Annotated in this window: 43 protein-coding genes and 2 pseudogenes (1 of these 45 cut by a window edge); 20 read left to right on the top strand and 25 right to left on the bottom strand. The window is 73.9% G+C overall.

Annotation, left to right across the window (positions count from 1 at the left end; translation table 11 throughout):
- Nucleotides 1–139: 139 nt before the first annotated feature.
- The 4 genes and pseudogenes from ACFWMZ_RS09675 to ACFWMZ_RS09660 all read right to left on the bottom strand — a co-directional run.
- Complete coding sequence (locus tag ACFWMZ_RS09675) at nt 140–1,024, bottom strand: glycoside hydrolase family 19 protein (RefSeq protein WP_383172004.1); 885 nt, start codon at nt 1,022–1,024, stop codon at nt 140–142.
- A 366-nt stretch (nt 1,025–1,390) separates the two neighbouring features.
- Nucleotides 1,391–2,080 (bottom strand): YoaK family protein, encoded by a 690-nt coding sequence (locus tag ACFWMZ_RS09670; RefSeq protein ID WP_383172002.1) that lies wholly within the window; start codon nt 2,078–2,080, stop codon nt 1,391–1,393.
- Between the two features lie 240 nt (nt 2,081–2,320).
- Entirely contained in the window at nt 2,321–2,683 is a 363-nt protein-coding gene (locus ACFWMZ_RS09665; RefSeq protein WP_383172000.1) for a hypothetical protein, read from the bottom strand.
- 88 nt (nt 2,684–2,771) lie between these two features.
- Nucleotides 2,772–3,031, bottom strand: a pseudogene (locus ACFWMZ_RS09660) (peptidase M4); the annotation flags it as partial.
- Between the two features lie 233 nt (nt 3,032–3,264).
- Here ACFWMZ_RS09660 and ACFWMZ_RS09655 point away from each other — a divergent pair.
- The 3 genes from ACFWMZ_RS09655 to ACFWMZ_RS09645 are packed head-to-tail and all read left to right on the top strand — an operon-like array spanning nt 3,265 to nt 5,132.
- Nucleotides 3,265–3,765, top strand: coding sequence for a hypothetical protein (locus tag ACFWMZ_RS09655; RefSeq protein WP_383200590.1), 501 nt, complete (start codon nt 3,265–3,267; stop codon nt 3,763–3,765).
- Nucleotides 3,766–3,808: 43 nt separating this feature from the next.
- Nucleotides 3,809–4,366, top strand: a complete 558-nt coding sequence (locus ACFWMZ_RS09650; RefSeq protein WP_383172025.1) for a SigE family RNA polymerase sigma factor — start codon at nt 3,809–3,811, stop codon at nt 4,364–4,366.
- Entirely contained in the window at nt 4,353–5,132 is a 780-nt protein-coding gene (locus ACFWMZ_RS09645) for a hypothetical protein (protein WP_383171996.1), read from the top strand. Before ACFWMZ_RS09650 ends, ACFWMZ_RS09645 begins: the two co-directional genes overlap by 14 nt.
- Nucleotides 5,133–5,332: 200 nt before the next feature.
- Here ACFWMZ_RS09645 and ACFWMZ_RS09640 read toward each other — a convergent pair whose 3' ends face one another.
- The 4 genes from ACFWMZ_RS09640 to ACFWMZ_RS09625 all read right to left on the bottom strand — a co-directional run bounded on the left by ACFWMZ_RS09640 (nt 5,333) and on the right by ACFWMZ_RS09625 (nt 8,157).
- A complete protein-coding gene (locus tag ACFWMZ_RS09640) occupies nt 5,333–5,542 on the bottom strand; it encodes a hypothetical protein (protein ID WP_383200587.1) in 210 nt (69 codons plus the stop codon).
- Nucleotides 5,542–5,928, bottom strand: a complete 387-nt coding sequence (locus ACFWMZ_RS09635; RefSeq protein ID WP_383200584.1) for a hypothetical protein — start codon at nt 5,926–5,928, stop codon at nt 5,542–5,544. The genes ACFWMZ_RS09640 and ACFWMZ_RS09635 overlap by 1 nt, the downstream gene beginning before the upstream one ends.
- A gap of 90 nt (nt 5,929–6,018) precedes the next feature.
- Complete coding sequence (locus ACFWMZ_RS09630) at nt 6,019–6,951, bottom strand: NADP-dependent oxidoreductase (RefSeq protein ID WP_383172023.1); 933 nt, start codon at nt 6,949–6,951, stop codon at nt 6,019–6,021.
- Between the two features lie 117 nt (nt 6,952–7,068).
- Nucleotides 7,069–8,157: a galactosyldiacylglycerol synthase gene (locus ACFWMZ_RS09625; RefSeq protein ID WP_383200581.1), complete on the bottom strand. Its 1,089-nt coding sequence runs from the start codon at nt 8,155–8,157 to the stop codon at nt 7,069–7,071.
- A 199-nt stretch (nt 8,158–8,356) separates the two neighbouring features.
- Between ACFWMZ_RS09625 and ACFWMZ_RS09620 the strand changes: the two genes are divergently transcribed.
- The 4 genes from ACFWMZ_RS09620 (at nt 8,357) to ACFWMZ_RS09605 (ending at nt 11,808) form a co-directional block, all read left to right on the top strand.
- Nucleotides 8,357–9,148, top strand: coding sequence for an SDR family NAD(P)-dependent oxidoreductase (locus ACFWMZ_RS09620; RefSeq protein WP_383171989.1), 792 nt, complete (start codon nt 8,357–8,359; stop codon nt 9,146–9,148).
- A gap of 15 nt (nt 9,149–9,163) precedes the next feature.
- A complete protein-coding gene (locus ACFWMZ_RS09615) occupies nt 9,164–10,039 on the top strand; it encodes a DMT family transporter (RefSeq protein ID WP_383171986.1) in 876 nt (291 codons plus the stop codon).
- Complete coding sequence (locus tag ACFWMZ_RS09610; protein ID WP_383200578.1) at nt 10,033–10,824, top strand: polysaccharide deacetylase family protein; 792 nt, start codon at nt 10,033–10,035, stop codon at nt 10,822–10,824. Before ACFWMZ_RS09615 ends, ACFWMZ_RS09610 begins: the two co-directional genes overlap by 7 nt.
- A gap of 189 nt (nt 10,825–11,013) precedes the next feature.
- Nucleotides 11,014–11,808, top strand: coding sequence for an SDR family NAD(P)-dependent oxidoreductase (locus ACFWMZ_RS09605; protein WP_383171980.1), 795 nt, complete (start codon nt 11,014–11,016; stop codon nt 11,806–11,808).
- Here ACFWMZ_RS09605 and uppS read toward each other — a convergent pair.
- The 4 genes and pseudogenes from uppS to ACFWMZ_RS09585 form a co-directional block, all read right to left on the bottom strand.
- Entirely contained in the window at nt 11,784–12,299 is a 516-nt protein-coding gene (gene uppS, locus ACFWMZ_RS09600; RefSeq protein WP_383172021.1) for a polyprenyl diphosphate synthase, read from the bottom strand. The genes ACFWMZ_RS09605 and uppS overlap by 25 nt on opposite strands.
- Nucleotides 12,300–12,337: 38 nt before the next feature.
- Nucleotides 12,338–12,792: pseudogene (locus ACFWMZ_RS09595) on the bottom strand (ATP-binding cassette domain-containing protein); the annotation flags it as partial.
- 71 nt (nt 12,793–12,863) lie between these two features.
- Complete coding sequence (locus tag ACFWMZ_RS09590; RefSeq protein ID WP_383171976.1) at nt 12,864–14,192, bottom strand: PP2C family protein-serine/threonine phosphatase; 1,329 nt, start codon at nt 14,190–14,192, stop codon at nt 12,864–12,866.
- 181 nt (nt 14,193–14,373) lie between these two features.
- The gene (locus ACFWMZ_RS09585; RefSeq protein ID WP_383200576.1) at nt 14,374–15,375 is read right to left on the bottom strand and encodes a ferric reductase-like transmembrane domain-containing protein; all 1,002 of its coding nucleotides are present in this window, start codon (nt 15,373–15,375) and stop codon (nt 14,374–14,376) included.
- A 668-nt stretch (nt 15,376–16,043) separates the two neighbouring features.
- Between ACFWMZ_RS09585 and ACFWMZ_RS09580 the strand changes: the two genes are divergently transcribed.
- Together ACFWMZ_RS09580 and ACFWMZ_RS09575 are read left to right on the top strand one after the other, a co-directional pair.
- Entirely contained in the window at nt 16,044–17,528 is a 1,485-nt protein-coding gene (locus ACFWMZ_RS09580; RefSeq protein WP_383200573.1) for an oxidoreductase, read from the top strand.
- A 700-nt stretch (nt 17,529–18,228) separates the two neighbouring features.
- Nucleotides 18,229–18,471: a MerR family DNA-binding protein gene (locus tag ACFWMZ_RS09575; protein ID WP_383200570.1), complete on the top strand. Its 243-nt coding sequence runs from the start codon at nt 18,229–18,231 to the stop codon at nt 18,469–18,471.
- A gap of 73 nt (nt 18,472–18,544) precedes the next feature.
- Here ACFWMZ_RS09575 and ACFWMZ_RS09570 read toward each other — a convergent pair whose 3' ends face one another.
- The 6 genes from ACFWMZ_RS09570 to ACFWMZ_RS09545 form a co-directional block, all read right to left on the bottom strand.
- Nucleotides 18,545–18,931 (bottom strand): VOC family protein, encoded by a 387-nt coding sequence (locus ACFWMZ_RS09570; protein WP_383171963.1) that lies wholly within the window; start codon nt 18,929–18,931, stop codon nt 18,545–18,547.
- Nucleotides 18,928–19,221 carry an ArsR/SmtB family transcription factor gene (locus tag ACFWMZ_RS09565; RefSeq protein ID WP_383171961.1) on the bottom strand — a complete coding sequence of 98 codons (294 nt, stop codon included), beginning with the start codon at nt 19,219–19,221 and terminating at the stop codon, nt 18,928–18,930. Before ACFWMZ_RS09565 ends, ACFWMZ_RS09570 begins: the two co-directional genes overlap by 4 nt.
- Before the next feature lie 578 nt (nt 19,222–19,799).
- The gene (locus tag ACFWMZ_RS09560) at nt 19,800–21,929 is read right to left on the bottom strand and encodes an iron ABC transporter permease (protein WP_383200567.1); all 2,130 of its coding nucleotides are present in this window, start codon (nt 21,927–21,929) and stop codon (nt 19,800–19,802) included.
- Between the two features lie 2 nt (nt 21,930–21,931).
- A complete protein-coding gene (locus tag ACFWMZ_RS09555; protein ID WP_383200564.1) occupies nt 21,932–22,906 on the bottom strand; it encodes an ABC transporter substrate-binding protein in 975 nt (324 codons plus the stop codon).
- Nucleotides 22,907–22,913: 7 nt separating this feature from the next.
- A complete protein-coding gene (locus ACFWMZ_RS09550) occupies nt 22,914–23,822 on the bottom strand; it encodes an ABC transporter ATP-binding protein (protein ID WP_383171952.1) in 909 nt (302 codons plus the stop codon).
- A 729-nt stretch (nt 23,823–24,551) separates the two neighbouring features.
- On the bottom strand, nt 24,552–24,710 hold the full coding sequence (locus ACFWMZ_RS09545; RefSeq protein WP_383171948.1) for a hypothetical protein: 159 nt from the start codon (nt 24,708–24,710) through the stop codon (nt 24,552–24,554).
- A gap of 249 nt (nt 24,711–24,959) precedes the next feature.
- Here ACFWMZ_RS09545 and ACFWMZ_RS09540 point away from each other — a divergent pair, with 249 nt between their 5' ends.
- The 5 genes from ACFWMZ_RS09540 to ptsP all read left to right on the top strand — a co-directional run bounded on the left by ACFWMZ_RS09540 (nt 24,960) and on the right by ptsP (nt 30,891).
- Nucleotides 24,960–25,721: a DeoR/GlpR family DNA-binding transcription regulator gene (locus tag ACFWMZ_RS09540; protein ID WP_383171946.1), complete on the top strand. Its 762-nt coding sequence runs from the start codon at nt 24,960–24,962 to the stop codon at nt 25,719–25,721.
- Nucleotides 25,718–26,665, top strand: a complete 948-nt coding sequence (gene pfkB, locus ACFWMZ_RS09535; RefSeq protein ID WP_383171943.1) for a 1-phosphofructokinase — start codon at nt 25,718–25,720, stop codon at nt 26,663–26,665. Before ACFWMZ_RS09540 ends, pfkB begins: the two co-directional genes overlap by 4 nt.
- 112 nt (nt 26,666–26,777) lie before the next feature.
- The gene (locus ACFWMZ_RS09530) at nt 26,778–28,811 is read left to right on the top strand and encodes a fructose-specific PTS transporter subunit EIIC (RefSeq protein ID WP_383200561.1); all 2,034 of its coding nucleotides are present in this window, start codon (nt 26,778–26,780) and stop codon (nt 28,809–28,811) included.
- A 113-nt stretch (nt 28,812–28,924) separates the two neighbouring features.
- Complete coding sequence (locus tag ACFWMZ_RS09525) at nt 28,925–29,203, top strand: HPr family phosphocarrier protein (RefSeq protein ID WP_383171939.1); 279 nt, start codon at nt 28,925–28,927, stop codon at nt 29,201–29,203.
- A complete protein-coding gene (gene ptsP, locus ACFWMZ_RS09520) occupies nt 29,200–30,891 on the top strand; it encodes a phosphoenolpyruvate--protein phosphotransferase (RefSeq protein ID WP_383200558.1) in 1,692 nt (563 codons plus the stop codon). Before ACFWMZ_RS09525 ends, ptsP begins: the two co-directional genes overlap by 4 nt.
- 91 nt (nt 30,892–30,982) lie before the next feature.
- On the opposite strand, the gene ACFWMZ_RS09515 is transcribed toward ptsP, so the two are convergent.
- Nucleotides 30,983–31,402, bottom strand: a complete 420-nt coding sequence (locus ACFWMZ_RS09515; RefSeq protein WP_383171935.1) for an SRPBCC family protein — start codon at nt 31,400–31,402, stop codon at nt 30,983–30,985.
- A 40-nt stretch (nt 31,403–31,442) separates the two neighbouring features.
- The gene (locus tag ACFWMZ_RS09510) at nt 31,443–32,456 is read right to left on the bottom strand and encodes an aldo/keto reductase (RefSeq protein ID WP_383171933.1); all 1,014 of its coding nucleotides are present in this window, start codon (nt 32,454–32,456) and stop codon (nt 31,443–31,445) included.
- A 660-nt stretch (nt 32,457–33,116) separates the two neighbouring features.
- Between ACFWMZ_RS09510 and ACFWMZ_RS09505 the strand changes: the two genes are divergently transcribed.
- Nucleotides 33,117–34,637 carry an MFS transporter gene (locus ACFWMZ_RS09505; protein ID WP_383171931.1) on the top strand — a complete coding sequence of 507 codons (1,521 nt, stop codon included), beginning with the start codon at nt 33,117–33,119 and terminating at the stop codon, nt 34,635–34,637.
- A 27-nt stretch (nt 34,638–34,664) separates the two neighbouring features.
- A complete protein-coding gene (locus ACFWMZ_RS09500) occupies nt 34,665–35,312 on the top strand; it encodes a TetR/AcrR family transcriptional regulator (protein ID WP_383171929.1) in 648 nt (215 codons plus the stop codon).
- A gap of 296 nt (nt 35,313–35,608) precedes the next feature.
- On the opposite strand, the gene ACFWMZ_RS09495 is transcribed toward ACFWMZ_RS09500, so the two are convergent.
- From ACFWMZ_RS09495 to ACFWMZ_RS09480, 4 genes are all read right to left on the bottom strand, one after another.
- Nucleotides 35,609–38,083 (bottom strand): glycoside hydrolase family 3 N-terminal domain-containing protein, encoded by a 2,475-nt coding sequence (locus ACFWMZ_RS09495; protein WP_383171927.1) that lies wholly within the window; start codon nt 38,081–38,083, stop codon nt 35,609–35,611.
- Entirely contained in the window at nt 38,080–38,901 is an 822-nt protein-coding gene (locus ACFWMZ_RS09490) for a carbohydrate ABC transporter permease (protein WP_383171925.1), read from the bottom strand. The genes ACFWMZ_RS09495 and ACFWMZ_RS09490 overlap by 4 nt, the downstream gene beginning before the upstream one ends.
- The gene (locus ACFWMZ_RS09485; protein WP_383172019.1) at nt 38,898–39,791 is read right to left on the bottom strand and encodes a carbohydrate ABC transporter permease; all 894 of its coding nucleotides are present in this window, start codon (nt 39,789–39,791) and stop codon (nt 38,898–38,900) included. Before ACFWMZ_RS09485 ends, ACFWMZ_RS09490 begins: the two co-directional genes overlap by 4 nt.
- Before the next feature lie 74 nt (nt 39,792–39,865).
- Nucleotides 39,866–41,167: an ABC transporter substrate-binding protein gene (locus ACFWMZ_RS09480; protein WP_383200556.1), complete on the bottom strand. Its 1,302-nt coding sequence runs from the start codon at nt 41,165–41,167 to the stop codon at nt 39,866–39,868.
- 141 nt (nt 41,168–41,308) lie between these two features.
- Here ACFWMZ_RS09480 and ACFWMZ_RS09475 point away from each other — a divergent pair, with 141 nt between their 5' ends.
- Nucleotides 41,309–42,340, top strand: a complete 1,032-nt coding sequence (locus ACFWMZ_RS09475) for a LacI family DNA-binding transcriptional regulator (RefSeq protein ID WP_383171921.1) — start codon at nt 41,309–41,311, stop codon at nt 42,338–42,340.
- A 334-nt stretch (nt 42,341–42,674) separates the two neighbouring features.
- Here ACFWMZ_RS09475 and ACFWMZ_RS09470 read toward each other — a convergent pair whose 3' ends face one another.
- A complete protein-coding gene (locus ACFWMZ_RS09470) occupies nt 42,675–43,097 on the bottom strand; it encodes a YjbQ family protein (protein WP_383171919.1) in 423 nt (140 codons plus the stop codon).
- Nucleotides 43,098–43,309: 212 nt separating this feature from the next.
- Here ACFWMZ_RS09470 and ACFWMZ_RS09465 point away from each other — a divergent pair, with 212 nt between their 5' ends.
- The 3 genes from ACFWMZ_RS09465 to ACFWMZ_RS09455 all read left to right on the top strand — a co-directional run.
- Complete coding sequence (locus tag ACFWMZ_RS09465; RefSeq protein WP_350495123.1) at nt 43,310–43,393, top strand: putative leader peptide; 84 nt, start codon at nt 43,310–43,312, stop codon at nt 43,391–43,393.
- A 213-nt stretch (nt 43,394–43,606) separates the two neighbouring features.
- Nucleotides 43,607–44,500, top strand: coding sequence for an ABC transporter permease (locus tag ACFWMZ_RS09460; RefSeq protein WP_383171917.1), 894 nt, complete (start codon nt 43,607–43,609; stop codon nt 44,498–44,500).
- On the top strand, nt 44,473–45,111 hold the 5' portion of the coding sequence (locus ACFWMZ_RS09455) for an ABC transporter ATP-binding protein (protein WP_383200553.1). Its footprint extends 144 nt past the window's final position; 639 of the gene's 783 nt are visible here — the first part of the coding sequence; the start codon lies at nt 44,473–44,475; the stop codon falls past the right edge of the window. The genes ACFWMZ_RS09460 and ACFWMZ_RS09455 overlap by 28 nt, the downstream gene beginning before the upstream one ends.

Below are 45,111 nucleotides of genomic sequence, written 5' to 3'. Positions count from 1 at the left end.
GGGGGGGGGGGGGCGGCCTGGGGGGGGGGGGGGGGGGGGGGGGGGGCGGGGGGGGGGGGGGGGGGGGGGCGCGCCCCCCCGCGCCCCCCCCCCCCACCCCCGCGCGGGCGGGACCGTCAGGGGCAAGGGTGAGGCGGGGTCAGCAGCTCAGGTTCGAACCGGTGGTGGTGCCGAGGATCTGGGCGAAGGCGGTGAACTTGTCGATCCGGCTCTGGACCTGCGCCGGGTTGCCGCCGTTGCACTCGATCGAGCCGTTGATCGAGCGGATCGTCTCGCCGAAGCCGCGGCCGTCGACGATGGCGTTGTGGGGCGTCATGGTGCCGGGGCCGTTCTGGGTGTTCCAGTACCAGAGGCCGGTCCGCCAGGCGACGGAGGCGTTCTGCTCGACCAGGTGGGGGTTGTTCAGCAGGTCGATACCGAGGGCGTCACCGGCGGCCTTGTAGTTGAAGTTCCAGCTGAGCTGGATGGGGCCGCGCCCGTAGTAGGCGGCCTGGCCGGCCGGGCAGCCGTAGGGCTGGCTCTGGTCGCAGTAGTGGGGGTAGTTGGCCTCGTTGACTTCCTTGACGTGCACCAGCCCACCGGTCTCGTGGCTGACGTTGGCGAGGAAGGCGGCCGCCTCGCGCTTCTTGACCTCGTCGCTGCCGGTGTTGGCGAAGGCCGGGTAGGAGTTGAGGGCCGCGGTGAGGCCGCTGTAGCTGTAGAAGGAGTTGCGGTTCGGGAACATCTGGTTGAACTGGGCCTCGCTGACGACGAAGCCGTTGTCGCCCGGCTGCTCCCCGCCACCGGTGCCGCAGGCGCCCTGGTCGGCCCAGACGTCGGAACTGCCCGGCCGCTCGTTCTGCGTCCACCACTTGGCGGTGTAGTTGCGGCCGTTGTACGAGGCGGACTGGCCCCCGGTGTAGACGGCGGAGGAGTTCCAGGCGGTGGCGCAGGTGGCCGCCTGTGCGGTGGCCGCGGGGAGGACGACGAGCGCCGCGACGACCGCGGCGAGCGCGGTCAGCAGGCTCAGGACACGTCGGATCACGTGATCACACTCCTTGGGTGCGGCGCGACGTCGGGCCGCGCGCCGCCGTGGATGGCGTCAGCTAAGCGAGCGGGGTGTGAACATGTCAAGGTCTAGACCAAGGGTGGTCGCAGGTCGACGCGAATCCGCGTATGCCGGTGGCCCGGACCGGTACGGGAGCGACGGCTGGGTCTGTGTGATCGTGCCCGGACCGCCCAGAGCCAGGTGTCAGGTACGGCTCCGAAGGTGCGGCGGCCGGGCGCCACTGCCGGATGGGCCGTCAGCTGACCGGCCATCACGGCAGGCCGCCGCGGCATGTCCGCGGTCTGGCGGGGCGGCAGCGACTCGGCGGGCCGGGTGGGGGAGAAGCGCGGGCTCCCCGCCCGGTCACTTCCTCCGTCCGGCCGCGGCCACCACCGCCGCCACCACCAGCAGTGGCGGCAGGAAGAGGGCAACGTCAGGGGCCACCCGGCGGACCAGGACCGCGCCGCAGGCACCGGCGAAGAGGCAGACGAGCCGCGCGACGGCCCAGCCGTCCACCCCGCCGGGCTGCCGCGCGGCGAACCCGGCCACCAGGGTGGTGAGGGTGCTGGTGAAGAAGGTCGTGGGGGCGCCCTCGCGCCCCAGGGAGAGGACGGCGGTCGCCTGCGCCCCCATCGCCGCGGCCAGCGGGACCAGCAGCAACCCGGCCGCCACTCCCCCGGGGTCCGGGCGGTCCGCGATCGTCCAGGCGGCCGCCACTCCGGCCAGCACCAGGGATTCGGCGGCCAGGCAGGCGAGCGCGCCGCGTGGCCAGATTCGCTCTCCGCCCGCCCGGCCGGCCAGGGGGACCGCCAGGACCGTGCCGAGCAGGTAGCCGCCCAGCGCCAGGGCGGGGGCCCACACGCCCTGGCTCCGCTCGCCCGCGGCGGCCGCGCCCAGCAGGACGAGGTTGCCGGTCATGATTCCGGCGAAGGCGCCGCCGAGGGCGACCACCGCGAGGACGTCGGCGGCGCCGGAGGCGAAGCTCAGCAGCAGGAGCGCGGTGCGGCCGCGCGTTCTCGCGTGGCCGCGCGTCGCTGGGCTGTGCGTCCGCACCCCCGCCCCCTCTCAGAATGTGTCCTCAAGCGCCGGACGGGCTGGAATTTCGGCACGCTCGGTCCGCCCCGTACTTGAGGGCAACAGATCACCCGAGCACAGACTGAGCCCGCCCGGCGCTTGAGGGCAAAATCAGCCCGCCCGGGGCTTGAGGGCAAACCACAGCCCGCCCGGCGCTTGAGGGCAAACCACAGCACGCCCAGCGCTTGAGGGCGCCTGCTCGGCAGCGGGCACCGCAGGTCACCGCACGGACGCGTCCGAGTTCACCTCGGGATCCCAGCCCAGCTCCCGCAGCCCCCTGCGGATCGCCTCGCGGCGCGGCGGGTCGATGGCGCCCATCTTCAGATCGGCGCGGGCCCGTTCGTCGACGGCCAGAGCGAGGGCGCCGTCGAGCTGCCCGGTGCGGCGCCACGCGGCACGGCGTCCCTCCTCGGCGCGGAGGTACCCCTCCGTCTCGTCGTACTCGGAGGTCCCCTCGGTGGCGGCGCCGAGCTGCCCCTCCCATTCGGAGAGCTGGCGCGCCAGATAGACGTCCACCGCCTCCCGGGCGATGGCGGCGTTCTCGGACTCCTGCGGTTCCGCACCCTGCGCAAAGTCGCTCATGTCGGCACATTAATACGCGTACGGGGCCCCGGGCAGCTCGGAGCGGGCGCGGGAGGGACCGGCGGCACGGCTAGGGCAGGACGACCTTGGTGCGGGGGTCGCCGCGTGAGGCGTCGGTCAGGTTGTACGTGGACCCGGACCGGGTGCTGCCGAGGGTGACCGTGCCGCTGTACTGGTGTTGCCGGTGCCGTTCTCGACGGCTTGCCGCTCGTGGAGCTTCTCGCCGGTGGCGGCGTCGGTGACGGCGCGGAGTTCGTTGGGGACCCCGTCATGCTGGACTCCGCCGACCACCGTCTCGAAGACGAGGACGGGCTTGCCGTCGGCGTTCCACACCACCTGGCGGGGCGCGGCGGGCTTGGTCGACGCGGCCAGGGACGGCCGGAGGGGGAACGGACCCCTCCCCTGACCGCGCAGCACGGGCGTGCCGCCCTCCGCCTGACGACGCCCGCCGAAAAAGTTCCGGAACCGTGCAACCTCCCGCCCGCCGCCGGGGTGAGTAGGTCGAGGAGTCCACCTCACCCGTGCCGGGGAACGCCGATGCCCCGGCAGGGCCGTACGCCACGCAGACCCCGGGGAACGCCATGTCCAAGAGAACGCTCGTCCCAGCAGCCGTGCTGATGCTGGCCCTCACCGGCCTGACGGCGCCCGCCGCGGCCCACGCGGCCGAGGCCCGCCCGGCGGCCGCCGCGCAGAGCCGGGCCGTGGTCGTGGTCGGCCCCGGAGAGAGGGTGGAGCTGGGCCGGGGGTACGCCATGACGCTCACCCGCGCGGAGCGGTGCGTCGGCTCCGCGGACGGGCACATCTGCAAGAGCGTCACCGACGGCAACCAGCCGCCCGGCACGGTCAGCCTCCAGAGCTTCTCCGAAGGCGCCCGGACCCTGTACTCGCCGCTCTACATCGGCCCGGGCCGCGCCGCCCGGATGACCGTCGCCACCGCCGGGCGCACCCTGGAGGCACAGGTCGTCACCCTGCCCGGCCGCCCCGGCTACGCGACCGGCCACGTCTGGGGCGCCACCGACGAGTCCGCCGACCGGACCGTGACCGTCTACGACGCCGCCGGCCGTGTCCTCGCCCGATACTGACCTGTCGTCGCCGAGGACCCCGGCACGGCTCCCCGAACGGGCCGTGCCGGGGCTTCGGCCTGCCCGGACGGAGCACGCCTCGCCGGAGTTCGAGACCTTCGCCGCCGCCCGCTGGCCCCGGCTGCTGAGGACCGCGTACCTGCTGACCGGGGACCACCACGAGGCGGAGGACCTGGTGCAGGTCACCTTGGCGAAGCTGTACCCGTCCTGGTCGCGGGTGCGGGGGCTGGACGAGCCCGACGCGTACGTCCGGCGGGCGCTGGTCAACAACAACCTCAGCCGGTTCCGCAAGCGGCGGGTGGTGCAGTTGCTGACGCCACGGCTGCCTGAGCGCGCGCAGGAGGGCGGCGCGGCCCGTACCGAGGAGCGCTCCCTGCTCCTGGAGGCGCTCGGCACCCTGCCGCCGCGGCAGCGCGCGGTGGTCGTGCTGCGGTACTGGGAGGACCTCAGCGAGCAGCAGGCCGCCGAGGTGCTGGGCTGCTCCCCGGGCAACGTGAAGAGCCAGGCCAGCCGGGGCCTGCGCAAGCTCCGTGACCACCCGGCGCTGGCGGAGTTCCACCCGCACCCCGGCCGAGAGGAGCCCGCCGATGAACGCCCCTGACCCGGCCGGACGGGACGGCGCCCCGGGGCCCGGCGGCCCCGACGAGCTCACTTCACGGTCGCTGCGCCGCGCCCTGCGCTCCACCGCCGACGAGTTGACGCCGCCGCCCTACCCGGCGGCGCTGGTCCGCGGGATGGGCCGCCGACGGGAGCGGAACCGGCGCGTCGCGGCCGCGGTCCCGGCGGCGGCCGCCGCCGTGCTGGTGATGGTCGCGGTGCCGCAGTGGCTCGGCTCCGGCGCGAGCGGCGGGCCTTCGGCGGCCGACCCCGCCCCCTCGGCGGCGTCCGACGAGGCGGGCCGCCCGTCGTCCTCGGCAGCGCCCGCCCAGCCACCGCAACCGTCGGTCCGGCCCTGGCCCTCCGTACGGACGGCGGAGGCGGGCGAGCCGGTGGAGATCGGCCGCGGCCACCGGCTGACGCTCGCCCAGGACCAGGTGTGCCATCGCGACACGGGCGAGCCCGAGGGCGGCATCGACACCTGCAAGAGCGTGTCCGACGGCAACCAGCCGACCGGGACGGTCAGCCTCCAGCAGTACGGCGAGCTGGTCCGCCCGCTCTACGTCGGCCCCGGGCGCCCGGCCCGGATGACCGTGGAGACCGGCGGCGAGGTGTACCGCGCCCGGGTCCTCACCCTGGAGGGGAGCCCCGGGTACGCCGTGGGCTACGCCTGGGCGGACCGGCAGGACCGGAGCGACTCGTTCGACGATCCCCCTCCGGTGGTCCGGGTCTACGACGACGACGGCGAAGTTCTGGCGGAGTTCCCCTGAGGGAGTCCCGCCCCCGTACCGGCGGGCTTCGGAGCAGCGCGGGGGGCCGCTCCGAAGCCCGCCCTTCTCCTCGCGGAGGGAGGGTGCTCGGGCTTGGCCGTTCTTGAGGTCGTACCTGAAGAACAGGCCCGGGCCGGGGCGCGGCCGTCACCGCCCCCGTCTCCGCCCTCGAGCCACGGTCGCGCCTCAGGGACCGGTGTTCACCCCATGGGTGACGCGCCCTGGCCCAGGCGGTCGGTCGACGCGGCCGCGTCCCGCTCCGCACCGTGCGCCCGGCTCCGCCGCATCCGGAAGAGGGCCGTACGGCGCGCCGCGAGCACCGCCGTCGCTGCCAGGGCCGTCACCGCGGACCACACGAAGAGGGCGGGCCAGACGTAGGTGATCTGCTCCAGAGTCCCGGCCCGGCGCATCAACAGACCGAAGAGATCGGCGAGTCCGAAGAAGAACGGGACGGGCAGAACAGGACGGGCAGCGCGTACGGGGCGAGGCGCAGCCCGGTCCGCAGCGGCCCGCGCGCGTTCCGCCGGGCCCAGCGGTCGGCACGCAGCACACCGCGTACCGCCAGCCCGAGGGCGAGGAGGGTCAGCCCGGCGAGGGCCGGGTCGGCGGTGCCGGTGAAGGGGGCCTGCCGACGGGGGGTCTTGCCCCGGGCGAGGTCGACGAGGCCGTCGACGATCAGCGGGGCGTCGTCCCCGGAGACCATGCCGGTGTTGGTGACCACCGCGATCCCCACGCCGGACTCGGGGAGAAGGGTGGCCATCGAGTCGTGGGTGAGGAGGCTGCCGGTGTGCTCCACGCGCAGCGGCCGGCTGCTCTCCGCACGCCGGTTCCACCCCCTCGCGTACGTCTCGCCGGGCGGCGGGGTGTGCCGCCCAGGCCGGCCCCCTCACTCCACCACGAGGACGATCTTCCCCGTGGTGCGCCCCTTCTCGCCCAGCCGGTGTGCGGCGGCCGCCTCGGCCAGCGGGAAGGTCGCCTCGATACGCGGGCGCAGCGCTCCTGCGGAGACCAGGTCCGCGACGGCGTTCATGCCCGCGTGGTCGTCCTCGACCAGCATGGTCACCGTGCGCACGCCCCGTTCGGCGGACCGCGCCGCTTCCTCGGTCGAGCCGCCGCTGAGCAGGGAGACCAGGGTGCCGCCGGGGCGGAGCAGGCCGACCGAGCGGGTGCGGGTCTCGCCGCCGAGCGGGTCGAGGACCATGTCGACGTCGCCGACCGCTTCGGCGAAGTCGGTGGTGCGGTAGTCCACGACCTCATCGGCGCCCAGCTCGCGCAGGAGGTCGTGCTTGGGGGCGCTGGCCGTGCCGATGACGTACGCGCCGTGCGCCTTGGCGATCTGCACGGCGACATGGCCGACGCCGCCCGCCGCCGCGTGGATGAGGACGCGCTGCCCCGGGCCGACGCCCGCGGTGTCGATCAGCGCCTGGTACGCGGTGAGGGAGGCCAGCGGGAGGGCGCCCGCCTGGATGTGGTCGATCACCGTGGGCTTGCGGGTGAAGGCGCGGGCGGGCCCGACGACGTACTCGGCGTGCGATCCCGAGCCGTCGGGGTACGGCAGCATGCCGAAGACCTCCTCGCCGGGAGCGAAGAGGGTGACTCCGTAGCCGACGGCCTCGACCACTCCGGAGACGTCCCAGCCGAGGACGAGCGGGAGCCGGTCGACGAAGCCGGCCTGCGCGCGGTGCTTCCAGTCGGTCGGGTTGACCCCGGCGGCGCGGACGGCGACCAGGATCTCCCCCGGTCCCGGCGCGGGCTTCGCCACCCTGGTCTCGTGAAGGACGTCGGGGCCTCCGTAGGTGTCCTGGATGATGGCGCGCATCGTGCCGGTCTCTTGGGTCATGGGCCCAGCGTGGCGGAGGCCCGCGCTCCGCACCACACCAAGGCCGGTGCGCGGGTGAACGACGGCGGCGAGACGGCGCGCGGAGCGCGGTGCCGGTCAGCGGGCGGGCCGGGTGACCAGGTCGGCGGCGTCCGCCGTGAAGGCGCTCCTCCCCCGCTCCACCTGGGCGTCCCGCGCCGGACCGGGGCCGAGCAGCCGTCCGACCGCCGCCAGCAGTTCGCCCGGGTCGCGGGCGTAGGCGGTGAGTCCGGCGGCGGCCATGGTCCGCGCGCCGTCCCGTCCGTGGCCGGGCAGCGGCCGCCAGGTGACTACGGGGAGCGCGGCGGCCAGGGCCTGGGCGGCCGTCTGCCCGGCGGCGTTGTCGACCAGGAGCCGGGCGGAGGCCATCAGTCCGGCCATGTCGTCCGTCCAGCCCAGGGCGAGGGCGCCGGGGACGCGGGCCGCCCTGCGGCGCATCCGCTCGTCGCGGCCGCAGAGCAGTACCGGCAGGCAGCCGTGCGCGGCGAGGAGCCGGGCGGTCCGCACGGTGTGCGTGCCGACGCCCCACGCGCCGGTGGAGAGCAGGACCGGGGGAAGGTCGGCCGCCTGCTGCGGGAGTGCCCCCACGGGGTACCCCGGCCGGGCGGCCGCCCGGTGGAACTCCGGGGCGACCACGGGACCGGAGGCGGTCGCCGGGCGGCCGGTGGCGGCGCGGGCGGTGGCGGCGCCCTGCTCGGTGAGGCAGACGTGCAGGTCGTTGCCGCGGTGCAGCCAGCCGCGGTGGACCGCGAAGTCGGTGACGAAGACCGATGCGGGGACCGGGATGTCGCCCCGGGCTCGGAGCCGTCCGGTGAGCTGTGCGGCGAGGTGGAAGGTGGAGACGACCAGGTCCGGACGGAAGGCGTGGACGCGGCGCAGCAGCCGGTCGCGGGCCGTCACCGCCAGCGGCGCGCTCCCGGGGCGGGGGCCTTCCCCCGGGGAGAGGAAGAGGGCGTAGATCGCGGCGTAGAGGGCGGGGGCGTGCCGCACCGTCCCCCGGTAGAAGCCCCGCAGGGCCGGTCCGACGCCGGGTGGCAGGAGGGTGAGGACGTCGCAGAGCTCGGCGGTGTCGCCCCGTGCGCGGAGTCTGCGGGCCAGTTCGGCGCAGACGGCGTCGTGCCCGGCGCCCATGCTCGCTCCGAGCAGCAGGACTCGCAGGCTTCCCATACTCCTCCCGCCGTCGCCCGTCCGATGGACCGTCCACCGCTTGCATGCCGCGTCCGGCCGGGGGCGCAATCGGCCCGTTCGGGTGACCCGATGGCGGCGTGCCCCGTCGTTGGACGAGCGGTCGGCCCGCGCAGCACGGAAGCTGGGGGTCAGGCGTGCCGCGAGGAAGGGGACTGGGCATGCGCGAGAAGTGGGCGGCGTGACACGGCGTCCCGGGCCAGGGACGGGGCACCGGCGGACCGTACTGGTCACGGGTGCGTCCTCCGGCATCGGCGCCGCGGTGGCGGAGTGCCTGCACGCCGACGACCGGTGGCGGTTGCTCCTCAGCGGCCGGGACGGCGAACAGCTCTCGGCGGTCGCGGCCCGGACCGGCGGTGAGGCGATCCGCGCCGACCTGGCGGCGGAGGGCGGCTGCGCCCGTCTCGCCGAGGAGGCGGTGCGCCGCACCGGGAGGGTCGACGCGCTGGTGGCCGGGGCGGGGATCGGCTGGGCGGGTCCGTTCGTGACGATGCCGCCGGAGGAGATCGACCGCGTGCTGACCGTCAATCTCTCCGCCACACTGCGGCTGGTGCGGCTGCTGCTGCCCCCGATGGTGGCGCGCGGTACGGGGCGGGTGGTGCTGATCGGGTCGATGGCCGGCTGGGTCGGGGTGGGGGACGAGGCCGTCTACTCGGCGTCCAAGGGCGCCCTGCTGACCTTCGCGGACAGCCTCCGCCGGGAACTGGCCGGGACCCGGGTACGGGTCTCGGTGGTGTCGCCGGGGGCGGTGGACACGCCGTTCTTCGCCCGGCGGGGCACGCCGTACCATCGGCGCCGGCCCCGCCCGGTCTCCCCCGAACGGGTGGCACGCGGCGTACGGGACGCGCTGGTACGGGGGCGGGAGAACGTCCTCGTGCCGGGGTGGCTGGCACTTCCGGCGCGACTGCACGGGGCGGCGCCGGGTCTCTTCGGGGCACTGGCCGACCGTGCCGACCCACGCCGTGCCGACTGAGGCGGGAGCGCCGCCATGACGGTGCTGACGGTGGTGCTGGCGCTCCTCGCGGCGCTCGGCAACGCGGCCGCCTCGGTGCTCCAGCGGCGCGGCACCACGCTGGTGGACGGCGGGGCGGCCTCCACCCGGTGGCGGTCCTGGGCCGCGCGGCTCGTCCACCGCAGGGTCTGGCTTTGGGGCGCCGCCCTGCTGGCGATCTCTGGGCTGTGCCAGGCGGCGGCCCTGGCGGCGGGCCCGCTCTCCGTGGTGCAGCCGGTGATGACCACCGAACTGCTCTTCACCCTGCTGATCGGCGGTGCCGTCTTCCGCCGCCGGCCCGACCTGCGCACCCGGTGGGCGTTTGTCGCGATGGCCGCCGGACTGGCCGCTTTCATGGCGCTGCTCGACCCTTCGGGCGGCGGGTCCGTCGTGCCGGGTACGCGGTGGCTGTGGTCAGGGGTGCTGCTGGGGGTGCTGACGGTGGGGCTCACGGCGGCGGCGTGGCGGCTGCCGCCCGCGCCCGCGGCGGCGGTCCTCGGCACCGCCACGGCGATCGGGTTCGCCGGCACCGCCGCGCTGGTCAAGGACGCCGTGGGGCGGCTGCCGGACGGTGTCGGGTCGCTGGCCACCGCCTGGCAGACGTACGCGGCGGTCGTCGTGGGGCTGGGCAGCTTCCTGCTGTTGCAGCTCACGCTGCGGGCGGGCCCGCTGGTGGCCTCGCAGCCCGCCATGACGCTGGGCGACGCCTTTCTCAGCGTGCTGCTGGGCCGGGTGCTCTTCGGCGAGGAACTCGCCCTCGGTCTGCGGGTCCTGCCGCAGGTGCTGGCGCTCGCCCTGCTGATCGCGGGCACCGTCCAACTGGCCCGCTCCCCGCTGCTGACCTCGACCGACGGCAAGGAGCGGCCATGGTGAGTCTCCCGGGCGGGGGCGCCCGACGGGGCCGGGCCGCCGCCGGGGCGCTGGCGACCGGCGCGCTGGCCGCCGCCGGGTGGCACATCGGCCCGGCCGCCACCTGGCTGCCCGGCTTCCGCGCGGCGTGCTGCCCCGGGCTCGACGGCCGGGGGGCGCCCGACCGGGTGGCGCTCACCTTCGACGACGGGCCGGACCCGCTGAGCACCCCGCACTTCCTGCGGGTGCTCGACGTGCTGTCGGTGCGCGCCACCTTCTTCGTCCTCGGCAGCAGGGTGGAACGCCATCCGGAGCTGGGCCGGCGGATGGCGGCGGCCGGGCACGAACTGGCGGTGCACGGCTGGGAGCACGACCGGCCGTGGCTGCCCCGGCCGGGCCGGGACGCGGCGGAGCTGGCGCGGGCGGCGGCGGCCGTCCACCGGATCGCGGGACGGCGGCCGCTCTGGTACCGCCCGCCGTACGGCATCCTCACCGGCGGGCGGTGGGCGGCCGCCCGCCGGGCGGGGCTGCGGCCGGTGCTCTGGTCGGCGTGGGGCCGCGACTGGACCGCCTCGGCGACCCCGCGCGGCGTCGTCGCCGAGGCCGCGTCGCGACTGGGCCCGGGCGGCACGCTGCTGCTCCACGACTCGGACGCGTACGCGGCTCCGGGCGCCTGGCACGCGACCCTGGCGGCCCTGCCCGAACTGGTCGCGTACTGCCGGGCGCGGGGGCTCGGGGTCGGGCGGCTCGCGGACCACGGGTGCGCGGGTGGAGCCGTTCCCCGAGCCTCGCCCGGCCGGGAGAGGTGAGGGCACCGCCCCGAGGGCGCGCCTCCCGATGCGCCGTCCCGCAGGACAGCCCGTATCAGGGGCGGCCATCATGGGCAGGCGAAGCAGCGCACCGCGTTCCGTACGCCGGCGGTGGCCGTCCGGTGCGCGGTCGGGCCGGCCCGCAACGGCGGCCGTACCCTACCGACGACGCGAGGAGCTCCGAGCAGCATGCAGATCTCTCTGGACGGCAGGACCGCCCTGGTCACCGGTTCCACCCAGGGCATCGGCGCGGCCATCGCCGCGGGCCTGGCCGAGGCGGGGGCCCGGGTCGCGGTCAACGGGCGCGACGCCCGGCGGACCGAGGAGGCGGTGGAGCGGCTGCGGCGCGAGGTGCCCGGCGGGGAACTGCTCGCCGTCCCCGGCGACCTGGCCACCGACGAGGGGCTGGCCGAGGTCCTGGACCGGCTGCCGCAGACCGACATCCTCGTCAACAACCTCGGCGTCTTCGGCTCGCGCCCGGCGCTGGAGATCGACGACGCCGAGTGGCGCCGCTACTTCGAGGTGAACGTGCTGACGGCGGTCCGGCTGATCCGCGCCTACCTGCCGAGCATGAAGGAGCGCGGTTGGGGCCGGGTGCTGAACATCGCCAGCGATTCGGCGATCGTCATCCCCGCCGAGATGATCCACTACGGCGTGTCGAAGACGGCGCTGCTCTCGGTCTCCCGGGGCTTCGCCAAGGAGGCCGCCGGGACCGGCGTCACCGTCAACTCGGTGATCGCCGGCCCCACCCACACCGGCGGCGTGGAGGAGTTCGTCTACGAGCTGGTCGACAAGGACCTCCCCTGGGACGAGGCGCAGCGGGCCTTCATGCGCGAGTACCGCCCGCAGTCCCTGATCCAGCGGCTGATCGAGCCCGAGGAGATCGCCCATCTCGTCGTCTACCTCAGCTCCCCCCTGGCCTCCGCTACGACCGGCGGGGCGGTCCGGGTGGACGGCGGCTACGTGGACTCGATCCTGCCCTGACCGGCGGCCCGCTCCCCCAGTCCGCCGAAGCGCCGCTCGCGCCGGGCGTATGTCTCCACGGCCTGCCACAGTCCTCTGCGGTCCAGGTCGGGCCAGAGCGTGTCGAGGAAGACGAGTTCGGCGTAGGCCGCCTGCCAGGGCAGGAAGTTGGAGACGCGGTGGTCGCCGCCGGTCCGGATCAGCAGGTCGACGTCGGGCAGTGCGGGCTGGTGGAGGTAGCGGGCGAAGAGCGGGGCCGTGACGGCCGAGGGGCGGAGGCCGCCGTCGGCCACGTCGCGGGAGAGTTCCCGGGCGGCCGCGGCGATCTCGGCCCGGCCGCCGTAGTTGACGCAGAGGGTCAGGGTCAGTCCCTCACGGTGGCTGGTCCGCCGGACCGTGCGGGCCAGCGCCTCGACGAGGCCGTCGGGCAGGCCGTCCGGAAGGCCGGACCACCAGAGCCGTACGTCGCGGCGGAAGACCTCTTCGCGGTCGGCGTCCGCGCCGTCCTCCAGCAGCCGGAGGATCCCCTCCGCCTCGGCGGGCGGCCGCTGAGGAGTTCGGGGTCGTGCATGAGGGCGGCGGCGAGGTTCAGCTTCTGCCTGGTCCCGCCGCTCAGGATGCCGGTCCTGTCCCTGCGGTACCCGGCGAACCGCAGCCCTCCAGGAGTTCCCAGGCCCGGGTCAGCTCCGGGAGCCCGTAGGCCACCTGGAAGTACCGCAGGTGCTGCTCGACGGTGAGGGCGGGGCGCAGGATCGCCGACTGGGGGCAGTATCCGACGGTGGCCGGGCGGTGCACCGCCCCCCGGTCCGCGCTCAGTTCACCGGCCAGGATGCGCAGCAGGGTGCTCTTGCCCGCGGCGCCGTTCTCGCCGACGACGCCGATCAGTCGGCCGGGTGCGGCGTCCAGGTCGGTCCCGTTCAGCACGGTGCGCGAGCCGTAGCTCTTGTGGACGTCTCTCAGGCGCAGCACGGGTGCCGTGGCGGCGTTCCGCGCGGGTGCGGCCATCACGCTCCGGATAACGAGCCGGGGCGCGGGCCGTACGGGTGGTGCGGATGGTCGGGCGGGCGCGCGTCCGCTCAGTCGCGCTCGGGTACGCGCAGCGCGAGCAGGGCGATGTCGTCGCTGGCCCAGCCGCCGTGGTGGGCGGCGAGGGCGGCGATGATCCGGTCGACGGTGGTGGCGGCGTCCAGGCCGCGGGTGGCGGCGAGGGTGGCGTGCAGGTCGGCCTCGCCGAAGGGCTCGCGGGCGGTCGCCAGGGGCGCGCCGGGTGCGGGCCTGGCCTCGTAGGCGCCGTCGGAGTAGAGCAGGAGCAGGTCGCCCGGGCTCAGGCGGAAGCGGGTGTCGCCGAGCCCCACGTCGTCCAGGACGCCGAGCAGGGTGCCGGGGGTGCCCACCTCGCGTACCCGGCCGTCGGCGCGGCGGACCAGCGGCGGCGGGTGTCCGGCGAGGCAGACGCGTCCGGCCACTCCGGCGCCGGTGCGGCGGAAGGTGGTGTGGACGGCTGTCAGGAAGAGCGGCGCCTCCTGGGTGATCATGGCGCTGTTGAGGCGGGTGAGCAGCAGCGCCGGGGAAAGAACCTCCCCGGCGTCGGCGCGCAGGGTGTAGCGGGCCATCGAGGTGACCTGCGCCGCCTCCACGCCCTTGCCGCAGACGTCGCCGAGGACGGCGCCGAAGTAGGGGCCCGAGGCGTGGAACAGGTCGTAGAAGTCACCGCCGACGGCCACGGCGTGGCGGCTGCTGATGGAGGCCGGTACGTAGGCGGCGGCCGCGTCGACGCCGGGGACGGGCCGCAGGGCGGGCGGCAGCAGTCCCTGCTGGAGGGTGCGGGCGAGGTCTGCGGAGAGGCGGTGGGCCTGCTGGGAGGCGGCGAGGCTCTGCCGCAGGTGGATCTCGGCGGAGGCCGAGCGCGCCAGGGTGGCCAGGGTGGCGCGGTCCGCCTCGGTCCAGACGCGGGGCGATTCGTCGATGACGCAGAAGCTGCCGAGCACCTCCCCCTCGGGGCCGAGGAGCGGGTACCCGGCCCAGGCGCCGATCTTCATGGGCCCGACGGCCGGATGGTCGCGGGTACGCGGGTCGTGAGGGGCGTCCTCCACCGTGAACGGGCCCCCGGCGAAACCGACGAGGAAGTAGCAGAAGCTCTCCCGCACCGGGTTCTCCCGGCCGTCGGTGACGTCGACGCCCACGCACGACTTCCAGTACGAGCGCTCCTCGTCGACCAGGGTCACGAAGGCGCGCCCGGCGCCGGTGAGCCGGGCGGCGAGGGCGGCCAGATCCTCGAAGACCGGTTCGGGGCCGGTGTCCAGCAGACCGGTGGCGCGGACCGCGGTCAGGCGCACCGGATCGGAGAGTGCGGCGGGCAGCCCGTCCGCGCGCACTCCCCCGGGAAACTCGGCGCCACCGGCCACCCGACCCACTGCCTTCCCTGCCTCGGGCCGTCCCCGGCGTGCCTGGTCGGCTCCGGCGGAGGGCGGCGCTCCGGCTCTCGGGAAAAGGCTAGGCGCCTCTCGCGCGGCCCACCACCGCGAGCGCGACCGGGCGGCCCGGCCGGACGCGCCCGGCGCCCTGCCACTCCCCCGCCCCTGGGGGTCACTCCGATCCGTGGTCGTGCGGGGCGCTCGCCGGAGGGTCGGCGGGGCGGGTGCGGCCGCCGTCGTGACCGCTCACCACGACGGCGACGATGCCGACGACGACCGCGGCGGCCGCGAGGCGTCCCAGGGCGCGGGCGGTCCACTCCGGCAGCCTCGGCCCGCCCGGGCGGCCGGGGGCGCCGAGCCGTTCCGCGCGGCGGGCCGGGCGGGCGAGGCGCAGGACGAGGAGGACGGCGACCGGGATCTGGAGGAGCCAGAGCGCGGTGCGGGGCCATTCGCCGTACCAGACGTTGGTGCCGTACAGCAGGGTGTGCCAGACGCTCAGCACGTAGACGACGATGACGAAGCGGTGCATGCGGCGCCAGGCGCGGGCGCCGATGCGGTGGCGTACGTAGAAGAGCAGGCCCAGCGGGACGGCCAGGTACAGGGCGCCCTGGCCGATCGGGATGGCGATCTGGCCGGTGCCGGAGTCGTACCAGCCGGGTACGAAGGAGTCGGCGAAGGCGGCCCAGAGGCGGGCGGCCCAGGAGGGGCGGGCGTCGTGGCGGACCAGTTCCGCCGCGAACATCAGGGCGTGCGCGAACATCAGCGCGGTCGTGGTGAGGCTGGTGGTGCGGTGCCAGCGCTCCAGCCTCCGGCGGGACGGCTGCCGCGCGGTCCGGGGGCCGGAGAGCACCAGGCCGAGCATGACGGTGCCCCAGGCCCAGAGCAGGGCGGACCAGCCGAAGGCCTGGCTGAGCAGGTACATCCAGTAGGCGTTCGGGTCGTCCATGAACGGCATGACCGCGACGGTCGAGGATGTCCCCGCCTCCATGCGGACCCAGAGGAAGAGGAAGACGGCCGCCGTGACGCCGACGGCGGCGGAGGCGTCGGGGATCGCGGCGCGCAGGTCGGTGCGGAAGGTGGGCGGCGTCTCCCGGCGCGCGGCCGGCTCCGGCGGTCCTTCCGCGGTGCCCGGTGTGTCCGGTCTCCGGGGGGCCGGGGAAGCTTCGCGCTGCATGCGTCGACCTTTCGGGGCGGCGGGCACCGACGTGGCTCCTGTGCACAGTGTCGCGGGAGTCGGGCCGGTTGCCGAGAGCGGATCCGGCCACCGTGATCACGCCGGAGGGCCCGGTGGTGCGCGGGTGCGCTCCGCCGGGGCCCCGGTCGCCGTCTCAGTGGAACGGCCGATCCATCTCTTCAGCGAGGACCCCGCCCCCGGAGCAACGCCATGACAACCCCCCTTGCCTCGTGCGGCCCCCCTCGGGCCGTCGACGCCCCGTTCGCAGGTAGTTGAGTATCACGGCCGGGCGACACCGCACACTCGTTCGACGTGCGGGTTCGCGGGGCGTGGCAACCGCGCGGCCCGGGGCCGGGACCAGGGTGAGCGTGCGCGGCAACGCGCGGAACGGACGCCGCCGGAGCCCGGCGGATCCCGTACGGCGGGCCCGCATTCGGCCCGCCCTCTCCTCCCCCGCAGCTACGGAATCCCGCCCTCAGAAATGTGCCGGCCCGTCGATGGCGGGAAATCACCTTCAGGACCCCCCACGGATCTCGGCGGACACCTGGGGAATGACGCCCACTCACCCGTCCTGACCGGCTCACACGGCGACCCGAAACCGTGACCGCGCCGACTTCGGCGAGATTTTTTTCCGTACGCCGGCCAGGCCGCAGCCGTAGCCTGTAGCCGTGCTGATCTACGACGAACTGACCACGGCCGAGCGTGCGTTGTGGGACTCCTTCCCCGGAGGGCGTTGGGTGGATCTGCGTACCGGGGTGCCCGAGGAGGACGATCCCGCCGCAGGAGCGGACTGGGGCGCCGACCGCACGGTCCGCGCCGAGGTCGTGGCCGCGCTGCTGCTGGGCGGCGGTACGGAGCGGCCGGGCGGTGTCGCCTCCCTGCGCCTCGCCGGCGCGCGGATCACCGGCCGGCTGGGCCTGGCCGGCGGGGAGATCCGCCACCTGTTGTGGCTGAAGGGGTGCCGCCTCGAACAGGCGGTCAGCCTCCACGCCGCCGCGACGCGTACGGTCCGGATCACCGCCAGCAGGCTCCCGGGCGTGGACGCCGGACTGGCCCGCGTCGAGGGGCACCTGGACCTCACCGGCTCCGTGGTGGAGACGGGCCGCCTCTCGCTGATCAACGCCCAGGTGACCGGGGAACTCCTCCTGAACGGAGTACGGATATCGGCCGCCGGGCGGTGGGCGGTGTTCGCGGGCGGCCTGGCCATGGGCGGCGGTGTCTACTGCCGCGAGGGCTTCACCACGAGGGGCGGGGTGCGGCTGGTGGGCGCGCACCTGCCCGGCGGCCTGTTCCTGCAGGGTGCGCGCCTGGAGAGCCCGCACGGCGAGGCGCTGGTCGCGGACGGCGCGACAGCCTCGGTGATGAACATGTCCGACGGCTTTCGCGCCACGGGCACGCTGCGGCTGCGCGGGGCCCGCATACCGGACCTGCTGACCCTCGACGGAGCCACCCTCGACGGCGGCGGGACGGCGCTGTCCGGCGTCGGCATGCAGGTGGGCACCTTCGACTTCGGCCTCGCCGCCAAGCCCGCGGGAGCGGTCGATCTCCAGGACGCCACGGTGACCGCCCTGCACGACCGCGGGCGGAACTGGCCGGACGAGGTGCGGCTGGACGGTTTCGTCTACGGCTCGCTCCGCTCCGAGGGGGCGCCCCGGCGGGAGGACGTGGCCCACCGCCTGGCCTGGCTCCGCCGGAACCCCGGCTACGCCCCGCAGCCGTACGAGCAGCTCGCCGCCTGTTACCGCCAGGCGGGCCACGACGACGACGCCCGGCGGGTGCTGCTGGCCAAGCAACGGCACCGCCGCACCACCCTGAACGCGCCCGGCCGGGTGTGGGGGCGCCTGCTCGACGCCGCCGTCGGATACGGCTACCGCCCCTGGCTGGCCGCGCTGTGGACGATCGCGCTCTGCCTGCTCGGCAGCCTGGTCTTCAGCACCCGCGCGCCGGTGCAGACGAAGGACGGGGAGGGCGCCCCGTTCAACGCCCTGGTCTACACCGCCGACCTGCTCTTCCCCGTCGGCGACTTCGGCCAGCGCAGCGCGTGGCACTGGACTGACGCGACACAGTGGCTCGCCTACCTGCTGATCGCCGTCGGCTGGCTCCTCACGACGACGGTCGTCGCCGGCGTCTCCCGCACCCTGAACAGGAACTGACGCCCCTGCCCGCGTTGATGAAGCTGACGGCTCCCTGCGGGTCTCGGAGACGTGCGTCATGGTCTGTGGAGCGTGCCGCGGTTCTCGTCGGTCGCACTCGGCCGCGTGGTCGACGGCCCACCTCGAGAAGGTGCCGGCCGGTCGGCCGGTGAGGCGCTCCACGTGATCGGTGGTGCGAGGGGACTCCGGTCGCCGCACCGATGCGGCGACGAGCGCGTCCACCAGGGGCGCGGGACGCCCGTCCGCGAGCAGCCGTGCTCGCGCGAGATCCACGGAGAGCGCCTGCCATCGCAGATCGCGTCGGAGTGCGGCCCCGATGTGGGCGGTCTGGTCGGCCCGGCTGAGTACCTCCGGTCCGGTCGACACGTGCGGGCCGTGGTCCAGGTGCTCGTGGTGGGCGAGCAACACGGCTACGGACGCATCAGCGACATCGCGCTCGTCGACGACGGCTGTGCGCGCCGCCTCCGGGCCTGAGACGACATCGCCCTTGGCCAACTGCCGCGCCCAGCCACGGGCGTTGGAAGCCAGCGTGTCGCTCCGCGGCACCACGGGGCGCAGCCCGGCTGCGTGGAGCAGGGCTTCCATGTCCGCGTGCACCTGGACGACGGGATCACTCTGGCCAATGGCTTCGTCGTCCACGGCGGTCGAGGACAGATAGACGACCCGCGGGGCCCGACGGTGAGTTCCGCGGGACAGCGCGGTGGAACAGGCACGTACCGTGCTGCGACTGCGACGCGTCGGGCTCTCGTTGCCCGAAATCACCGCCGTCATGTCGCCGACGAGATCGGCGGCACAGGCAGTCGTGAGGGCGAAGATCGCGGCCCTCGAGGAGGAAGCCGACCACCGGCGGCAGGCGATCACCTTCCTTCGGCACACCGTCGAGTGCCGGCACCGCCACCTCGACGACTGCCCGGACTGCTCCGTCCTCGTCCGCGGGGCCTGAGCCGCACGCACGTCGGGGTCGACAGCCCCGGCGGAGCTCACGCCGCCGTCATGAGCGCCACGTCCGCCACGGCCTACTCGCTGTGCGCGATCTGGATCAGGTTGCCGCAGGTGTCGTCGAGGACCGCGGTGGTGACCGGCCCCATCTGCAACGGCTCCTGGGTGAAGCCGACTCCGAGCTCGCTCAGCCGGCGGAACTCCGCGGTCACGTCCTCCACGGCGAAGGAGGCGGCCGGGATGCCGTCATGGACGAGCGCCTCCTTGTACGGCTTGACCGCCGGGTGGCCGTCGGGCTCCAGCAGCAGTTCGGTCCCCTCGGGGGCCTCCGGGGAGACGACGGTCAGCCACCGGTCCTCGCCGAGCGGGACGTCGTGCTTCTTCACGAAGCCGAGCGCTTCGGTGTAGAAGCGCAGGGCCTTCTCCTGGTCGTCGACGAAGACGCTGGTCAGGTGGATTCTCATGAGGTGCTCTCCGGTGCGTCGGGCCTGAGCCATCGGGTCGCGATGCGCTCCAGCGGCTCGGTGTTCAGGTCGTGGAACTTGTAGCGGCCCTGGCGCCGCGAGCGGACCAGCTCCGCGGCTTCCAGTACGGCCAGATGCTGGCTGATCCCCTGCCTGGACAGCCCCAGGCCGTGCTTGGTCACCAGCCGTGCACACAGCTCGAACAAGGTCTGGCCGTCCCGCTCCACCAGCTCGTCGAGGATGAGCCGGCGGGTGGGTTCGGCCAGCGCCTTGTAGACATCCTCCGCCATGACTCCACCATAGGCAAGTAGCCACTTGCCTATCAAGGCGAGGGGGTACCGGCGTCCCCCGGCGAAGCCCATTGGACGACGGCCTCACGGACCACGGGACCGGTGCCGGCACGGGGTGAAGTGGCATACGCCGTATCCGGGGCGCGGCGGCGCTTCCGCCATCGGGCACGGCTCGCCGGTCGTCGCGCACCTTCGGGATCGACTTCCACGGCGTCGTCCGGAGACCAGCGCCCACCGGCGGCCCCCGCTCGCCAGCGGGCGCCGTGCCGGGTCGATTCGATGGCCGGTACACCATATTTCGGAGGCGGTTCCGCACCGTCTGTGTTGTGCTTTCCCGGTCAGGCGCCGGGCCTCCCGGCGCCTCCACCCCCCTCTCGGCAAGGCAATCCCATGCGTTCCCCCACGCCCCCCGCATCGCGGTCGTCAGCGCCGGCCTCGGCGGCCTGGCCCTCGCTCGCGTCCTGCAGCTCCACGGCCGCTCCGTCACCGCCTTCGAACGCGAGCCCGCCGTCGGCGCACGGCCTCAGGGCGGCAGCCTCGACATCCAAGCCGTTCGACGTCCGACGTTAAAGATCAAGCTAGGTCTCTCCCTTGGACCGCCACAGCAGCCAGCCGAAGTACGGGGCGCCGATCACGGCGGTGACGATGCCGACCGGGATCTGGCCGGGGGCGATGACGGTCCGTCCGATCGTGTCCGCGACCACCACCAGCAGAGCGCCCAGCAGCGCGGAGACGGGCAGGACCCGGGCGTGCCGCTGTCCGACCAGGGCGCGGGCCGCGTGGGGGGCCACGAGGCCGACGAAGCCGATGACGCCGACCGCGGCCACCGAGGTGGCGGTGAGGACGACGGCGACGGTGAGCAGCCCGAGGCGGGTCGTGCCGGGCCGGATGCCGAGCAGGCGCGGGGTGTCCGCGTCCAGGCCGATGATGTCCAGCTCGCGGCGGACCGCGGCCAGCAGCGGCAGGGCCAGGACGAGGGCGGCCAGCACGGGTACGACCTCGGGGAGGGTCCGGCCGTAGGTGGAGCCGGAGAGCCAGGTCAGCGCCTTGGTTCCGTTGTGCGGGTCGGTGAGGACGATGAGCAGGCTCACCAGCGCGCCGGTGCCGGCCGAGACGCCGATTCCGATGAGCACCAGCCGGTTCTGCTCCAGTCCGCGCCGTGCCGCCAGTCCGAAGACGAGCGCGGCGGCGGCCCCGGCACCGGCGAGCGCGGCGCCGCCGATGAGCCAGAACCCGGCGAGCGGGACCACGGTGAGGACGGTGACCGCGCCGACCCCCGCTCCCCCGACGACGCCGAGGATGCCGGGTTCCGCCAGCGGGTTGCGCGAGACGGCCTGGACGACGGCGCCGGCCACGGCCAGCGCGGCACCGGCGAGCAGGGCGGCGGCGACCCGGGGCACCCGGGTGTCCAGGACGAACGAGACGAGGTCGCCGGAGCGGCCGGTCAGCCAGTACCCGACGTCGCCGAGGAGCAGGCGGGTGTCGCCCAGCAGGACGGCGGCGACGACCGCGACGGCCAGCGCGGTGCCCGCGACCACGAGGGTCACGACGTACGCGCGGCGGCTGCGCAGGCGGGCGAAGGCCGTGGAGGGGTCGGCGGATCCGGCGTCGCGGGAGCGGTAGGCGAGGCCCACCAGGAGCAGCGCGCCGAAGAGGCTGGTGACGATGCCGGTCGGGACCGCGGTGCCCGCCTGCGCGCCGAAGAGGGCGCGCAGCAGGATGTCGGCGCCCAGCACCACGATCATGCCGGCCATCGCGGCGGCGGGGATGAGGACGCGGTGGCGGAGCAGGACTGGGGCCCAGGCACCGGCCAGGCGGACGACGGCAGGTGCGCACAGGCCGACGAAGCCGACCGGCCCGGCGACGGTGACGGCGACCGCCGCGAGGAGGACGGCGAGGACGACGGCGACGCCCCGGGTGAGGCGCGGGCTGACCCCGACCACGGCGGCGCCGTCGTCGCCGAGGGCGAGGATGTCGAGCCGCCTGCCGAGCAGGACCAGCCCGAGGAGGCCGAGCAGCGCGACCGGGGCCATCCGGTCGATGGTCTCCATGCCGATCTGGCCGAGCGAGCCGTTGCCCCAGGCGTACAGCCCGGAGGTCTGCTGCTCGCGCAGGATCAGCAGCATCTGACTCAGCCCGCTCAGCGCGAGGGTGAGGGCCGAGCCGGCCAGCACCAGCCTGATCGGGCCCGCCCCGGCGCGGGAGAGGCCCAGCACGATCCCGGCGGCGAGCAGTCCGCCGACGAAGGCGGTGCCTCCGGCGGGGAAGGCCGGGAGGGAGATGCCGAAGGCGGCGACGGCGACGACGGCCAGGTAGGCGCCCGCGTTGACGGCGAGAGTGTCGGGCGAGGCCAGGACGTTGCGGGAGACCGACTGGAGAGCGGCGCCGGCCGCGCCCAGCGCGCAGCCGACGACCAGTCCGGCGGCGAGCCGGGGCAGGCGGGAGGAGAGCAGGACGGCGTCGGCCTGGTCGAGCGTGTCCCCGCCGGTGAAGACGGAGCCGAGCGCGTGCCAGAGGGTGCCCGGCCCGATCGCCGCCGTGCCCTGGCTGACGTGCAGGGCGGCGAGGGCGGCCAGGACGAGCACCGCGGCCGGGGCGAGGAGCAGGGCGCGGCCCCGGCGCGCGGCCGGGCCGGTCCCGGCGGAGGGCGCCGCCTCCGCCGGGTCGGCCGCCGTCGCGGGCCGGTCCTTCGTCGTGGAGGTGCTCATGTTCACCCGGTCAGCGCGTCCACGAGGGCGTCGACGTACTGCTTGCCGGAGGCGGTGCCGCCGAACATCCAGATGCCGTCGGGGAGGCGGTACACCTCGTCGTTCTTGACGAACGGCAGCGACTTCCAGACGGCGTTGTCCTTCAGGCCGTCGGCGAACGGGTCGCCGCCGTCGGCGTCGTTGGCGATGTAGGTGAAGCGGGCGTCGCCGATTCTGGTGAGCCCCTCCACGTCGGTGGCGGCGAGGCCGTAGCCCTTGTCGCCCTTCATCTTCCAGGGGCTGACCAGGCCGAGTTCGGTGTTGATGTCGGTGATCAGCGAGCCCTTGACGTAGGGGCGCACCGAGACCTGGTTGCCCTCCTGCCAGCCGTCGGCGAAGGCGACCTTTTCACCGGCGAGGCCCGCGTCGGCGAGCTCCTTCTTGCCGTCGGCGAGCGCCTCGCGGAAGGAGGCGACCTCGCTCTCGGCCTTCTTCTCGGTGCCGGTGGCCTCGGCCATGAGGTTCACGTTGTCGATCATCTGGTCGATCTGGCGGCTCGCGTCGGCCGACTTGACGACCACGACGGGGGCGACCTTGGAGAGCTGCTTGACGGCGGAGTCGGGCAGGTCGGTGGTGGCCACGACCAGGTCGGGCTTGAGTCCGGCGACGGTGTCGACGCTCGGCTCGCCCCGGGTGCCGATGTCCTTGACGCCGTCGGGCAGGGGCGCTGCGGTGTCGTACGCCTGGTAGCCCTTGACGTCGGCGACGCCGACCGGCTCGACGCCGAGGGTCAGGAGGGACTCGACGACGTTCCACTCGGTGCCGACGACGCGCTTCGCGGGGCCGTCCAGCTTCACCTTCTCGCCGCGGGCGTCGGTGACGGTGAGGGCGGAGTCGGAGGCGCTCTCCTTCTTCGGCGCCTCGGTGGAGCCGCAGCCGGCGAGGGCGGTGGTGGCCGCGGCGGCGAGCAGCGGCCACGCCAGGTACTTGGTTCTCATGAGGGTTTCAGGGCCTTTCGAGGCGAAGGTGGTGCCTGCCCACCGCTCGGGTGCGCGGGACGCGGGTGGAGGGGTCGGTGTCGACCTGGATCCGGATGCCGTACGTGCCGGTCAGCCGCTCGGCGTCGTAGACCTCGGCGGGGGTCCCGGCGGCGACGACGCGGCCGGCCGACAGCAGGACGACGCGGTCCGCGACGGCGGCGGCCTGGTCCAGGTCGTGCAGGACGACGCCGACGGTCACCCCGTGGGTGTCCGCGAGGTCGCGGACGAGGTCGAGGATCTCCATCTGGTAGCGGAGGTCGAGGTAGGTGGTGGGTTCGTCGAGGAGCAGCACGTCGGTGTCCTGCGCGAGGCAGCACGCGAACCAGACGCGCTGCAGCTGGCCGCCGGAGAGGCTCTCCACGCCGCGGTCGGCGAGCGCGGTGAGGTCGGTGATGGCCAGGGCGTGGTCGATGCGGCGGGCGCCGTCCGGGTCGCTGCCGCGCAGCCGGTTGCGGTAGGGGTGCCGCCCGAAGCCGACCACCTCGCGGACGCTGAGGCCGGCGGGGGCGGTGCGGCTCTGCGCGAGCAGCGTGACGCGGCGCGCGAACTCGGTCCGCGAGAGGGCGAGCGCGTCGACCGACTCGTCCCCGTCGCCGAAGACCGTGACGCTGCCGGTACGCGCCCGGTGCAGGCGGGCAATGGCGCGCAGCAGGGTCGACTTGCCGCTGCCGTTCGGCCCGATCAGCGCGGTGACCTGGCCGCGCGGCAGGCGGAGATCGGCCTGATGGACGACGTCGGTCCCGTCGTAGGCGACGGTGATGCCGTCCGCGTCCAGCCCGGTCCCCGCGGGGGCCCCGGCGTCCACGGCGAGCGCGCCGTGCCCGTCCGCCGCAGGCAGGCGCGGCGGACCGTCTTCTCGGTCGAGTGCAGTCACAAGCGGTGAGGTTAGCCTAACCTCACCAAGAGGTGAGAATCAGCCCCTCGCTCCAAAGGTGTGGCTGGATTCGGCCGCTCATCGGCAGGGGCGGACCGCCGGCTCCGCACCAAGCCGGTCCGCCCGTCCCCCTCTCGGGCGGACCATGTCCCGGGGTGCTCCAATTCGTTGGCGTGGCAAGGGATTCGACCCGACGGGTGGGCGCCCAGGCCGGGCCGCCCACCGCCGTCCACCTCTCGGGAGCAGCACCAGCGTGGACTCGCACCCCTCCCCCTCGGCGCCCCGCAGCCCCCTGGTCAGGAACGCCTCGACGCTCCTCCACAACGACGCCGGCGCGTACCTGCTGCACCTGCGCGAAAACCTGCCCGGCGTCAGGCAGCCGGGGTCCTGGTCCCTGCGGGCGGCGGCCGGGAGCCGGGTGACCGGTCGCTGGAGGAGACGGGGCTGGATCTGCCGGGGCTCGTACCGTTCGCCGTCGAGACCGCCACCGGGACCGACGGAGCGCCGGTGCTGATCCAGGTGTTCACCGCCCGCTGGAACGGCGGCCCCGCCGCGCTCCACCTCACCGAGGACGTCCTGCCGCACTGGTTCCGGCCCGAGGTGATGCCGCGCCTGCGGCTTAGCCCGTCGACCCTCGAACTGGTGCACCGGCGCGCGGGTTCGCCCGTGCCCACGGAGTGGCGGGCGGAACCCGGTGGGCAGGAACCGGCCTGGCCGGAGCGAGCTGCCTCACGCGCGCCCCGGCGCACGCCCCGCCCGCAGTCCCGGAGCCAGCGCGAGGGTCACCGCGACGGAGGCCGCCGCCAGGAGGGCCATCGCGGCCGAGGGCGTGACGTGCTGGGCGAGGCTTCCCGCGAGGAGCGCGCCGAGGCCCTGGCAGGCGAGCATCCCGGAGGAGTGCAGACCGAGGGCGTGTCCGCCGAGCGCCGCGCCGGGCGGAGCCGCCTCCGCGCCGACCGCCTCGGCACTGCCACGGAACGGCGCCCCCAGCCCGCCCGGCGCTTGAGGCCATCTGTGACCGGCAGCGCAGGACCACCGCTCCCCCCGCGCACGCCCGAACATGTTTACTTCCCGGATGTCCACGCGTAACATCCGGGAAAACCACAAGGTCGGTCACGGAAACGGATGTAAACCCACATGTTCGCAGCGGAGCGTCAGCAGGAGATCCTGCGGCTGGCTCATGAGAGCGGCCGGGTGGATGTGCTCTCCCTCGCCGACGAGTTCCAGGTGACGGCCGAGACCGTGCGGCGGGACCTCAAGGCGCTCGACCGGGCGGGGCTGGTGCGCCGCGTGCACGGTGGCGCGATCCCGGCGGGCCACCTCGGCTTCGAGCCGGACCTCGCCGAGCGGGACACCCTCGCCGCCGACGAGAAGGACACCATCGCCCGGGCCGCGCTCGCGGAACTGCCCGCCGACGGCAGCGTCATCCTCGACGCGGGCACCACCTCCGCCCGCCTCGCCGCCGCCTTCCCGGTGGAGTCGACGCTGACCGTCGTGACCCACGCCCTGCCGATCGCCGCCCGCCTCGCCGACCACCCGGGCATCGCCCTGCACCTGGTCGGCGGCCGGGTCCGGCATCGTACGCGGGCGGCCGTGGACGCCTGGGCCCTCCGGGCGCTCGGCGAGATCAGGGCCGACGTCGTCTTCCTCGCCACCAACGGTTTCGACCTGGACGGCGGCCTCACCACCCCCGACCTCGCCGAGGCGGCCGTGAAGCGGGCCGCGGTCCGGGCGGCGCGCCGGGTGGTGCTGCTCGCCGACTCGGCCAAGTTCGGCCAGCAGCACTTCGCGCGCTTCGGTGACCTGACCGACGTCGACCTGCTCATCACGGACACCGGGCTCGCCGACGAGGACGCCCGCGCCATCGAGGCGCAGGGCACGGAGGTGGTCCGCGCATGATCCTCACCCTGACCCCCAACCCCAGCCTGGACCGGGCGTACGAACTGCCGTCGCTGGACCGGGGCGCCGTCCTGCGCGCCGCCCGCGACCGGGTGGACCCGGGCGGCAAGGGCGTCAACGTCTCGCGGGCCGTCGCCGCCGCGGGGCACCGCACCGTCGCGGTCGTGCCCCTCGGCGGGCCCGAAGGGGCGCTGCTGGCCCGGCTGCTCGGCGAACACGGCATCGAGGCGGCCGGTGTGCCCGTGGCCGGTTCGACCCGCGTCAACATCACCCTGGTCGAGCCCGACGGCACCCTCACCAAGGTCAACGCCCCGGGCCCGGAGCTCAGCGGAGCCGAGGCCGAGGCCCTGCTGGGCGCGGTCCGTGCGCACGCCACCGGGGCCGACTGGGTCGCCTGCTGCGGCAGCCTGCCGCGCGGGCTGGGGCCCGAGTGGTACGCCCAGCTCGTCGCCCGCGCCCACCGGGCAGGCCGCCGCGTCGCCCTCGACACCTCCGGCGGCGCGCTCGGCGCGACGCTCGCCGAGGAGCCCGACGTGGTCAAGCCGAACGCCGAGGAACTGGCGCAGGCGGTGGGCCGTCCGCTCCTCACCGTCGGCGACGCCGTCAAGGCCGCCGGGGAGCTGCGGGAGCGCGGCGCCCGGGCGGTCCTCGCCAGCCTGGGGGCCGACGGCCAGTTGCTTCTCGACGCCAGTGGCACCTGGTTCGGCCGCGCCCGGCCCGTCGCGGTACGCAGCAACGTCGGCGCGGGGGACGCCTCGCTCGCCGGGTTCCTCGCGGCGGGCGGCAGCGGTCCCGCCGCGCTGGCGGCGGCGGTCGCGCACGGCACGGCTGCCGTGCAGTTGCCGGGCAGCGTGATGCCGACCCCGGCCGACCTCGCCCCGGACACCGTGACCGTCACCGACGCCGTCCCCTCGGACCGCCTCCTCTCGGAGCCGGCCCGATGACCACCCGCACCGCCCGCACCGGCACGTCCGTACGCGCACCCCGCCGGTCGGCCGCCACGCCATCCCCGTCCCCCACCGCCATCAGGGCGGTCCGCCACCTAGGAGCCGTGCGATGAGTCAGCTCATCACCGCAGACCTGGTCGATGTCGACCTCTCCGCCGACACGAAGGAGGCGGCCGCCCGGTCGCTCGCCGAACGGATGGTCGCCGCGGGGCGGGTCACCGACCTCGACGCCTTCCTCGCCGACGTCGCGGCCCGGGAGGCGCAGATGCCGACCGGCCTGGACGGCGGCATCGGCATCCCGCACTGCCGCAGCGCCCACGTCACCGAGCCGACTCTGGCCTTCGGGCGCAGTGCGCAAGGCATCGACTTCGGCGCGCCGGACGGTCCGGCCGACCTGATCTTCCTGATAGCGGCCCCGGCCGGGGCCGACGACGCCCATCTGACCATCCTGTCGGCCCTGGCCCGGCGGCTCGCGGACAGCGGCTTCACCGAGGCGCTGCGCGCCGAGCGGGACCCCGCCCGCGCCGCCGCCCTCGTCCGGGGCGAGGCGCCCGCGCCCACCGGTGCCGCCGAGGTGCCCGCCGACGCGGCCGGCGGCGCGACCCCCGAGGCGCCCTCAGCCACGGACGGAGCCTCCGCCGGACCGGAACCCGCCCCCTTCCGCATCGTGGCCGTCACCTCCTGCCCCACCGGCATCGCCCACACGTACATGGCGGCCGAGGCGCTCCAGCGGGCGGGCGAGGAGGAAGGCGTCGACCTGCGGGTCGAGACGCAGGGGTCGGCCGGTTTCCGCCGGATCGACCCGGACGTCGTGGCCGCGGCCGACGCGGTGATCCTCGCCCACGACGTCGAGGTCCGCGAGAAGGCGCGTTTCGCCGGGAAGCCCACCGTCGACGTCGGGGTCAAGGCCGCCATCAACCGGCCGGCCGCCCTCATCGCGGAGGCCCGCGAGAAGGCCGCGCACGCCCCGGCGGCCGCGTCCGTCGACACCTCGAAGGACCCGGCGGCGGCCGACCGGGCGCCGATGGACGAGGACACCGAGGGTGAGGGGTTCGGCACCCGGCTGCGTACCTGGCTGATGACCGGCGTCAGTTACATGGTGCCCTTCGTCGCGGCGGGCGGACTGCTCATCGCCCTGGCGTTCGCCGTCGGCGGCTACCGGATCAGCGACGCGCCGTCCGTCGCCGAGCACTTCGCCTGGGGCGAGTCGGCGAGCTGGGCCGCCCTGATGTTCCAGACCGGCCAGGCCGCCTTCGGCTTCCTGGTCCCCGTCCTCGCCGGGTTCATCGCCTACGGGATGGCCGACCGGCCCGGTCTCGTCCCCGGTTTCGTCGGCGGCGCCATCGCCGTCACCATCGACGCGGGCTTCCTCGGCGGCCTGGTCGCCGGTCTGCTCGCCGGTACGGTGGTCGCCGCCATCCAGCGGCTCGATATCCCGCCCGTGCTGCGGGGCATCATGCCGGTGGTGGTGATCCCGCTGGTCTCCTCTGCGGTCGTCGGCTTCCTGATGTTCGTCGTGGTGGGCGGGCCGATCGCCTCCTTCCAGAAGGCCATGACCGACTGGCTCGGCGAACTCTCCGGCGCCAACGCGGTCCTGCTCGGCGTCCTGCTCGGCCTCATGATGTGCTTCGACCTGGGCGGCCCGGTCAACAAGGTCGCGTACGCCTTCGCCGTGGGCGGCCTCGCCGCCCCGACCGACGGCAGCCTCAAGGTGATGGCCGCGGCGATGGCGGCGGGCATGGTGCCGCCGCTGGGCATGGCGCTGGCCACCACCGTCCGGGCCCGGCTCTTCAGCAAGGCCGAGCAGGAGAACGGCAAGGCCGCCTGGGTGCTGGGCGCCTCGTTCATCACCGAGGGCGCCATCCCGTTCGGCGCGGCCGACCCGCTGCGGGTCATCCCGTCGGCGATGGCGGGCGGCGCCGTCACCGGCGCCCTGTCGATGGCGTTCGGCGCGACCCTGCGCGCCCCGCACGGCGGCCTGTTCGTCGTCCCGCTGATCGGCAGCGCGCTGCTCTACGTGGTGGCCATCGCCGCCGGCACGGTCGTCACCGCCGGTCTGGTCGTCCTCCTCAAGAGCCGCCGCAAGCAGCCGGCGGCCCCGGCCGCGGCGGACACCCCGGCGGGCGAGCCCGTCTCCGCCTGACCCGGCCGAGGGGCGCGGCCCGGCCCGCGCCGGGCCGCACCCCTCCCGGGCGGGCCCGAACCCCGTTCCCCCTCCCCCACCACCAGAGATCCCCCTCCCAGGAAGGCCCTCCCATGCCCGAGCGCAACGTCGTCATCGGTTCGAGCTCCGGACTGCACGCCCGCCCCGCCTCCCTCTTCGTCCAGGCGGCCGCCCGCCAGCCCGTCGCCGTCACCGTGGGCCGCCCGGGGCAGCAGGCGGTCGACGCCCGCAGCATGCTCTCGGTCCTCGCCCTCGGCGCCAAGCACGGCGAGACGCTGGTCCTGGCCGCCGAGGGCGACGGCGCCGACGCCGCGCTGGAGGAACTGACCGCGCTCGTCGCCGCCGACCACGACGCCGTGGAGTCGGCATGACCGGCGCCCCGCGCACGGCGGGCGCCGCCCCGCTGCACGGCATAGGCGTCGGCGGCGGCACCGCCTCGGGGCCCGTGGCCCGGATGGCCCCGCCCCCCGCCCTGCCCGCGCCCCGCACCGTGGCCGACGCGGAGCTGCCCGCCGAGGTGGCGGCCGCCCGGGCCGCGCTCGCGGCGGTCGCCGACGACCTCGCACGCCGCGCCGCCGCGGCCGACGGCGAGGCGGCCGACGTCCTGACGGCCCTCGGGATGATGGCGGCCGACCCTGCCCTCGCCGACAGTGCCGAGGCCCAGGTCCGGGAGGGCCAGGACGCGCCGCACGCGCTGGCGGAGGCGTTCGCCGGGTTCGCCGCGACGCTGCGGGCGGCGGGCGGGTACTTCGCCGAACGCGTCGCCGACCTCGAGGACCTGCGCGACCGGGCCGTGGCACACGCGCTGGGGCTGCCGATGCCGGGGCTGCCGGACCCCGGGCACCCGTACGTCCTGGTCGCCGCCGATCTGGCCCCCGCCGACACCGCGCTCCTCGACCCGGCGCGGGTCCGCGCGCTGGTCACCGAGGAAGGCGGCCCGACCAGCCACACCGCGATCCTCGCCAAGATCCTGGGGCTGCCGGCCGTCGTCGCCTGCCCGGGTGCCGCCTCGCTCACGGACGGGACGCCGGTCCTGGTGGACGGCGGCGCCGGCACCGTACTCGCCGACCCGTCGGCGGAGCGGGTGGCCGCGGCCGCCGCCGAGGAGGAGCGGCGCAGGCGGGCGGCGGCCCGGGTCGGCGGCCCCGGCCGCACGGCCGACGGCCACCCGGTCCGGCTGATGGTCAACCTGGGCGCGCCGCACGAACTGTCGGCGGCGGCCGCGGCCGACAGTGAGGGCGTGGGGCTGTTCCGCACCGAGTTCCTCTACCTGGACCGCACCACCGCTCCGGACGCCGAGGAGCAGAGCGCCGCCTACCGCCAGGTCTTCGAGGCCTTCGCGGGCCGCCGCGTGGTCGTCCGCACCCTGGACGCGGGGGCGGACAAGCCCTTGCCGTTCGCCACCGCCGCCGACGAGCCCAACCCGGCACTGGGCGTCCGGGGCCTGCGTACCGCCGTCCGCGACCCCGGGCTGCTCGACACCCAGCTCGCGGCGGTCGCCGAGGCGGCGCACGGGACCACCGCCGACGTCTGGGTGATGGCCCCCATGGTGTCCGTACCGGCCGAGGCGCTGGCCTTCGCCGAACAGGCCAGGGAGCACGGCCTGCGCACAGTGGGCGCGATGGTCGAGGTGCCCGCGGCGGCCCTGCGCGCCGGGCGGCTGGCCGAGGTGTGCGACTTCCTGAGCATCGGCACCAACGACCTCGCCCAGTACGCGTTCGCCGCCGACCGGATGCTCGGCTCGCTGGCCGGTCTGCTCGACCCGTGGCAGCCGGCGCTGCTGGAGCTCGTCCGGCAGACCGCCGAAGCCGGGGCGGCGCAGGGGCGGCCGGTCGGGGTGTGCGGCGAGGCGGCGGCCGACCCGCTGCTCGCCCTGGTCCTGGTCGGTCTCGGGGTGACCAGCCTGTCGGCTGCCCCCGGCTGCCTCGCGGACGTCCGCGCCTCACTCGCCTCCCGGACGCTGGAGGAGTGCCGGGAACTGGCACGCCTCGCGCTGGCGGCGCCGGACGCGGCGGCGGCCCGCACGAGGGTCGCGGAGGCGTCCGCCGGCACGGCGTAGACGGACATCGGACCTCACCGCGACGGACGGGACCCGTACGGCGATGAGCGCCGCACGGGTCCCGTCCGCGGTGTGTGTGCCCGGGCCCGGTTCACCCCGCGAGGGTGGTGTGCAGGGCGTCCAGGCCCTCGCTGTAGATGCCGGTGAAGAGGTCGACCGCCTCGGCCTCGGTCACGCCGTCGGGGGCGAAGCGGCCGGACCACTGCACCTCGGCGGCCCCGGGCTCCCCGGGCACGGCGTGGACCCGCAGGGTCGAGAGGTAACCGCGGACGGGGAACGGCGCCTTGAGGATCGTGTACGTGTAGTGGCGCTCCCGCTCGCTGAACCCTTCCATCCGCTCGACGATCACCTCGCCGTCGGCGTTGTGCAGTTCGCGGGCGCGGCCGCCTTCCAGCGAGGTGCTCCGCGGGATGTACGGGAGCCAGTCGGGCAGGGCGTGGAAGCCGCCGATCAGCTGCCAGACCTGGTCGGGGGCGGCCGGGACGATCCGGCTCACGGAGGTGGATGCCATGGTGGTTCTCCTGGGGGGCTGAGCTGGTGGTGCTCCCGCGTCAGGCCGAGGCGGGAAGCGGGGCGGCGGCGCCGACCAGGCCGGAGGCGCGCAGATCGGCCCAGAAGGCGGCGGGGACGTTCTCCTGGAGCGCGGCCACGTCCTCGGCGATCCGCGAGGGCCGGGTGGCGCCGGGGATGACGGCGGCCGAGGCGGGGTGGGCGAGGGAGAACTGCAGGGCGGCGGCCTTGACGCTGACGTCGTGCCGCTCGGCGATCTCCCGGATACGGCGGACCCGCTCGATGATCTCGGGCGAGGCGTCCTGGTACTCGAAGTGCGTCCCCCCGGCGAGGACGCCGGAGCTGTAGGGGCCGCCGACGACCATGTCCACGCCGCGTTCGGCGGCCGCGGGCAGCAGGCGCTGGAGGGCGCGGTCGTGGTCGAGGAGGGTGTACCGGCCCGCGAGGAGGAAGCCGTCGGGTCGCGGCTCGTCCAGGTCGAGGGTGAGCTCGATCGGCTCGGCCTTGTTCACGCCGAGGCCCCACGCCTTGATGACGCCCTCGTCGCGCAGCTTCGACAGCGCGCGGAAGGCGCCGGTGCGGGCCGTCTCGAAGTGGTGGAGCCAGGTGTCGCCGTAGAAGTCCTGGGCGATGTCGTGCACCCAGACGATGTCCAGCCGGTCGGTGCCCAGGCGCCGGAGGCTGTCCTCGACGGAGCGCAGGGTGGCGTCGGCCGAGTAGTCGTTGACCATCTTGTTGGGCCGGCCGTGCTCGAAGAGCCCGCCCTTCTCGCCGAGTTCACGGGCGGCGGGGTCCTCCTCCTCGTCGAGGACGACCCGCCCGACCTTGGTGGAGAGGACGTACGAGTCGCGGGGCTGCCGGGAGAGCAGTTCGCCCAGCCGCAGCTCGGCGAGGCCCGCGCCGTAGAAGGGGGCGGTGTCGTAGTACCGGACGCCCTGGTCCCAGGCCGCCTGGAGGGTGGCCTGGACCTCGTCCTCGGGGATGGCCCGGAACATGTTGCCGAGCGGGGCGGTGCCGAACCCGAGCTGTCCGGGAAGCAGGGTGGTGAGGCGCATGGAGCGGCCTTTCGTGACGGGTTGGTGGACGCGAGCCGTTTTTATCGGCTCGCGCCTACTACGTGCGTTCACAATACTTGCAGGCGCCTCATAATGCGAATGGCCGGATCGCTCGTACGGGCGCCGGCGATCAGGGCCCCGCCGGCACAACCCTGGCCGCTGGTGGTTCAGACGCCCGACTGGAGACGCATGAGGCGATCGAGGTCCGCGCCCCGGACTCCGACGGCCGCGCGCTCCCCGCCCGGCCGCCCCGGCCCCCGACTCGCCGCCCTTCGGCGCCTCGCGCAAGGTAGTCGTAGGCGATCTTCGGAACACGGGACGAGGAGCGCATCGGCGCCCTCGGCGTCTGCGGCGGAGGCGGCTACGCGGCCAGCGCCACCACGACCGAGCACCGCATCAAGGCATCGGCCACCGTCGTCGGCGCCAACTACGGACGGCTCCCGCGCGAGGGCGACCTGGCACCGAACGCCGCCATCGACACGCCGGAGGCCACCGGCAAGCAGCGGACGGCGAGGCACGCGGCGCGGACCCGGTGATCACCACCTGCATCACGCGACTTGCCAGGGGCTGCCATCTGGCGGAGACCCGCGTCCCGCACCGTATGTCATCATGCAATGACATTGACTGATGACTAAGGTCCCACCGGAAAGGACACCCAGCATGGCCGAGCCGCGCGCGCAGACGCGTCCGCACGACGGCCGCCGGGGCGACGCAGGTCGGCCGCGGCTCCTCCTCCCGTCCCTGATGTTCACCGCCCTCACGGTGTCCGTGGTCAGCACGCTCGGCGCGCCCATGGTGCCGACCGTCGCCCGGGAGCAGCACGTTTCGCTCAGCGCGGCCCAGTGGATGCTGACCGCGACCCTGCTGGCCGGAGCCGTCGCCGGTCCGGTGCTGGGGCGGCTCGGCGACGGGCCGCACCGGCGCGGGGCCATCCAGGGGGCACTGACGAGCGTGCTGGCCGGCAGTGTCCTCGCGGCGGCCGCCCCAGGCTTCGCGTGGCTGCTGGTGGGGCGCGTCCTGCAGGGCGTGGGCATGGGTCTGCTGCCGCTGGCGATCTCCGTCGCCCGTGAGCACCTGCCCGCCGAGCGGATGCGCTCCGGAATCGCCTCGCTGTCGGTCACCACGTCGGTGGGCGCGGGAATCGGCTACCCCCTGACCGGCGTCATCGCCCAGCACCTCGACTACCGCGCCGGCTTCTGGTTCGCGGCGCTGCTGAGCGGTCTCGCGCTGGTGGTCGTGAAGTGGGCGGTGCCCGCGGGCTCGAAGATCCCGCGGCGTCCGCTCGATGTGGCGGGCGCGACCCTGCTCTGCTCCGGGCTGGCCCTGATACTCCTGGCCCTGAGCCAGGGCATGGCGTGGGGACCGGCGTCGGGCGCGACCCTCGGCTGCCTCGGCGCCGGAGCCGCGGTGCTCGCGCTCTGGATCACCCAGGCCCTCCGTACCCCCTCTCCCCTGGTCGACATCCGCCTGGTCCGCAACCGCGCCGTCCTCGCGGCCAACGCGACCGCCCTGCTCACCGGCATCGGCATGTTCGGCGTGCTGTCCCTGATCAACCTCTACACCCAGGTCCCCGCCGGGGCGGGGTACGGCTTCCAGCTCTCCCTCACCGCGACCGGGCTCGTGCTGCTACCCATCTCCTTCGGCAGCCTGACGGCCAACCGGGCCGCCTCGGCACTGGTGTCCCGGTTCGGGCCGTACAAGGTCCTCCCCGTGGGCTCCCTCGTGGTCACCGCCGACCTGCTCATGCTCGCGCTGTGGCGCGACCACGTGGCCGTGCTCGTCCTCGGCACTTTCCTGCTCGGCGCGGGCGTGGGAGCGGCGTACGCGGTGATGCCGCTGCTCATCGTCCGGCACGTGCCGCCGTCGGAGACGGCCAGCGCCACCAGTTTCAACCAGGTCCTGCGCACGGTCGGCGGCTCCGTCGGCAGCGCCGCCGTCTCCGCCGTCATGCTCGCCCACACCCCCGCCGGCGGCGACGTCCCCGAGAGCTCCGCCTACACCACGGCCCTCCTGATCACCGCGGGGGCGTCCTTCCTCGGGTTCCTCACTGCGGTCGTCCTGCCGCCCCGGCGCCGTGGCGCACCGGAACCGGTGGACGCGGTCGTGTCACGGGGCCCGGCACCGCGGTCGCGGGAGGCGGGCGCCGCGTCGGGTATCGTCCGCCGCGGTCCCGGGAGCTGACACGATCCGGGCCGGAAAGGACCAGCCATGGGCTCGCCCGCGGGACACGCGCGAGGCAGGAAGCGCGACGCGGACGCCACCCGGGCCGCGCTGCTGGAAGCCGCCCGCGAGCTGTTCGGCCGCCACGGCTACGACGCGGTGACGCTCCGGGACATCGGCGAGCGCGCCGGAGCCGACGGCTCCCTGGTCGCGCGGTACTTCGGCAGCAAAGCCGCCCTCTACCGGTCGGCCGTGGCCGAGGAGAGCCGCGAGGTGGCGGCCTCCCCGGAACCCGCCGAGCTGGCGGCGTTCACCGCGTACGCGCTCGGGCGTGCCGACCAGCGAGGAGCGCCTGGGCCCCTGGTACAGGCGCTGCTCTCGCAGGGCAACGCCCCCGAGGTACGTGCCGCCGCGGCCGAGGAGATGCGGGCCCGACTGGTGGCTCCGCTCGCTGCCCGGCTGGCGGCGGAGGGCGCCGACGATCCGGGCGCGCGCGCCGAAGTCCTGGTCTCCTGCCTGGTCGGTGTCATCGCCATGCGGTCGAGCGGCCTCTTCGACGACCTGGCCGCGCTGAGCCCGGAGACGGTCGGCGCCATGCTGGAGTCCGCCGCCCGGGCGCAGGCCTCGGCAACCTCGCCCGTGCCGGCGCCGGACGGCACCGGCACGTCCGGCGACGGCCAGGGCGCGTCCGGCTGACCGCCCGCGGCCCTTGGCCGAGGTGGACGTAGACGCCGCCGGGTGACAACAGGCTCTCCACGTGCTCCTTGGCCCCCTTCGAGCCGTAGCCGCTCATCTTGGGAATGATCCTGGTCAGCCCGGGAAGCTCAGCCGCACCCGGCGCTGGGGCTCCCCCCCTTCGTGTCCGCCGGCCTCCGCCGAGGCAGCCCGACCGTAGCGGGCCTGACCGAAGCGTTCGGCCGGAAGGCGGACGAAAGGACCTTCGCGGGTGGACGTCCCACCCGCGAGGGTCCTTTTCGTCGGTGTGCGCCGGACTACGGCGCGTCCGTGAGGATCTCCGTCGCGACGCCCATGTGCAGCCGACGGGTGTGGTCGACCGTTCGTACCGGCCCGGTCAGCGTGACCCGGGCCGTGAGGCGCGTGTCGGTGCTCGACGCGCTCAGCCGCAGTTCGAGATCGCCCGGCTCGACGATCCTGTGGCCGTCGCGGCCCGTGAAGGACGCGAGCTCCGCCGGGGCCGCCACCCGCACCCTGGCCGCCCGTCCGGGATCCAGGTCGAGGCGTACGTATCCGATGAGGCGCTGCACCGGCTGGACCACGGAGGCGACCGGGTCGTGCAGATATACCTGGACCACTTCGGTCCCCTCCCGCGCACCGGTGTTGCGGACGGTGCAGGAAAGCGTGAACTCCCCTTCCGTCGATGCCCGTCCGTTCTCCACGACGAGGTCGCCCCACTCGAAGGTGGTGTACGTCAGACCGTGGCCGAACCCGAACGCCGGGGTCGGATCGACACTGGACACATCGCTGGAGTGGCCCAGCCGCGCCGCCAGGTAGGTGGAGGGCTGGGAGCCCGGGTGGCGCGGCACGCTGACGGGCAGCCGGCCGGACGGTTCGGTGCGGCCGCTGAGCACCGAGGCGATGGCCTTGGTTCCTTCCTCGCCGGGGAAGAACGACTGCACCACCGCGGCTGCCTCATCCGCCCCACGCCCGAGGGCGTAGGGGCGTCCGGCGAGCAGGGTGACGACGACGGGGGTGCCCGTGTCGAGGAGGGTGTCGAGCAGCTGCTGCTGGACACCGGGGAGTGCCAGGTTCTCCGCGTCGCAGCCCTCCCCGCTCGTGCCACGCCCGAAGAGACCGGCCCGGTCGCCGAGTGCGACGATCACGAGGTCGGCGCCCCTGGCCAAATCGACGGCCTCACCGAACCCGCCGGTGGCCGGGCCGTCGATGTCCGCACCCTGCGCGGTGACGATCTCGCTGTGCGGGAACTCCGCCGCACATGCCTCGCGCAGGGTGGGCAGCTCGACGCCGAGCGGGGTCCCGGGGTGCCGGCCCCCGACGTGGACGGGAAAGGCGTAGCAGCCGAGGACGGCCGTCGGGGTGTCGGCGTTGGGCCCGATGAGCGCGATGCGGGCCGGGGCTCCGGCGGCCGCGTCCGCCGCCAGGGGCAGGGTGCCGTCGTTGCGCAGGAGTACCACGGCCTGTTCGGCGACGCGGCGGGCGAGCGCGCGGTTCTCGTCGGTGTCGAGACGGACGGTCCCGCGCAGCGCCTCGGAGGCCTCGCCCGCGGAGCCGTCCGCACCCGCGGCTCCGACGAGTACCGGCGGCACCGGCCTCCACTCCGCGTCCAGCAGCCCCAACTGAGCTTTCTGGACCAGCACTCGGCGTACCGCCCGATCCACCAGCGCCTCAGGTACGAGGCCCTCGGCGATCGCGTCGGTCAACGGGCTGCCGAACGTCTTGACGGTCGGCAGTTCCACGTCCACGCCCGCGCCGAGTGCGGCACCGGCCGCTTCCCCGTAGGTCCCCGCCACGCCGTGCAGCGTCTTCAGGAACGCGATGCCGAAGTAATCCGCGACAACGGTCCCGTCGAAGCCCCAGGTGTCACGGAGCAGGCCGGTCAGCAGCAGCCCGTCGGCCGCGGAGGGGATTCCGTCGGTGTCGGTGTAGGCGTGCATGACGGACCGTACGCCGCTTTCCCGTACGGCCATCTCGAACGGGGTCAGGATGATGTCGGCCCGCTCCCGCGTGCCCATGCCGACGGGGGCGAGATTGCGGCCCGCGCGTGAGGCGGAGTACCCGGCGAAGTGCTTGAGCGTGGCGACGACCCCGGCCGACTCCAGCCCCCGCACGTAGGCGGTGGCGACGGTACCCACCAGGTACGGGTCCTCACCGATCGTCTCCTCGACGCGGCCCCAGCGTGCGTCGCGGACGACGTCGAGGACAGGGGCGAGCCCCTGGTGCACTCCGACGGAACGCATGTCGCGGCCGATCGCGGCGGCCATCTCACGGACCAGCTCCGGGTGGAAGGTGGCGCCCCAGGACAGCGGCACCGGGTAGGCGGTCGCGCCCCAGGTGGCGAAGCCCGCAAGGCATTCCTCATGGGCGAGCGCCGGTATGCCGAAGCGATTCGCCCCGGCGATTCGCTCCTGGGTGCGCGCCAGCGAGAGGGCCCCCAAGGCCGGGTCGACCGGGGCCGTTCCGAACGGGCGGGTCAGCTGGCCGAGGCCGTGCGGAAGAAGGTCGTCGAGGGCGACGGCCTCCTCCATGTCGTGCTGGAACGGCGCGACCTCGGCGCCCTCGTCGGACGCGCCCACCCAGACGCCGAAGAGCTGGGAGATCTTCTCCTGGAGGGTCATGGCGGCGATCAGGGCGTCGGCCCTGGCCTCGGGAGCGAGAGTGGCGTCGCGCCAGGGTCCGGTGCGGTGTTCCGTGGTGCCGGACACCGGCGCCCGGGAGTCGGCGGCCTCGGCGGGTGTCTGCACGCCGGCGTTGTCGATGTTGGCGGTCACTTTCCTCCTACCCCCATCAGACCCTGGACCAGGGCCCGACGTGCGAACAGGTAGACGATCAGGATGGGGAGCATGGACAGGACGACTGCGGCGAGCAGGCCGGGGGTGTCGACTCCGTGTTCCGTCTGGAACTCGTAGAGCCCCATGGTGATCACCTTGGTCTCCGCCGACTGCGTCAGAACGAGGGGGAAGAGGAAGCCGTTCCACGCCTGGAGCGCGGAGAAGACGACGATCGTCGAGACCCCGCTCTTGGAGAGCGGCAGCACCAGCTGGAAGAAGACCCGCCGGGGCGAGGCACCGTCCATCGTCATCGCCTCGTACAGATCGGGGGTGATGTCACGCATCACCCCCGTCAGGATCAGGGCGCACACCGGCATGGCGAAGGCCGCCGTCGGCAGGATGACACCGATGAGGCTGTCGTAGAGACCGGCCTCGCTGATGACGAAGAACATCGGGACGATGACCGCCTGCGAGGGGATCGCCAGGCCCAGGAGGAACAGCCGGAAGACCGTGGTGGTGGCGCGGCCCCGGCTCCTGACGATGGTGTACGCCAGCGGCGGGACGAGAAGGACGACGATGCCCACCACGCACACGGTGACGATGACGGTGTTGAGGAAGTACTGCGCGAAGCCGCTGTTGAGGTCGTTGACGTAGTTGTCGAACGTGAAGCGCTGGGGGAAGGCCAGCGGGCCGTTGGCCGCGTAGTCGGGGCGCGACTGGAACGTGGCGACGAGCATCACGTACAGCGGCAGCCCCACCACGAGGAGCCAGACCATCGAGCCGAAACCGGCGAGGTAGTTGGGACGGCTCTTCCTCACAGTCCCTCCATGGTGCTGCGCATCTTGTCGTAGCCCGAGAGCCGCACCATGATCAGCGAGATGACCGTGGAGACGAGGACCAGGAGGAGGGCGATGGTGGAGGCCGCTCCGTAGTCGAAGCTCTTGAACGCCTTCTGGTACATGTAGTACGCGCTGATGGTGGTGTCGCTCCCCGGTCCGCCCTGGGTCAGGATGAGCACGGTGTCGAAGGTCGTGAGTCCGCCGACCACCATCAGGATCATGGAGGTGATGATCGAGTTGCGCAGCTGCGGCAGCGTGATGTGGAAGAACTGCCGCACCGTGCCCGCGCCGTCGATCTGCGCCGCCTGGTAGAGGACCGGCGGCACCGCGCGCGCCGCGCCCTGGTAGATCAGCGTGTGCAGTGGGGTGAACTGCCAGGTGCTGACGAAGACCAGGACGCCGATCGCCGTGGCCTGCGTCCCGAACAGGTTGCCGTCGCCGAACAGCCATGCGACCTGCGCCGGGACACCGAGGTTGGGGTCGAGGACGGCGCGCCACAGCACGGACACGGCCGCGATGGACAGCAGCATCGGGACGAAGTAGATGGCGGACAGGACGGCCCGGTTGCGCTGGTGCCCCGCCGCCCAGACCCCGAGCAGGATGCTCAGCGGGGTCTGGACGGCGACCCCGAGCACGGTGAGCAGGACGCTCAGCCAGAGGCTCTTGATCATGACGGGGTCGTCGAGGAGCTTCCTCCAGTTGTCGAGGCCGGCGAATTCCGGGCCGCTCAGACCGTCCCAGCTGGCGAAGGAGAGTACGGCGACCATGATGAGCGGGACGATGGCGAAGAGGCCGAAGAAGACAGCGGCGGGGACCGCCCAGAGGAATCCCGGGCGGCCCGCTCCGATGCCGGACGAGCCGGCCCCCATGCCCGTCTCGCCGGCCGCGGAGGGTGCTGCGGTTCGGGTCATGTCATGTGTTCCGAGTCCGGATTTCAGTGGGCTCACGGGGTCGGCAGCGCCTGCATGGCCTCGATGAAGGCGTCCTCGTCCATCGAGCCGTTGAAGAACTGCTGGAGGGCCTGGTACATCGAGGTGGCCGCCGACTGGGGGTACGCCTGGTCCCAGGAGAGCTGGAACGCCGGGGCCTCCTTGACCATGTCGTACTGGAATTTCGCGAACTCGGGGCTGGCGGCGGTGTCCAGGAAGCCTTCGGTGTTCGTCGTGGTCGGCAGGTTGCCGATGCCGAGCTGCGCCTTGACGAACTGGTCCGAGTACATGAGCTTCAGGAACTCGGCGACGGCCTGCGGGTGCTTCGTCTTCTTCAGCACGGAGTAGAAGTTGTTGGTGTTGCCGACGAGGTTCGCCTGGTCGCCCTTGCCGCCTTCGACGGCGGGGAAGGCGCTGTATCCGAGGTCGCTCTTGGCGAACTCGGGATGCGCGTCCTGCTGCGTCGAGTACTCCCACGAGCCCATCAGCTCGAAGCCGGCCTTGCCGGTCGCCAGGAGCGTGGCGGAACCCTGGTCGGTGAACTTCACCGAGTCGTAGTTGGTGCCGAAGGCCCCGGCGTCCACCAGTTCCCTGATCTTGCTCAGTGCCTTCCGGCTGTCCGGGCTCGCCCAGGCGTCCCGGTCGCCTTCCAGGGCCTTCTGGAAGAACTCCGGGCCGGCGATGCGGTCGTACAGGTACTCGAACCACATCAGTGTCGGCCACCGGTCGCCGCCACCCAGCGCGATCGGGGTGACGCCGTCGGCCTTCAGGGCCTTGACCGCCGCCAGCAGGTCGTCCCAGGTCTTCGGGGGTTCGACACCCGCCTTCTCGAGGGCCTTGCCGTTGTGGAACAGCAGCACGGGCTGCGTACCGCGCATGGGGATCCCGTAGGACGTGCCGTCGACCACCGCGCTGTTGAACACGGACGGCAGGAACTTCTCCTTGAGGTCGGGGTCCTTGGCGATGAAGGGGTCCATCGGGAGCAGGAGGTCGGCGTCGACGAACGGCTTGATACTGCCGCCGCCCCAGTTGAAGAAGACGTCCGGCGCCTGCTTGCTGCTGATGATCGTCTGCAGCTTGGCCTGGTAGTCGGCGCCCGGGATCGTGTCCAGGACGGCCTTCACCTTCGACGTCTTGTTGAAGGTGGCGACGAGCTCCTTCTCCACCTTGTTCGCCGCGTCCCCGTAGACCAGGACGTGGATGGTGTCGTCGGCGGCCGCGTCGGAATCTCCTCCGCACCCGGACAGGGCCAGCACCAGGGCCAGCGCGGCACCACCGACGACAACGGTCCGCGAGAACCGTGCGCGTTGCCTCATCGACTCACCTTTCGAAACTTTTTCGGCACGGTTACCGAAACTTCCTGGGTCGGGACGCTAGAACTCCTCATCTGAGGGGGTCAACCCTCGGTCACCGCGTTATCAAAGCGTTACGCCTAGGTGGCAGTTGTCTTGTGCTTTATGCTCCTGGCCATGCGCGATGACGAGAAGATGGGCCGCATCACCCTGGCGCAGGTGGCCCAGCGGGCCGGCGTCTCCGTTTCGACAGTTTCGAAGGTCCTCAACGGACGGCAGGACGTGGCGTCTCCCACGAGGGACAAGGTGGAGCGCCTGCTGGAGGCCCATGCGTACCGGCGCACCACACGGTCGGCCCGCGAGGCGCCGCTCATCGAGATCGTGTTCCACGAGCTGGAGAGCATCTGGGCGATGGAGCTGATCCGGGGGGTGGAGAACGTCGCCAAGGCCCACGGCGCCGGGGTCGTCCTCACCGAGAGCGGAACCCGCCACTCGCCCAGCCCCGACTGGATGGAGGCGATGCTCCAGCGGCGGCCGCTCGGTGTCGTCCTGGTCTTCTCCGCCCTGCCCAGCGAGGTGAAACAGCAGCTCAGGGCGCGTTCGATCCCGTTCGTCATCATCGATCCGGCGGGCGACCCCGACCCCGACGTGCCCTCGGTCGGCTCGGCCAACTGGAATGGCGGGCTGGCCGCCACCCGCCATCTCATCGAGTGCGGGCACCGGCGCATCGGGGTCATCACCGGCCCCGAGGACATGCTCTGCTCCCGCGCTCGGCTCGACGGCTACCGGTCGGCGATGACCATGGCGGGGCTGAAGGTGGACCCCGGACTCATCCTGTTCGGCGACTTCCACGTGGAGGGCGGATACGAGCGCGCCGCCGAAATGCTGTCCCGGCCCCAGCCGCCCACCGCGATCTTCGCGGGCAGCGACCTCCAGGCACTCGGTGTACTGGAAGCCGCCCGGGTGCACGGCCTGCGCGTCCCCCACGACCTCTCGGTGGTCGGCTACGACGACGTGTCCATCGCCCGCTGGGCCAGCCCGGCACTGACCACGGTCCACCAGCCGCTGCGCCAGATGGCGGAGGAGGCCGCGCAGATGCTGATGCGGCTACGGGCCCAGGACCCGGTGTCCACCCGGCTGGAGCTGGCCACGAGCCTGGTCGTACGCAAGAGCACGGCGCCGCCGCCCGAGAACTGAGCATCATGTGGGGCCGCGGTCCCTGGCCGGTAACGGGCCGCGGCCCATGGGCGGCTGAGGGCCGCGGTCCACGCCCCGGCCCCGCTTCCGCCGTGAGTTCCTGGTCGTCCGGCTGGCGGCCCTGAAAATCTGCTGGAGCACAGACGAGACCGGCCGCCAAGCGGCTCGCCCATCCACACCTCACACCGGAGCCCCGTCGGCGTATCACCACGGTCGGAACGCTCATGGACGGGCATGTGGCCGAGGCCCTGCTCGCTCTGCTCGACTTAATACACGCCGGCGAGCACGCGATGGTACGGAGAATCGGCGGCACGCCCCAGCTGAACGGTCTTGGTCAGCCCAGGAAGCTCAGCCGTACCTTCCGCTCCGGGTTGTCCACGTTCGTGTCCACCAAGCACACCGACTGCCAAGTCCCCAGTTCCAGGCTTCCGTTGACCACGGGGAGGGTGGCGTGGGGTGGGACGAGGGCCGGGAGGACGTGGTCGCGGCCGTGGCCGGGGGCGCCGTGGCGGTGGTGCCAGGGGTGGTCGGCGGGGAGGAGGGTCCCCAGGATGGCGAGGAGGTCGTCGTCGCTGCCCGCGCCGGTCTCCAGGACGGCGATGCCGGCGGTGGCGTGGGGGACGAAGACGTTGAGGAGGCCGTCGCGGCCCGCCGCCACGTCGCCGAGGAAGCTCGAGCAGTCGGCGGTGAGGTCGCGGACCGTCTCGCTGGAGCCGGTCGTCAGGTGCAGGACACGGGTTTCGAAGGCGTCAGGCATGGCCCCATTCTCGGGCATGGAGCGAGAGGCGTCCGGGGCGACCCGCCCGGGAGAGCCGGGGCAAGGGCGGGGGGAACACCCGGGTGCGGTGTGGAGCGGAAACGAGGAGAGGCAGGCCCTCGTCCGGCAGGCCTCCGACGATTCTGATACGCCGCGTCCACCTACCGAGACACCATTGACCGTCCGTGGACCATCTCGCTACGTTCAGCGGCATGTTGCGATCAGTTCTGCTCACCACGCGCGGTCACATCGACCTGCTGCGGGTGGCTTCCGCCGCGTGTCGTCGCGGCTGCTGACGCCCTTCCTCCCCACCTTCACCGCGCGCGAGGCGTGATCCGCTGAGCGGAACGCCACCGTCCCGCGTGTCCCGCATCGCCTGACCCGCCGCCGTACCGCACGGACCCGTCCCCGGTACGCGTTCGGCCGGTCACGCAGTTCCGGCTCACTCCCCACCTGCCCGCGCCCTGCCTGCCCGCGCCCTGCTCGCCCTCCCCCGCCGTGGAGCCTTCATGAGTATCGACCACGCACCGCCCGACATATCCCCTGTTTCACCATCACCGTCCTCGTCCGGGTCCACGTCCACCGCGCTCCGGAAGGAACCCGAGCTGGTGCCGCTGGCCGCGGCCGCCGGGCGGCGCAGTCGGGTGCCCCGATGGGCACGGCGGACCTCCGGGCCGCTCCTACTGCTGGCGCTCTGGCAGATCCTCAGCAGCACGGGTGCTCTGCCGCCCGACATCCTCGCGGCTCCGGGCACCATCGCCCGGGTGGCCGTCGACCTCGTCGCGGACGGGTCGCTGCCGTCCGCCATGGCCGTCTCCCTCCAACGGGTCGCGGCGGGGCTGCTGTTGGGGCTCGTCGTGGGGGTCGGGCTGGCGCTGCTCTCGGGGCTCTTCCGGGCCGGCGAGGACCTCGTGGACGCCAGCGTCCAGATGTTGCGGACCGTGCCGTTCGTGGGGCTGATCCCGCTCTTCATCATCTGGTTCGGCATCGGCGAGGCGCCGAAGGTCGCCATCATCACGATGGGCGTCACGTTCCCGCTCTACCTCAACGTCTACGCCGGCATCCGTGGTGTGGACTCCCAGCTCATCGAGGCGGGCGAGTCCCTCGGGCTCTCCCGGTGGGGACTGGTGCGCCACGTCGTCCTGCCGGGGGCGCTCCCCGGAGCGATGACGGGGCTGCGCTACTCCCTCGGTATCGCCTGGCTCGCGCTGGTCTTCGCCGAGCAGGTCAACGCGGACGCGGGCATCGGCTACCTGATGGTGCAGGCCCGGGACTTCCTGCGGACCGACGTCATCGTGGTCTGCCTCATCGTCTACGCCTTCCTCGGCCTGCTGGCCGACTTCGCCGTCCGCACTCTCGAAAGGCTGCTGCTGCAATGGCGACCGACCTTCACCGGACGGTGAACCCCTCCGAGCCCGACCCGGCCGCCGACGGCACGGACGGCGAACTCCCTGCGACCGTACGGGTGCAGGGCCTGAGCCGGGCCTTCGACGGCAGGCGCGTCCTGGACGGCCTGGACCTGCGGATCGCGCCGGGCGAGTTCGTGGCCCTGCTGGGCCGCAGCGGCTGCGGGAAGTCCACACTGCTGCGCATCCTGGCCGGGCTCGACCGGGACATCAGCGGCACCGCCCTGGTCCCGCGCCGCAAGGCGGTGGCCTTCCAGTCGCCCCGGCTGATGCCGTGGAAGCGGGTCTGGCGCAATGTCCTGCTGGGCCTCGACGGTGCCGCCGACCGGGCCCGGGCCGAACGCGCCCTGGACGAGGTCGGACTCGGCGACCGGGCCGGGGCCTGGCCCAAGACCCTCTCGGGTGGCGAGGCGCAGCGTGCCTCGCTCGCCCGCGCGCTGGTCCGGGAGCCCGATCTGCTCCTGCTCGACGAGCCGTTCGGGGCGCTCGACGCGCTCACGCGGATCAAGGCCCAGCACCTGGTCGGCGAGGTCTGGCAGCGGCACGGCTGCGCGGTGCTGCTGGTCACCCACGACGTCGAGGAGGCCGTGCTGCTGGCGGACCGGGTC

This window comes from Streptomyces sp. NPDC058373 (assembly GCF_042723275.1).
Classification (GTDB): Bacteria; Actinomycetota; Actinomycetes; order Streptomycetales; family Streptomycetaceae; genus Streptomyces.
The sequence above is the reverse complement of the archived record's forward strand: the minus strand, read 5'-3'. Positions and strand labels throughout refer to the sequence as shown.

Excerpts from the sequence above, each read along its gene's own strand:
- ACFWMZ_RS09665 (WP_383172000.1), bottom strand. The coding sequence starts at position 2,683 with ATGAGCGACTTTGCGCAGGGTGCGGAACCGCAGGAGTCCGAGAACGCC.
- ACFWMZ_RS09655 (WP_383200590.1), top strand. The coding sequence starts at position 3,265 with ATGTCCAAGAGAACGCTCGTCCCAGCAGCCGTGCTGATGCTGGCCCTC.
- ACFWMZ_RS09645 (WP_383171996.1), top strand. The coding sequence starts at position 4,353 with ATGAACGCCCCTGACCCGGCCGGACGGGACGGCGCCCCGGGGCCCGGC.
- ACFWMZ_RS09640 (WP_383200587.1), bottom strand. The coding sequence starts at position 5,542 with ATGCGCCGGGCCGGGACTCTGGAGCAGATCACCTACGTCTGGCCCGCC.
- ACFWMZ_RS09630 (WP_383172023.1), bottom strand. The coding sequence starts at position 6,951 with ATGCGCGCCATCATCCAGGACACCTACGGAGGCCCCGACGTCCTTCAC.
- ACFWMZ_RS09625 (WP_383200581.1), bottom strand. The coding sequence starts at position 8,157 with ATGGGAAGCCTGCGAGTCCTGCTGCTCGGAGCGAGCATGGGCGCCGGG.
- ACFWMZ_RS09615 (WP_383171986.1), top strand. The coding sequence starts at position 9,164 with ATGACGGTGCTGACGGTGGTGCTGGCGCTCCTCGCGGCGCTCGGCAAC.
- ACFWMZ_RS09610 (WP_383200578.1), top strand. The coding sequence starts at position 10,033 with ATGGTGAGTCTCCCGGGCGGGGGCGCCCGACGGGGCCGGGCCGCCGCC.
- ACFWMZ_RS09605 (WP_383171980.1), top strand. The coding sequence starts at position 11,014 with ATGCAGATCTCTCTGGACGGCAGGACCGCCCTGGTCACCGGTTCCACC.
- ACFWMZ_RS09585 (WP_383200576.1), bottom strand. The coding sequence starts at position 15,375 with ATGCAGCGCGAAGCTTCCCCGGCCCCCCGGAGACCGGACACACCGGGC.
- ACFWMZ_RS09570 (WP_383171963.1), bottom strand. The coding sequence starts at position 18,931 with ATGAGAATCCACCTGACCAGCGTCTTCGTCGACGACCAGGAGAAGGCC.
- ACFWMZ_RS09565 (WP_383171961.1), bottom strand. The coding sequence starts at position 19,221 with ATGGCGGAGGATGTCTACAAGGCGCTGGCCGAACCCACCCGCCGGCTC.
- ACFWMZ_RS09560 (WP_383200567.1), bottom strand. The coding sequence starts at position 21,929 with ATGAGCACCTCCACGACGAAGGACCGGCCCGCGACGGCGGCCGACCCG.
- ACFWMZ_RS09555 (WP_383200564.1), bottom strand. The coding sequence starts at position 22,906 with ATGAGAACCAAGTACCTGGCGTGGCCGCTGCTCGCCGCCGCGGCCACC.
- ACFWMZ_RS09545 (WP_383171948.1), bottom strand. The coding sequence starts at position 24,710 with ATGCTCGCCTGCCAGGGCCTCGGCGCGCTCCTCGCGGGAAGCCTCGCC.
- ACFWMZ_RS09540 (WP_383171946.1), top strand. The coding sequence starts at position 24,960 with ATGTTCGCAGCGGAGCGTCAGCAGGAGATCCTGCGGCTGGCTCATGAG.
- pfkB (WP_383171943.1), top strand. The coding sequence starts at position 25,718 with ATGATCCTCACCCTGACCCCCAACCCCAGCCTGGACCGGGCGTACGAA.
- ACFWMZ_RS09530 (WP_383200561.1), top strand. The coding sequence starts at position 26,778 with ATGAGTCAGCTCATCACCGCAGACCTGGTCGATGTCGACCTCTCCGCC.
- ACFWMZ_RS09525 (WP_383171939.1), top strand. The coding sequence starts at position 28,925 with ATGCCCGAGCGCAACGTCGTCATCGGTTCGAGCTCCGGACTGCACGCC.
- ptsP (WP_383200558.1), top strand. The coding sequence starts at position 29,200 with ATGACCGGCGCCCCGCGCACGGCGGGCGCCGCCCCGCTGCACGGCATA.
- ACFWMZ_RS09515 (WP_383171935.1), bottom strand. The coding sequence starts at position 31,402 with ATGGCATCCACCTCCGTGAGCCGGATCGTCCCGGCCGCCCCCGACCAG.
- ACFWMZ_RS09510 (WP_383171933.1), bottom strand. The coding sequence starts at position 32,456 with ATGCGCCTCACCACCCTGCTTCCCGGACAGCTCGGGTTCGGCACCGCC.
- ACFWMZ_RS09505 (WP_383171931.1), top strand. The coding sequence starts at position 33,117 with ATGGCCGAGCCGCGCGCGCAGACGCGTCCGCACGACGGCCGCCGGGGC.
- ACFWMZ_RS09500 (WP_383171929.1), top strand. The coding sequence starts at position 34,665 with ATGGGCTCGCCCGCGGGACACGCGCGAGGCAGGAAGCGCGACGCGGAC.
- ACFWMZ_RS09485 (WP_383172019.1), bottom strand. The coding sequence starts at position 39,791 with ATGGGGGCCGGCTCGTCCGGCATCGGAGCGGGCCGCCCGGGATTCCTC.
- ACFWMZ_RS09480 (WP_383200556.1), bottom strand. The coding sequence starts at position 41,167 with ATGAGGCAACGCGCACGGTTCTCGCGGACCGTTGTCGTCGGTGGTGCC.
- ACFWMZ_RS09475 (WP_383171921.1), top strand. The coding sequence starts at position 41,309 with ATGCTCCTGGCCATGCGCGATGACGAGAAGATGGGCCGCATCACCCTG.
- ACFWMZ_RS09470 (WP_383171919.1), bottom strand. The coding sequence starts at position 43,097 with ATGCCTGACGCCTTCGAAACCCGTGTCCTGCACCTGACGACCGGCTCC.
- ACFWMZ_RS09465 (WP_350495123.1), top strand. The coding sequence starts at position 43,310 with ATGTTGCGATCAGTTCTGCTCACCACGCGCGGTCACATCGACCTGCTG.
- ACFWMZ_RS09460 (WP_383171917.1), top strand. The coding sequence starts at position 43,607 with ATGAGTATCGACCACGCACCGCCCGACATATCCCCTGTTTCACCATCA.